Source organism: Pseudomonas sp. 13159349 (assembly GCF_013305685.1).
GTDB classification, from domain to species: domain Bacteria; phylum Pseudomonadota; class Gammaproteobacteria; order Pseudomonadales; family Pseudomonadaceae; genus Aquipseudomonas; species Aquipseudomonas asiatica.
On sequence record NZ_CP045553.1, the window covers coordinates 4,455,852 to 4,509,994 of the forward strand.

At 61.5% G+C, this 54,143-nt stretch carries 62 protein-coding genes and 1 pseudogene (2 of these 63 cut by a window edge); 20 read left to right on the forward strand and 43 right to left on the reverse strand.

Annotated features, from left to right (window positions below; genetic code table 11):
* On the reverse strand, positions 1–320 hold the start of the coding sequence (locus GEV38_RS20460; protein WP_054573760.1) for a phosphoethanolamine transferase. The gene continues 1,318 nt to the left of window position 1, outside the view; only the first 320 of its 1,638 coding nucleotides appear in the window; it begins with the start codon at positions 318–320; the stop codon falls past the left edge of the window.
* A 165-nt stretch (positions 321–485) separates the two neighbouring features.
* Positions 486–851: a 5-carboxymethyl-2-hydroxymuconate Delta-isomerase gene (locus tag GEV38_RS20465; protein ID WP_054573759.1), complete on the reverse strand. Its 366-nt coding sequence runs from the start codon at positions 849–851 to the stop codon at positions 486–488.
* 117 nt (positions 852–968) lie between these two features.
* Here GEV38_RS20465 and GEV38_RS20470 point away from each other — a divergent pair, with 117 nt between their 5' ends.
* On the forward strand, positions 969–1,208 hold the full coding sequence (locus GEV38_RS20470) for a YdcH family protein (RefSeq protein WP_054573758.1): 240 nt from the start codon (positions 969–971) through the stop codon (positions 1,206–1,208).
* Positions 1,209–1,354: 146 nt separating this feature from the next.
* Here GEV38_RS20470 and GEV38_RS20475 read toward each other — a convergent pair whose 3' ends face one another.
* A complete protein-coding gene (locus GEV38_RS20475; RefSeq protein ID WP_015271358.1) occupies positions 1,355–2,539 on the reverse strand; it encodes a PLP-dependent aspartate aminotransferase family protein in 1,185 nt (394 codons plus the stop codon).
* Positions 2,540–2,631: 92 nt separating this feature from the next.
* Between GEV38_RS20475 and GEV38_RS20480 the strand changes: the two genes are divergently transcribed.
* On the forward strand, positions 2,632–3,093 hold the full coding sequence (locus tag GEV38_RS20480) for an Lrp/AsnC family transcriptional regulator (RefSeq protein WP_013973772.1): 462 nt from the start codon (positions 2,632–2,634) through the stop codon (positions 3,091–3,093).
* 127 nt (positions 3,094–3,220) lie between these two features.
* On the opposite strand, the gene GEV38_RS20485 is transcribed toward GEV38_RS20480, so the two are convergent.
* Positions 3,221–5,551 carry an FdhF/YdeP family oxidoreductase gene (locus GEV38_RS20485; protein WP_054573757.1) on the reverse strand — a complete coding sequence of 777 codons (2,331 nt, stop codon included), beginning with the start codon at positions 5,549–5,551 and terminating at the stop codon, positions 3,221–3,223.
* Between the two features lie 349 nt (positions 5,552–5,900).
* Between GEV38_RS20485 and moaA the strand changes: the two genes are divergently transcribed.
* On the forward strand, positions 5,901–6,905 hold the full coding sequence (gene moaA, locus GEV38_RS20490) for a GTP 3',8-cyclase MoaA (protein WP_015271361.1): 1,005 nt from the start codon (positions 5,901–5,903) through the stop codon (positions 6,903–6,905).
* 20 nt (positions 6,906–6,925) lie between these two features.
* Positions 6,926–7,825, forward strand: coding sequence for a bestrophin family protein (locus GEV38_RS20495; protein WP_015271362.1), 900 nt, complete (start codon positions 6,926–6,928; stop codon positions 7,823–7,825).
* A 130-nt stretch (positions 7,826–7,955) separates the two neighbouring features.
* Here GEV38_RS20495 and moaB read toward each other — a convergent pair whose 3' ends face one another.
* Positions 7,956–8,495, reverse strand: a complete 540-nt coding sequence (gene moaB, locus GEV38_RS20500; protein ID WP_003259533.1) for a molybdenum cofactor biosynthesis protein B — start codon at positions 8,493–8,495, stop codon at positions 7,956–7,958.
* Positions 8,496–8,635: 140 nt separating this feature from the next.
* Here moaB and GEV38_RS20505 point away from each other — a divergent pair, with 140 nt between their 5' ends.
* Entirely contained in the window at positions 8,636–9,523 is an 888-nt protein-coding gene (locus GEV38_RS20505; RefSeq protein ID WP_054573756.1) for a LysR family transcriptional regulator, read from the forward strand.
* On the opposite strand, the gene GEV38_RS20510 is transcribed toward GEV38_RS20505, so the two are convergent.
* Positions 9,511–10,293, reverse strand: a complete 783-nt coding sequence (locus tag GEV38_RS20510) for an AraC family transcriptional regulator (protein ID WP_015271364.1) — start codon at positions 10,291–10,293, stop codon at positions 9,511–9,513. The genes GEV38_RS20505 and GEV38_RS20510 overlap by 13 nt on opposite strands.
* A 380-nt stretch (positions 10,294–10,673) precedes the next feature.
* Between GEV38_RS20510 and GEV38_RS20515 the strand changes: the two genes are divergently transcribed.
* From GEV38_RS20515 to GEV38_RS20535, 5 genes are all read left to right on the forward strand, one after another.
* A complete protein-coding gene (locus GEV38_RS20515) occupies positions 10,674–12,290 on the forward strand; it encodes an APC family permease (protein ID WP_015271365.1) in 1,617 nt (538 codons plus the stop codon).
* A 147-nt stretch (positions 12,291–12,437) separates the two neighbouring features.
* A complete protein-coding gene (locus GEV38_RS20520; protein WP_015271366.1) occupies positions 12,438–13,364 on the forward strand; it encodes a 4-hydroxyproline epimerase in 927 nt (308 codons plus the stop codon).
* Between the two features lie 45 nt (positions 13,365–13,409).
* Positions 13,410–14,357, forward strand: a complete 948-nt coding sequence (locus GEV38_RS20525; protein WP_013973780.1) for a dihydrodipicolinate synthase family protein — start codon at positions 13,410–13,412, stop codon at positions 14,355–14,357.
* A gap of 157 nt (positions 14,358–14,514) precedes the next feature.
* On the forward strand, positions 14,515–16,092 hold the full coding sequence (locus GEV38_RS20530; protein ID WP_054573755.1) for an aldehyde dehydrogenase (NADP(+)): 1,578 nt from the start codon (positions 14,515–14,517) through the stop codon (positions 16,090–16,092).
* Positions 16,093–16,094: 2 nt separating this feature from the next.
* Positions 16,095–17,342: an FAD-binding oxidoreductase gene (locus GEV38_RS20535; protein WP_054573754.1), complete on the forward strand. Its 1,248-nt coding sequence runs from the start codon at positions 16,095–16,097 to the stop codon at positions 17,340–17,342.
* A 117-nt stretch (positions 17,343–17,459) separates the two neighbouring features.
* Here the strand turns inward: GEV38_RS20535 and xenA are convergent, their stop codons facing one another.
* Complete coding sequence (xenA, locus tag GEV38_RS20540; RefSeq protein WP_054573753.1) at positions 17,460–18,551, reverse strand: xenobiotic reductase XenA; 1,092 nt, start codon at positions 18,549–18,551, stop codon at positions 17,460–17,462.
* A 50-nt stretch (positions 18,552–18,601) separates the two neighbouring features.
* Between xenA and GEV38_RS20545 the strand changes: the two genes are divergently transcribed.
* Positions 18,602–18,937 (forward strand): helix-turn-helix transcriptional regulator, encoded by a 336-nt coding sequence (locus GEV38_RS20545; RefSeq protein ID WP_003259528.1) that lies wholly within the window; start codon positions 18,602–18,604, stop codon positions 18,935–18,937.
* 119 nt (positions 18,938–19,056) lie between these two features.
* Here GEV38_RS20545 and GEV38_RS20550 read toward each other — a convergent pair whose 3' ends face one another.
* The 3 genes from GEV38_RS20550 to mqo all read right to left on the reverse strand — a co-directional run bounded on the left by GEV38_RS20550 (position 19,057) and on the right by mqo (position 22,200).
* Positions 19,057–19,674: a metalloregulator ArsR/SmtB family transcription factor gene (locus tag GEV38_RS20550; RefSeq protein ID WP_054573752.1), complete on the reverse strand. Its 618-nt coding sequence runs from the start codon at positions 19,672–19,674 to the stop codon at positions 19,057–19,059.
* Positions 19,674–20,318: a hypothetical protein gene (locus GEV38_RS20555; protein WP_054573751.1), complete on the reverse strand. Its 645-nt coding sequence runs from the start codon at positions 20,316–20,318 to the stop codon at positions 19,674–19,676. Before GEV38_RS20555 ends, GEV38_RS20550 begins: the two co-directional genes overlap by 1 nt.
* Before the next feature lie 244 nt (positions 20,319–20,562).
* Entirely contained in the window at positions 20,563–22,200 is a 1,638-nt protein-coding gene (gene mqo, locus GEV38_RS20560; protein ID WP_015271371.1) for a malate dehydrogenase (quinone), read from the reverse strand.
* 404 nt (positions 22,201–22,604) lie between these two features.
* On the opposite strand from mqo, the gene GEV38_RS20565 reads away from it, so the two are divergent.
* Complete coding sequence (locus GEV38_RS20565; protein ID WP_015271372.1) at positions 22,605–23,657, forward strand: proline racemase family protein; 1,053 nt, start codon at positions 22,605–22,607, stop codon at positions 23,655–23,657.
* Between the two features lie 152 nt (positions 23,658–23,809).
* Here the strand turns inward: GEV38_RS20565 and GEV38_RS20570 are convergent, their stop codons facing one another.
* Positions 23,810–24,001: a YhfL family protein gene (locus GEV38_RS20570; protein ID WP_003254720.1), complete on the reverse strand. Its 192-nt coding sequence runs from the start codon at positions 23,999–24,001 to the stop codon at positions 23,810–23,812.
* A gap of 219 nt (positions 24,002–24,220) precedes the next feature.
* Here GEV38_RS20570 and GEV38_RS20575 point away from each other — a divergent pair, with 219 nt between their 5' ends.
* From GEV38_RS20575 to GEV38_RS20600, 6 genes and pseudogenes are all read left to right on the forward strand, one after another.
* Positions 24,221–25,675 (forward strand): TrkH family potassium uptake protein, encoded by a 1,455-nt coding sequence (locus GEV38_RS20575; RefSeq protein WP_173895933.1) that lies wholly within the window; start codon positions 24,221–24,223, stop codon positions 25,673–25,675.
* Positions 25,676–25,836: 161 nt separating this feature from the next.
* On the forward strand, positions 25,837–27,198 hold the full coding sequence (gene nhaA / locus GEV38_RS20580; protein ID WP_038410099.1) for a Na+/H+ antiporter NhaA: 1,362 nt from the start codon (positions 25,837–25,839) through the stop codon (positions 27,196–27,198).
* Between the two features lie 38 nt (positions 27,199–27,236).
* A pseudogene (locus tag GEV38_RS20585) lies at positions 27,237–27,317 on the forward strand (chloride channel protein); the annotation flags it as partial.
* A gap of 422 nt (positions 27,318–27,739) precedes the next feature.
* Positions 27,740–28,066 carry a hypothetical protein gene (locus tag GEV38_RS20590; protein WP_173895935.1) on the forward strand — a complete coding sequence of 109 codons (327 nt, stop codon included), beginning with the start codon at positions 27,740–27,742 and terminating at the stop codon, positions 28,064–28,066.
* 104 nt (positions 28,067–28,170) lie between these two features.
* The gene (locus tag GEV38_RS20595) at positions 28,171–28,893 is read left to right on the forward strand and encodes a hypothetical protein (RefSeq protein WP_173895937.1); all 723 of its coding nucleotides are present in this window, start codon (positions 28,171–28,173) and stop codon (positions 28,891–28,893) included.
* Between the two features lie 121 nt (positions 28,894–29,014).
* A complete protein-coding gene (locus GEV38_RS20600; protein WP_173895939.1) occupies positions 29,015–29,581 on the forward strand; it encodes a hypothetical protein in 567 nt (188 codons plus the stop codon).
* A 42-nt stretch (positions 29,582–29,623) separates the two neighbouring features.
* Here GEV38_RS20600 and GEV38_RS20605 read toward each other — a convergent pair whose 3' ends face one another.
* The 29 genes from GEV38_RS20605 to GEV38_RS20745 form a co-directional block, all read right to left on the reverse strand.
* A complete protein-coding gene (locus GEV38_RS20605; RefSeq protein ID WP_173895941.1) occupies positions 29,624–30,121 on the reverse strand; it encodes a DUF2514 domain-containing protein in 498 nt (165 codons plus the stop codon).
* Entirely contained in the window at positions 30,118–30,606 is a 489-nt protein-coding gene (locus GEV38_RS20610) for a glycoside hydrolase family protein (RefSeq protein WP_173895943.1), read from the reverse strand. Before GEV38_RS20610 ends, GEV38_RS20605 begins: the two co-directional genes overlap by 4 nt.
* A gap of 55 nt (positions 30,607–30,661) precedes the next feature.
* Entirely contained in the window at positions 30,662–30,994 is a 333-nt protein-coding gene (locus GEV38_RS27930; protein ID WP_306130010.1) for a tail fiber assembly protein, read from the reverse strand.
* A gap of 58 nt (positions 30,995–31,052) precedes the next feature.
* Positions 31,053–31,211: a hypothetical protein gene (locus GEV38_RS20620; RefSeq protein WP_173895947.1), complete on the reverse strand. Its 159-nt coding sequence runs from the start codon at positions 31,209–31,211 to the stop codon at positions 31,053–31,055.
* A 2-nt stretch (positions 31,212–31,213) separates the two neighbouring features.
* A complete protein-coding gene (locus GEV38_RS20625) occupies positions 31,214–31,801 on the reverse strand; it encodes a hypothetical protein (protein WP_173895948.1) in 588 nt (195 codons plus the stop codon).
* Between the two features lie 8 nt (positions 31,802–31,809).
* Positions 31,810–32,865 (reverse strand): hypothetical protein, encoded by a 1,056-nt coding sequence (locus tag GEV38_RS20630; protein WP_054572334.1) that lies wholly within the window; start codon positions 32,863–32,865, stop codon positions 31,810–31,812.
* Positions 32,862–36,068, reverse strand: coding sequence for a DUF1983 domain-containing protein (locus tag GEV38_RS20635; protein WP_173895950.1), 3,207 nt, complete (start codon positions 36,066–36,068; stop codon positions 32,862–32,864). Before GEV38_RS20635 ends, GEV38_RS20630 begins: the two co-directional genes overlap by 4 nt.
* Positions 36,068–36,466, reverse strand: coding sequence for a hypothetical protein (locus GEV38_RS20640; protein WP_103462627.1), 399 nt, complete (start codon positions 36,464–36,466; stop codon positions 36,068–36,070). Before GEV38_RS20640 ends, GEV38_RS20635 begins: the two co-directional genes overlap by 1 nt.
* A gap of 2 nt (positions 36,467–36,468) precedes the next feature.
* Positions 36,469–37,074: a hypothetical protein gene (locus GEV38_RS20645; RefSeq protein ID WP_173895952.1), complete on the reverse strand. Its 606-nt coding sequence runs from the start codon at positions 37,072–37,074 to the stop codon at positions 36,469–36,471.
* The gene (locus tag GEV38_RS20650) at positions 37,074–37,658 is read right to left on the reverse strand and encodes a hypothetical protein (protein WP_054572681.1); all 585 of its coding nucleotides are present in this window, start codon (positions 37,656–37,658) and stop codon (positions 37,074–37,076) included. Before GEV38_RS20650 ends, GEV38_RS20645 begins: the two co-directional genes overlap by 1 nt.
* A 45-nt stretch (positions 37,659–37,703) precedes the next feature.
* On the reverse strand, positions 37,704–40,949 hold the full coding sequence (locus tag GEV38_RS20655) for a phage tail tape measure protein (protein ID WP_173895954.1): 3,246 nt from the start codon (positions 40,947–40,949) through the stop codon (positions 37,704–37,706).
* 53 nt (positions 40,950–41,002) lie between these two features.
* Positions 41,003–41,233, reverse strand: coding sequence for a hypothetical protein (locus GEV38_RS20660; protein WP_173895956.1), 231 nt, complete (start codon positions 41,231–41,233; stop codon positions 41,003–41,005).
* A 59-nt stretch (positions 41,234–41,292) separates the two neighbouring features.
* Positions 41,293–41,508, reverse strand: coding sequence for a hypothetical protein (locus GEV38_RS20665; RefSeq protein WP_173895957.1), 216 nt, complete (start codon positions 41,506–41,508; stop codon positions 41,293–41,295).
* Between the two features lie 23 nt (positions 41,509–41,531).
* A complete protein-coding gene (locus tag GEV38_RS20670) occupies positions 41,532–41,873 on the reverse strand; it encodes a hypothetical protein (RefSeq protein ID WP_173895959.1) in 342 nt (113 codons plus the stop codon).
* Between the two features lie 12 nt (positions 41,874–41,885).
* On the reverse strand, positions 41,886–42,386 hold the full coding sequence (locus tag GEV38_RS20675) for a hypothetical protein (RefSeq protein WP_173895961.1): 501 nt from the start codon (positions 42,384–42,386) through the stop codon (positions 41,886–41,888).
* Positions 42,387–42,441: 55 nt separating this feature from the next.
* Positions 42,442–42,828: a DUF3168 domain-containing protein gene (locus GEV38_RS20680; protein WP_121757697.1), complete on the reverse strand. Its 387-nt coding sequence runs from the start codon at positions 42,826–42,828 to the stop codon at positions 42,442–42,444.
* Positions 42,821–43,396 (reverse strand): HK97-gp10 family putative phage morphogenesis protein, encoded by a 576-nt coding sequence (locus GEV38_RS20685; protein ID WP_173895963.1) that lies wholly within the window; start codon positions 43,394–43,396, stop codon positions 42,821–42,823. Before GEV38_RS20685 ends, GEV38_RS20680 begins: the two co-directional genes overlap by 8 nt.
* A gap of 4 nt (positions 43,397–43,400) precedes the next feature.
* A complete protein-coding gene (locus tag GEV38_RS20690; protein WP_173895965.1) occupies positions 43,401–43,580 on the reverse strand; it encodes a hypothetical protein in 180 nt (59 codons plus the stop codon).
* 8 nt (positions 43,581–43,588) lie between these two features.
* Positions 43,589–43,915 carry a head-tail adaptor protein gene (locus tag GEV38_RS20695; protein ID WP_173895967.1) on the reverse strand — a complete coding sequence of 109 codons (327 nt, stop codon included), beginning with the start codon at positions 43,913–43,915 and terminating at the stop codon, positions 43,589–43,591.
* The gene (locus tag GEV38_RS20700) at positions 43,915–44,214 is read right to left on the reverse strand and encodes a head-tail connector protein (RefSeq protein WP_016715891.1); all 300 of its coding nucleotides are present in this window, start codon (positions 44,212–44,214) and stop codon (positions 43,915–43,917) included. The genes GEV38_RS20695 and GEV38_RS20700 overlap by 1 nt, the downstream gene beginning before the upstream one ends.
* Positions 44,215–44,433: a hypothetical protein gene (locus GEV38_RS20705; protein WP_173895969.1), complete on the reverse strand. Its 219-nt coding sequence runs from the start codon at positions 44,431–44,433 to the stop codon at positions 44,215–44,217.
* A 51-nt stretch (positions 44,434–44,484) separates the two neighbouring features.
* Positions 44,485–45,687 carry a phage major capsid protein gene (locus tag GEV38_RS20710; RefSeq protein WP_009681829.1) on the reverse strand — a complete coding sequence of 401 codons (1,203 nt, stop codon included), beginning with the start codon at positions 45,685–45,687 and terminating at the stop codon, positions 44,485–44,487.
* Positions 45,684–46,325 (reverse strand): HK97 family phage prohead protease, encoded by a 642-nt coding sequence (locus GEV38_RS20715; protein ID WP_009681830.1) that lies wholly within the window; start codon positions 46,323–46,325, stop codon positions 45,684–45,686. Before GEV38_RS20715 ends, GEV38_RS20710 begins: the two co-directional genes overlap by 4 nt.
* Complete coding sequence (locus tag GEV38_RS20720; protein ID WP_173895971.1) at positions 46,312–47,523, reverse strand: phage portal protein; 1,212 nt, start codon at positions 47,521–47,523, stop codon at positions 46,312–46,314. The genes GEV38_RS20715 and GEV38_RS20720 overlap by 14 nt, the downstream gene beginning before the upstream one ends.
* Positions 47,524–47,525: 2 nt before the next feature.
* Positions 47,526–49,214 (reverse strand): terminase large subunit, encoded by a 1,689-nt coding sequence (locus tag GEV38_RS20725; protein ID WP_173895973.1) that lies wholly within the window; start codon positions 49,212–49,214, stop codon positions 47,526–47,528.
* Positions 49,211–49,756 (reverse strand): terminase small subunit, encoded by a 546-nt coding sequence (locus GEV38_RS20730; RefSeq protein ID WP_173895975.1) that lies wholly within the window; start codon positions 49,754–49,756, stop codon positions 49,211–49,213. Before GEV38_RS20730 ends, GEV38_RS20725 begins: the two co-directional genes overlap by 4 nt.
* Positions 49,757–49,913: 157 nt before the next feature.
* The gene (locus tag GEV38_RS20735; protein WP_173895977.1) at positions 49,914–50,252 is read right to left on the reverse strand and encodes an HNH endonuclease; all 339 of its coding nucleotides are present in this window, start codon (positions 50,250–50,252) and stop codon (positions 49,914–49,916) included.
* Between the two features lie 2 nt (positions 50,253–50,254).
* Positions 50,255–50,446, reverse strand: coding sequence for a hypothetical protein (locus tag GEV38_RS20740; RefSeq protein ID WP_173895979.1), 192 nt, complete (start codon positions 50,444–50,446; stop codon positions 50,255–50,257).
* Positions 50,447–50,449: 3 nt separating this feature from the next.
* Positions 50,450–50,773 carry a phage holin, lambda family gene (locus GEV38_RS20745; protein ID WP_047594930.1) on the reverse strand — a complete coding sequence of 108 codons (324 nt, stop codon included), beginning with the start codon at positions 50,771–50,773 and terminating at the stop codon, positions 50,450–50,452.
* A 286-nt stretch (positions 50,774–51,059) separates the two neighbouring features.
* Here GEV38_RS20745 and GEV38_RS27810 point away from each other — a divergent pair, with 286 nt between their 5' ends.
* Complete coding sequence (locus GEV38_RS27810; RefSeq protein WP_015271433.1) at positions 51,060–51,293, forward strand: DUF6555 family protein; 234 nt, start codon at positions 51,060–51,062, stop codon at positions 51,291–51,293.
* Between the two features lie 353 nt (positions 51,294–51,646).
* Here GEV38_RS27810 and GEV38_RS20750 read toward each other — a convergent pair whose 3' ends face one another.
* A complete protein-coding gene (locus GEV38_RS20750) occupies positions 51,647–52,468 on the reverse strand; it encodes a hypothetical protein (RefSeq protein WP_173895742.1) in 822 nt (273 codons plus the stop codon).
* Positions 52,469–52,585: 117 nt separating this feature from the next.
* Between GEV38_RS20750 and GEV38_RS20755 the strand changes: the two genes are divergently transcribed.
* Complete coding sequence (locus GEV38_RS20755) at positions 52,586–52,774, forward strand: hypothetical protein (RefSeq protein WP_015271435.1); 189 nt, start codon at positions 52,586–52,588, stop codon at positions 52,772–52,774.
* A gap of 316 nt (positions 52,775–53,090) precedes the next feature.
* Here GEV38_RS20755 and GEV38_RS20760 read toward each other — a convergent pair whose 3' ends face one another.
* Both GEV38_RS20760 and GEV38_RS20765 read right to left on the reverse strand, forming a co-directional pair.
* A complete protein-coding gene (locus GEV38_RS20760) occupies positions 53,091–53,600 on the reverse strand; it encodes an acyloxyacyl hydrolase (protein ID WP_015271436.1) in 510 nt (169 codons plus the stop codon).
* 225 nt (positions 53,601–53,825) lie between these two features.
* Positions 53,826–54,143: the 3' portion of an antiterminator Q family protein gene (locus tag GEV38_RS20765; protein WP_054572660.1), read on the reverse strand. The gene runs 72 nt beyond the window's last position; the window shows 318 of its 390 coding nt (coding positions 73–390); its start codon lies off the right edge, out of view — the gene reads right to left on this strand; the stop codon is at positions 53,826–53,828.

Sequence of the window (54,143 nt, forward strand, 5' to 3'; positions counted from 1 at the left end):
TTGGTTTCCGCAATATTGCGGAACATGCCCGCGTCAATAAGTACGCCGTACTGGTTCATGAAGTAAGCCACGCCCGCGCCACTCATGAACAACACGATAAGTATTGGCTTCAATACATAACGGAAGGCGAACAACGTGAGAATCAGGTTGAACGCGAACAGCATCAGCACGGCAAACGCCAGGCTCAGCCAAAGCCCCGGCAAACCGGGCGGCACGACCTGTTCGAGATGCTGCCAGAGGAAGACATTGAAGCCTATCAGCAGGTAAAGGCTGGCCAGCAGCGTGACCCATTCAGTCCGCAGGGATTTGAAGTTGAGCATCAGTGTTCGCAATCAAGAGTGATTATCAGCCCGAGGGCCTGCGCGGCACCAGGGAAACTTGGCTGAACTCTAGAAAGCGTGCCATCAATATTTTGTGAAAAAGACGCCAACAAATTCGTGAGCAGGCGCCTTTTCTACATTAAAAGAAGTTCATTCAGCGCTTGTTCAGCCTGGCAGGCGTGCCTTGGCATACGGCTCGCGGTCGATGTCCAGCACTTCCACGCACAGCTGGATATCAAGCCCGGGTTGCTCGGGGATGGCGTCACGCAACACGTCGAGCAGGCTGGTGGACAGTTGCGTCTTCACCTCGAGCGAGCGCCCGCTGAGGATGGCCAGGCGCACATGGGCAAAGGCACGCTCGCCGGGCGCAGTGCCCACCCGATAATGCTTGAAGGCTTCGGCGCGGCTTTTGATATCGGCCTCGTCGGCGAACTGGCCACTGCCAACCAGGGCATGGTTCAGGCGCAGCAGCAGGACGTCGACATTCAGCTCACGCAGGTTGTCGCTGTATTCGAGGTTCAGGTGGGGCATGGCGCAGGTTCCGGGTCACGGGGGAGATGCGACAGCCTACCCCAGTCCCCTACCTGCGCAAAGACGACTATCCTCAAAGGTCAGAACCATCCGCCAACCCCCGACAGAGGTGAAGAAATGCCAGTTCCGCATGATCTGCTCGCTGACCTGCACGTTACCGCTGATGCATTCCAGGCGCTCATGGACAAGGACCAGACGCTGCACTCACTGCACAAGGAATACAACGCAAAAGACAAAGAGGTGGTCGCTGCCGAAGGCAACGGCACCAACGACGAAACCGTCAACCGCCTGCGCAAGGAGCGCTTGCTGATCAAGGACAAGATCGAACGGATCATTCATCCGCCCAAATCCAGATAGATACCACAGGCCTGCACGGCCCCCTGTAGGAGCGGCCTTGTGTCGCGATGGGCTGCGCAGCAGCCCCGAAAATCTCGACAGAGACATAGATTCTGGGGCTGCTGCGCAGCCCATCGCGACACAAGGCCGCTCCTACAACCGCATCATCACGAGCCAGCAGCCGCAGCCTTCAACGCCCCATCCAGGTCCTCGACCAGGTCCCGGTAATCCTCGATCCCCACCGACAACCGCAGCAGGTTCTCGCTGATCCCCATCACGCCCTTCTGCTCCGGGCTCAGCGAGCAGTGCGACATGCTCCAGGAGTGGTTGATCATGCTTTCCACCCCGCCCAGCGAGTCGGCCAGCACAAAGATCTGCAGCGCCTCCACCAAGCGGTTTAGCGCAGCCCGGTCGCCCTTGACCTTCATCGCCACCACCGCCCCGCCACTGCGCATCTGCCGTTTGCACAACTCATGTTGCGGGTGACTTTCCAACCCCGGGTAATACACCTGATCGATCTGCGCGTGGCTTTCGAGGAAGCGCGCCACCTGCAGGGCATTGGCACACTGGCGCTCCATGCGCACATCCAGGGTCTTCAGACCGCGCAGGGCCAGGTAGCAGTCGAACGGCCCCTGCACCGCGCCAATCGCCATGCTGATGCGGCGCAGGCGCGCCAACAGCGCATCATTGGCAGCTACCACCACGCCACCGGTGAGGTCGGAGTGGCCGCCGATGTACTTGCTGGCCGAGTGCATCACCAGGTCCACGCCCAGGGTGATCGGGCGCTGGTTCCACGGCGAGCAGAAGGTGTTGTCGATGCAAGTGAGGATGCCCCGTGCCTTGGCCAGGTCGCACACCGCCTTGATGTCGACCAGGTGCAGCAACGGGTTGGTCGGCGATTCGATCCAGATCAGCTGGGTTTCCGGCTTGATGGCGGCGGCCACCGCCTCGAGGTCGTTGAGGTCGACGTAGGTGGTGGTCAGGCCCGAGGTGCGGCTGCGGTAGTCTTCCATGATGCGGAAGGTACCGCCGTATACGCCGTTCATCACCACCACGTGGGCATCCTTGGGCAGCAGCTCCAGCACGGTGGCGGTGGCGTTCACGCCCGAGGCGCAGGCGACCGCGCCAACGCCCTCTTCCAGGGCGGCGACACAGGTTTCATAGGCATGCCGGGTGGGGTTGCCGACACGGCTGTAGGAGTATTCCGGTTTGTCGTCCAGGCTGCGCTTGGTGAACGAGCTGGCGGTGACGATCGCCGGGAAAATAGCGTTATCGGCGACGCTGAACTGCTCACCGGCGTGAATGGTACGGGTGGCGAAATTGCGCGGCTTGTCGGACATGGTCAGGCCCATTGGCAGAGTGAAAGTCGCCACTATCGCACAACCCAAATCTTCTAGCCTTGGGGTAATCTGTGAAATATTTTTCTCCACGGCCCACGCGCGATATGGACAGCTTCGACCAGCACATTCTCACCCTGCTTCAGCGCGACGCCTCGATCTCGCTCAAGGACCTGGCCGAGGCCGTCAACCTCTCCACCACACCGTGCTGGAAGCGGGTCAGGCGCCTGGAGGAAGACGGCTACATTGTCGGCCGTGTCGCCTTGCTCGACCCTGAACGGCTGGGGCTGGGGCTGACGGTGTTCGTCCAGCTCAAGACCCAGCGCCACGACAGCGCCTGGCTGGAGCAGTTTGCCGCGACCGTGACCGGGTTCGAGGAAGTGATGGAGTTCTACCGCATGTCGGGAGACTGGGATTACATGCTGCGGGTGGTGGTGGGGGATATTGCGGCGTACGACCGGTTTTACAAAAAGCTGATCACCAGTACTGATGGGCTGTCGAACATCACTTCCAGTTTTGCCATGGAGCAGATGAAATACACCACGGCTTACCCGGTGAACCGTTCCTGATTCCTGTATGGCAGTACCGGCCCTATCGCCGGCAAGCCAGCTCCCACAGGTACGTCACAGGTTCTGAAATCTGTGCGGTCCCTGTGGGAACTGGCTTGCCGGCGATAGGGCCCTTGCAGGCTACCTGTCAATCCGCGGCCAGCACCGCCGCAATCCGGTTGCCGGCCTTGGCTTTCTCGACCTTGATCGCCACGAACTTCGAGGTCGGGGTATAGGTCCCCTCGCCATAGCTTTCCAGCGGCACCAGCGGGTTGGTCTCAGGGTAGTACGCCGCCGCCTGCCCCTCGGGCACGTCATACGCCACCAGGCGGAAGCCCGACACCCGCCGCTCCACGCCATCCTCCCACAGCGACACCAGGTCCACATGCTCGCCCGGCTCGAAGCCCATACGGCGGATGTCCACCTCGTTGACGAACACCACTTCACGCAGGCCGAACACCCCGCGATAACGGTCGTCCAGGCCATACAGGGTGGTGTTGTACTGATCGTGCGAGCGCAGGGTCTGCAGGATCAGGTCGGGCTTGTCGCCGCGCGCCAGCACCTTTGCATTCACCAGTTGCTCCGGCAGCTGGTGCGGGCTGAAGCGCGCCTTGCCTGTGGCCGTGCGCCAGGTACGGTCGGCGGCATTGTTGCCCAGGTGGAAGCCGCCCGGATGCTGCAGGCGCTCGTTGAAAGCAGCAAAGCCGGGGATCACATCGGCAATCATGCTGCGGATGCGGCCGTAGTCGGCAACAGCGTACTCCCAGTCGATCGGCTGCTTGCCCAGGGTCGCCTGGGCCATGCCGGCGATGATCCACGGCTCCGAGCGCAGGTGCGGCGAGCGCGGGCGCAGCTGGCCGTGGGAGATGTGCACCATGCTGAAGGTGTCCTCCACGGTCACGCCTTGCGGCCCGCTGGCCTGCATGTCGATTTCGGTACGGCCCAGGCACGGCAGGATCAACGCATCGCGGCCGGTGACCAGGTGCGAGCGGTTGAGCTTGGTGGAAATCTGCACGGTCAGCGCGCAATTGCGCATGGCCGCATGGGTGCGCGGCGTATCCGGCGTGGCCTGGGCAAAGTTGCCGCCCAGGCCGATGAACACTTTGGCCCGCCCCTCTTCCATGGCCTTGATCGCCAGCACGGCGTTGTGCCCGTGGGCACGCGGCACGCGGAACTGGAAGCGTTTTTCGATGGCATCGAGCAGCGCCGCCCCGGGCTTCTCGTCGATGCCCATGGTGCGGTCGCCCTGCACGTTGCTGTGGCCACGCACCGGTGACAGGCCGGCGCCGGGCTTGCCGACGTTGCCGCGCAGCAGCTGCAGGTTGACGATTTCCTGAACGGTCGGCACCGAGTGGCGGTGCTGGGTGACGCCCATGGCCCAGCACATGATCACCCGTTCGGCCTTGCGGTACATGCGCGCGGCCAGTTCGATCTCGGCCTGGGTCAGGCCCGATTGCTCGACGATGTGCGCCCAGGGCGTGGCATCCACGGTTTCCAGGTATGCGTCGATGCCACTGGTGTGCTCGGCGATGAAGGCATGGTCGAACACTGCCGGTTCGCCATTGGCCTGGGCTTCGCGCTCCCACTGCAGCAGGTACTTGGCAATGCCGCGCATCACTGCCATGTCGCCGCCCAGGGCCGGGCGGAAGTAGGCCGTGTTGGTTGGTTCGGAGCCATTGCTGAGCATCTCGAACGGGTGCTGCGGGTGTTGGAAGCGCTCCAGGCCGCGCTCCTTGAGCGGGTTGAAGCAGACCACCTGGGCACCACGCTTCACCGCTTCACGCAGCGGTTCGAGCATGCGCGGGTGGTTGGTGCCGGGGTTCTGGCCGATGACGAAGATGGCATCGGCCAGTTCCAGATCGTGGAACACCACGGTGCCCTTGCCCACGCCGAGGGTTTCCGACATGCCCACGCCGCTGGCTTCATGGCACATGTTCGAGCAGTCGGGGAAGTTGTTGGTGCCGTAGGCGCGGACGAACAGCTGGTAGAGGAACGCCGCCTCGTTGCTGGCCCGGCCCGAGGTGTAGAACTCGGCCTGGTCGGGCGATTCGAGTGCGCGCAAGTGTTGGGCAACCAGCGCAAAGGCTTCTTCCCAGCTGGTTTCGACATAGTGGTCGGTGGCCGCGTCGTAGCGCATCGGGTGGGTCAGGCGGCCCTGGTACTCCAGCCAGTAGTCAGTCTGCTCGGCCAGCGCACTGACGCTGTACCTGGCGAAGAATGCCGGGTCCACCGAGCGGCCGGTGGCTTCCCAATTGACCGCCTTGGCGCCGTTCTCGCAGAACTTGACCATGTCGTTTTCCGGCGACTCGCCCCAGGCGCAGCCGGGGCAGTCGAAGCCGCCGTTCTGGTTGGTCTTGAGCATGGCCCGCAGGTTCTTGAAGGCATTGTCGCTGCCCAGCCAGCTCTTGGTCACGCTCTTGAGCGCCCCCCAGCCGGCGGCGGCGCCTTTGTAGTCCCTGATATGTTGGTCCTGGCTCATGCGGTGAATCCTCACGCTTCGATGCTTTTTTTCAGCCTATGGAGCGTGGGGTAGAGCCGTCCAATCGAAAGATCTTACGGGGTGATAGGCGGTTTCGATCATGGGCCGGAAATGGTGTTAGCCCGTTCGCGGGCGCGCCCGCTCCCACAGGTTCAGTGCAGTTCCCGAGAGCAGCGATAACCCTGTGGGAGCGGGCATGCCCGCGAACGGTGCGACGCGGTCAACATTTTGAAATGCGTGACCTGCAGCCATGATAGAGGCCATCGATCAATCGGTCGGACAAAGCAATTTGACGGCCCTGCGCCCAAGTTATAGCTTGGATCGAGTCCCAATCCATTCGAGCGCGAACGTGGAACAGAACAGCCGGGCCCTGATCGACGGCTTCAACCGGAAAATCGACTACCTGCGGATGTCGGTCACCGACCGCTGCGACTTCCGTTGCGTGTACTGCATGGCCGAAGACATGCAGTTCCTGCCGCGCCAACAAATCCTCAGCCTCGAGGAACTGCTCCAGGTGGCCGAGCGCTTCGTCGCCCTTGGTACCCGCAAGATCCGCCTGACCGGCGGCGAGCCGCTGGTGCGCCAGGGCATCGTCGACCTGTGCGGGCGGATCGCCGCCCTGCCCGGCCTGCGCGAGTTGTGCCTGACCAGCAACGGCTCGCAACTCGGGCGCCTGGCCCAACCGCTGTTCGACGCAGGTGTCACGCGCCTGAACATCAGCCTCGACAGCCTGGACGCCGAGCGCTTCAAGCAACTGACCCGCACCGGCGACCTGCACCAGGTGATCGCCGGCATCGACGCCGCCCGCCAGGCCGGTTTCAAGCGCACCAAGCTCAACTGCGTAGTCCTCAAAGGCCGCAACGACCACGAACTGGTCGACCTGGTGCGCTTTGCCATCGACCGCGAACTGGACATCACCTTCATCGAAGAAATGCCCTTGGGCGTGATCAGCGAACATGAACGCGGCGAGTCGTTCTGCTCCAGTGACGAAGTACGTGTGCTGCTGGCCGAGCAGTTCACATTGGTCGAATCGACCGAGTCGTCCCAGGGCCCCGCCCGCTACTGGCGCCTGGCCGAAGCCGCCAATACTCGGGTCGGCTTCATTTCGCCACACAGCCACAACTTCTGCGCCACCTGCAACCGCGTGCGACTCACCGTCGAAGGCCGCCTGCTGCTGTGCCTGGGCAATGAACACTCGGTGGACCTGAAGCAGGTGCTGCGCGCCCACCCCGGCAACCCCGAACGCCTGGAAAAGGCCATTCGTGATTCCTTGCACCTCAAGCCCTACCGCCATCATTTCGAAGTCGGTGGCGACGTGCAGATCCTGCGTTTCATGAACATGACCGGCGGCTAGGCAGCCGTCTCTGGATTTCCATGATCGTCCACCCCACCCCCGATGTGCTGCGTGTGCTGTTCACCCTCAAGGGTTCGATCGTCAAGCGCATCGCCCTGCGTTGCCTGACGATCACCCTGCTGGCCGCGCTGATCGTGTTGGTCGAGCGGCATTTCCCGGCGTTTTTCTACCCGGTCAGCGCCACCCCGTTCACCTTGCTGGGCCTGTCACTGTCGATTTTCATGAGTTTTCGCAACAACGCCTGCTATGACCGCTGGTGGGAGGGGCGCAAGGCCTGGGGCAAGCTGATCATCGAAACCCGTTCGTTCGTGCGCGAAAGCCTGGTGATTACCGACGAAACCCTGCGTGCCGAACTGTTGCGCAGCCTGTGCGGCTTTGCCCATGCGCTGAATGCTCGGCTGCGCAGCGAGGACGAACTGGCCGCCGCCCGGCCCTGGCTGGCCCGGCCCGATGCGATCAGCCCGCACAACGTGTGCGACGCCATCCTGCGCGAAATCGGCGGGCACTGCTCGCGGCTGGCAACACAGCAGCAGATCAGTGACTGGCGCTACAGCCTGCTGGAGCAGCGGCTGGTGGGGCTGACCGAAGTGCAGGCTACCTGCGAGCGGATCAAGGGCACGCCGTTGCCGTTCCCCTACACGCTGTTGCTGCACCGCACCATCTACATCTTCTGCCTGCTGCTGCCGTTTGCCCTGGCCGAGCCGCTGGGCTGGCTGGCGCCGCTGTTCACCACCATCGTGGGGTACACGTTCTTCGGGCTGGATGCGATTGGCAACGAACTGGAAGACCCGTTCGGGCGCGATGAGAACGACCTGCCGACCGATGCCATGGTGCGGACCGTGGAGCGCGATGTGCTGGCGGGGTTGGGGGAACAACAGCTACCGCCGGTTTTGTTGCCGGTGGACCATGTATTGAGCTGAGCAATTGTTGTTGCCTGTCCTGGCCTCTTCGCGGGCTTGCCCGCTCCCACAGGGTCACCACTGCCCTCAAGACCTGTGGAGTACCTGTGGGAGCGGGCAAGCCCGCGAAGAGGCCAGGACAGACGAAAGATCAGCCCCGGCTTGCACAGGCCTCGATCGGTTTCAGGTGCTTGACGAAGTTGCACGGCCGGTGCCGCGCATCCAGCTGCTCCGCCAGGATGCCCTCCCACGCCGTACGGCAGGCCCCGGTGGAGCCCGGCAGGCAGCACACCAACGTGCGGTTGGACAGCCCGGCCAGCGCCCGGCTCTGCACGGTCGAGGTGCCGATATCGAGAATCGACAGGGCCCGGAACAGTTCGCCAAAGCCATCGATGCGCTTGTCCAGCAAGCACTCGACCGCTTCCGGCGTGCTGTCACGCCCGGTAAAACCGGTACCGCCGGTGATCAGCACCACCTGCACCTGTTCGTCGGCAATCCAGGTGGCGACCTGGGCGCGGATCTTGTAAAGGTCGTCCTTGAGCAACGCCCGCGCCACCAGGCGGTGGCCGATCTCCACCGAGCGGCTGGCCAGCAGCTCACCGGAAGTGTCGTTGTCGTAGGTACGGGTATCGCTGACTGTCAGCACGGCGATGTTGAGCGGTACGAAGACCGCATCGGGTTGGACGCGCACGGTGGGGCTCCTCGAGTGGCATTGCCGCCACGCTAGAGGCATGGCCCGGGGGCGTCCAATCGATATGGCGTACCGACTCATCAATGACATCTATCGCAGACGTGGGTTAAGGTCTGCATAACCCGATACCAGGCACCTCCATGGACATCAAGCAGCTCAAATTCCTCATCGCCCTCGACCAGACCCGCCACTTCGGCCAGGCGGCGGCGCTGTGCCATATCACCCAGCCGACGCTGTCCATGCGCCTGCGCAACCTGGAGGACGAGCTGGACCTGGTACTGGTCAAGCGCGGCCAGCGCTTCGAAGGTTTCACCGAAGCGGGCGAGCGAATCCTGGCCTGGGCCCGTACCCTGCTCGCCGCGCACGATGGCTTGCAGGCCGAAGCCGCCAGTTGCCGCGGCCAGGTGGTCGGCAGCCTGCGCCTGGGCACGGTGCCGCTGGCCAGCTTCAACCCCATGCACCTGCTGCTGCCGCTGCGTGAAAAATACCCCGAACTGCACTTCCAGATCAGCTCGCTCAGCTCGGAACAGGTCATCGACGGGCTAAGCCGCAACCAGCTCGACCTGGGCATCTGCTACCTGGACCAGGTCAACACCAGCTTCTTCGAAGTGATCGAACTGGGCACCACCACCATGGGCCTGCTGCACGATACCCGGCACTACCAGTTCGCCAGCGACACCCTGCGCTGGGACGAGCTGGGCGACATTCCGCTGGGCCTGCTGAGCAAAGGCATGCACTACCGCCAGTCGCTGGACCTGAGTTTCCGCAGCCGTGGCCTTGAGCCGAATGCGGTACTGGAAAGCGACTCGAGCTTCCAGCTGATCCAAGCCATCAACACCGGCATGTGCTGTGCGGTCATGCCGCTGGACTGCGGCCTGGAAGACCTGAGCGAGCACCTGCGCATCCTGCCGGTGGCCGACGCCGCCATCCACAGCCCGGTCGGCCTACTGCTGCGCCGCAGCGAACCGCGTTCGGCAATTGCCGAGCAGTGCTTCGATGAGGCGCGGGCGCTGTTTCAGGCCAACTGAGCGCTGGTTGCCTGGCGGTACTGGCGCGGGGTGAAGCCGGTCAGTTGCTTGAACTGGCGGCTGAAGGCGCTGTGGTCGGTATAGCCGCAGCACATCGCCACTTCAGTGATCGGCAGTTCCGAATGCAGCAAACGGTGGGCGTGCTCCAGGCGTGCCTTGTGGATCATCTGCCGTGGCGTGAGGTGGAACACCCGCTTGCAGTAGCGCTCCAGCTGGGCCACGGAAATGCCAGCGATACGGGTCAGCTCGCCCATGCTGATCGGCTGGTGGAAATGCCGCCGGATATGCTCGTCCACCGCTGCCAGGCGCTGGTAGGCGGGATGGCTGTCGGCGGCTGACTGCAAGTCGACCGAGATGCCGACCAGGCCAATGATCTCGCCGGCACGGTTGTACAGCGGGCGCTTGTGGGTCAGGCACCAGCCAGGCTCGCGGCTGCCGTAAAGATGCAGCTCCAGCTGGTCTTCCAGCACCAAACCCTCCTTGAGAACGCGACGGTCCTGCTCGGTGTAGCCGGGGCCCAGCTGTGCCGGGAACACTTCGGCGCTGGTCTTGCCCAGCAGCGGTTGCAGGCGCTTGAGGCCACAGCGCTGGACCAGGGTGTTGTTGGCCAGCACATAGCGGGCGGCCGGGTCCTTGATGAAGATCGCGGCGTTGGGGATGGCGTCGAGGATCGGCAGCAGCAGGGACACACCAGCGAGCAGGGCCTCGAGGTTGGCGGGGCGGTGCTGGTCGAGGGACTGGTACAGGGTTGCCAGGGGGGTGTCGATCATCTGTCGGTTCTCTGTTGGCTGTGCCGGCCTCTTCGCAGCGCAAGGCTGCTCCTACAAGGGGCGCGCTGCCTTCGAGACTTGTGCGGACTCTGTAGGAGCAGCCTTGTGCTGCGAAGAACCAGGCACCAGCACTGCATCTCTCAAACCCTTGCCCAGTATGGCCTAGAGCGTATTCCACCCCCCTGCACCTAGCTACTGCTTTTTTGCAACTGTGCCGATTTCGTCATCCCCCCTGCAGAAAACCATCAAGAACCGCCGCCCCGATCGGTCCACTCTATGCCCCACGCAAGCCGCCCCAAGTCCTACAAGAGCGCGGCCCAAAAAGCCGCATCTCGTGACATCAGACCTGCCTATCCAATAACCAACAAAAAGGCGAACCCATGTCAGGCAAATTCAAAAAACAGTTGTCATTGCTGGACCTCACCTTCATCGGCCTAGGTGCCATCTTCGGCTCCGGCTGGCTGTTCGCCGCCAGCCACGTCTCGGCCATCGCCGGCCCGGCCGGCATCCTGTCCTGGTTCCTTGGCGGCTTCGCCGTGCTGTTGCTGGGCATCGTTTATTGCGAACTGGGTGCTGCCCTGCCGCGTGCCGGGGGCGTGGTGCGCTACCCGGTGTACTCCCACGGCCCGCTGCTGGGCTACTTGATGGGCTTTATCACCCTGATCGCCTTTTCCAGCCTGATCGCCATCGAAGTGGTCGCTTCGCGTCAATACGCCGCCGCCTGGTTCCCCGGGCTGACCAAGGCCGGCTCCAGCGACCCGACCGTGCTTGGCTGGCTGGTGCAGTTCGCCCTGCTGGGGCTGTTCTTCTTCCTCAACTACCGCAGCGTGAAAACCTTCGCCAAGGCCAACAACCTGGTCAGCGTGTTCAAGTTCATCGTGCCGCTGCTGGTCATCGGCGTGCTGTTCACCTTCTTCAAGCCGGAAAACTTCGAGGTCCAGGGCTTTGCCCCGTTCGGTCTGTCCGGCGTTGAAATGGCGGTATCGGCCGGTGGCATCATCTTCGCCTACCTGGGCCTGACGCCGATCATTTCGGTGGCCAGCGAGGTGAAGAACCCGCAACGCACCATCCCCATCGCGCTGATCCTCTCGGTACTGCTGTCCACCGCGATCTACGCCCTGCTGCAACTGGCCTTCCTCGGCAGCGTGCCGACCGAAATGCTGAGCAACGGCTGGGCCGCGGTGACCAAGGAACTGGCCCTGCCCTATCGCGACATCGCCCTGGCCCTGGGTGTGGGCTGGCTGGCCTATCTGGTGGTGGCCGACGCGGTGATCTCGCCCAGCGGCTGCGGCAACATCTACATGAACGCCACCCCGCGCGTGGTCTATGGCTGGGCGCAGACCGGCACCTTCTTCAAGTACTTCACCCGTATCGACGCCGAGTCCGGCATCCCGCGCCCGGCGCTGTGGCTGACCTTTGGCCTGTCGGTGTTCTGGACCCTGCCGTTCCCGTCCTGGGAAGCGCTGATCAACGTGGTTTCCGCCGCCCTGGTACTGAGCTACGCCGTGGCCCCGGTCACCGTCGCCGCCCTGCGCCGCAACGCCCCTGACATGCCGCGCCCGTTCCGGGTCAAGGGCATGGGCGTGCTCGGCCCGCTGTCATTCATCATCGCCGCGCTGATCGTGTACTGGTCGGGCTGGAAGACCGTGTCGTGGCTGCTGGCCCTGCAGATCGTGATGTTCGTGCTTTACCTGCTGTGCGGCCGCTTCGTGCCGACCCAGCACCTGTCGCTGGCCCAGCAAGTGCGCTCGTCGGCATGGCTGATCGGCTTCTACGCGGTGACCATCCTGCTTTCGTGGCTGGGCAGCTTCGGCGGCCTGGGAGTACTCGGCCACCCGTTCGACACCGTGGTCGTGGCCGCTTGTGCGCTGGGCATCTACTACTGGGGCGCGGCCACCGGCGTGCCTGCCCACCTGGTGCGCCTGGAAGGTGAGGACGAAAGCGAAGCCAGCCATGAACCTCTGGTAGGCCAGCGCCCGGCTGCACTGGCTCCGTAACGGCTACTGCCCTATCGCCGGCAAGCCGGCTCCCACAGGGGCCGCGCTGCCCAAGAGGCCGATGCAATACCTGTGGGAGCTGGCTTGCCGGCGATGAGGCCCGCACAAACAGCACAAGACTTGGCTGATCAAAGAATGGACAAGCTCATGAAACAGATTCACGTCATCGACTCGCACACCGGCGGGGAACCAACCCGCCTGGTGATGAAAGGCTTCCCGCAACTGCATGGCCGCAGCATGGCCGAGCAGCGCGATGAACTGCGCGAGCTGCACGACCAGTGGCGCCGCGCCTGCCTACTGGAGCCTCGCGGCAACGATGTGCTGGTCGGTGCACTGTACTGCCCACCGGTATCGGCCGACGCCACGTGCGGGGTGATCTTCTTCAACAACGCTGGCTACCTGAACATGTGCGGCCACGGCACCATCGGCCTGGTCGCCTCGTTGCAGCACCTGGGCCTGATCGCACCGGGCGTGCACAAGATCGACACCCCGGTCGGCCAGGTCAGCGCCACCCTGCATGAAGACGGCGCCATAACCGTCGGCAACGTGCCGTCCTACCGCTACCGCCAGCAAGTGCTGGTGGACGTGCCCGGCCATGGTCCGGTGCGCGGCGACATCGCCTGGGGTGGCAACTGGTTTTTCCTCGTCTCCGAACACGGCCAGCGCATCGAGCTGGGCAACCGCGAGGCGCTGACCGAATACACCTGGGCGATGCTCAAGGCCCTCGAAGCCCAGGGCATCACAGGTGAAAACGGTGCCCCCATCGACCACGTCGAACTGTTCGCCGACGACGCCAACGCCGACAGCCGCAACTTCGTGATGTGCCCGGGCAAGGCCTACGACCGCTCGCCCTGCGGCACGGGCACCAGCGCCAAGCTGGCCTGCCTGGCCGCCGACGGCAAGCTCGACGAAGGCCAGACCTGGGTACAGGCCAGTATCACCGGCAGCCAGTTCCAGGGCCGCTACGAGCGCGACGGCGAACGCATTCGCCCGTTCATCACCGGCCGCGCCTACATGACCGCCGACAGCACCCTGCTGATCGACGAACAGGACCCGTTCGCCTGGGGCATCTGACCCCGGCTTTTTCCAAAAAAACGAATATCGCGAGGAGTGACAACAATGACCAACAACATCTTCACCGGCACCATGCCCGCCCTGATGACCCCCTGCACCGCCGAGCGCAAGCCGGACTTCGACGCCCTGGTGCGCAAGGGCCGCGAACTGATCGAGGCCGGTATGAGCGCCGTGGTGTACTGCGGCTCGATGGGCGACTGGCCGCTGCTGACCGAAGCAGAGCGCCAGGAAGGCGTGGCGCGCCTGGTGGCCGCCGGCATCCCGACCATCGTCGGCACCGGCGCGGTGAACACCCGTGAAGCAGTATCCCACGCCGCCCACGCGGCCAAGGTTGGTGCCGCCGGCCTCATGGTCATCCCTCGCGTGCTCAGCCGCGGCGCCTCGCTGATTGCCCAGAAGCACCACTTCTCGGCCATCCTGGCAGCCGCACCGAAGCTGCCGGCGGTGATCTACAACAGCCCCTACTATGGCTTCGCCACCCGCGCCGACCTGTTCTTCGAACTGCGCAGCGAGTTCCCCAACCTGATCGGCTTCAAGGAGTTCGGCGGTGGCGCCGACCTGCGCTACGCCGCCGAGCACATCACCTCCAAGGATGACGACGTGACCCTGATGGTCGGCGTCGACACCCAGGTGGTACATGGTTTCGTCAACTGCAACGCCACCGGTGCCATCACCGGCATCGGCAACGCCCTGCCGCGTGAGGTGCTGCACCTGGTGAGCCTGAGCAAACAGGCGGCCAAAGGTGATGCCAAGGCCCGCCGCCTGGCGCGTGAACTGGAGGCGGCGCTGGCGGTGCTGTCGTCGTTCGATGAAGGCTGCGACCTGGTGCTCTACTACAAGCACCTGATGGTGCTGAACGGTGACAGCGAATACAGCCTGCACTTCAACGAGACCGACGTGCTGACCGACGCCCAGCGCAACTATGCCGAGCAGCAGTACGCGCTGTTCCGCAGCTGGTACGCCAGCTGGTCGGCTGAGCAGAACCTGGCCTGATCACCTGATTCCAGGCCGAGCCGCAGCCCCTGTGGGAGCGGGTTCACCCGCGAACACCGGCGAAGCCGGTGCCAGGCACCGAGTCGCCTGCTTCGCGGGTAAACCCGCTCCTACAAAGGCCGCGCTCTCTATTGATATTGATTCCAAAGGAGGCTCCATGACCCTCACAGGCAACCTGCTGATCGGCCAGACGCCGGTAACCGGCAGCCGCGAAGCCATCCGTGGCATCGACCCGGCCACCGGCCAGACACTGGAACCGGCCTACCTCGGCGGCACCGGCGAACACGTGGCCCAGGCCTGCGCCCTGGCCTGGGCGGCGTTCGATGCCTACCGCGAAACCTCGCTCGAGCAACGGGCACAATTCCTCGAAACCATCGCCACGCAGATCGAAGCGCTGGGTGATGCCCTGATCGATCGCGCCGTGGCCGAAAGCGGCCTGCCAAAGGCGCGCATCCAGGGCGAACGTGGCCGCACCTGCACCCAGTTGCGCACCTTCGCCCGTGTGGTGCGGGCTGGCGAATGGCTGGACGTGCGGGTCGACAATGCCCTGCCTGAGCGCCAGCCCCTGCCGCGTGCCGACCTGCGCCAGCGCCAGGTGGCCCTGGGGCCAGTGGCGGTATTCGGCGCCAGCAATTTCCCATTGGCCTTCTCGGTGGCCGGTGGCGACACCGCCTCGGCCCTGGCCGCCGGTTGCCCGGTGGTGGTCAAGGCCCACGGCGCCCACCCGGGCACCAGCGAGCTGGTCGGCCAGGCAGTGGCAAAGGCCGTGAAGCAGTGCGGCTTGCCGGCCGGTGTGTTTTCGCTGTTGTATGGCTCCGGTCGTGAAGTGGGCATTGCGCTGGTCAGCGACCCGCGCATCAAGGCCGTTGGCTTTACCGGCTCGCGCAGCGGTGGCATTGCGCTGTGCCAGGCGGCCCAGGCCCGCCCCGAGCCGATCCCGGTGTACGCCGAAATGAGCTCGATCAACCCGGTGTTCCTGTTCGACACCGCCCTGCAGACCCGCGCCGAGGCACTGGCACAAGGCTTCGTCGCCTCGCTGACCCAGGGTGCCGGCCAGTTCTGCACCAATCCCGGCCTGGTGATTGCCCGTCAAGGGCCGGCGTTGCAGCGTTTCATCGACGCCGCCAGCGAACACGTGCGCCAGGCTGCGGCGCAGACCATGCTCACCCCGGGCATCTTCAGTGCCTACCAGGCCGGTGTCGGCGCCCTGGCCGCAAACGCCAATGCCCAGGCCGCCGCCAGTGGCCAGGCCGGGCAAGGCCCCAACCAGTGTCAGGCGCAGCTGTTCGTGACCCAGGCCGAAGCGTTCCTCGCCGACCCGGCTTTGCAGGCCGAAGTCTTCGGCGCGGCGTCGCTGGTGGTGGCCTGCGCCAACGATGAGCAAGTGCGCCAGGTGGCCGAGCATCTGGAAGGCCAACTGACCGCCACCCTGCAACTGGACGATGCCGACATCGACAGCGCCCGCGCCCTGCTGCCGACCCTCGAGCGCAAGGCTGGCCGCATCCTGGTCAATAGCTGGCCGACCGGTGTAGAGGTATGCGACGCGATGGTCCACGGCGGGCCGTTCCCGGCTACCTCCGATGCCCGCACCACTTCGGTGGGCACTGCGGCGATCCTGCGCTTCCTGCGCCCGGTGTGCTACCAGGACTTCCCCGATGCCCTGCTGCCGCAGGCGCTGAAACACGGCAACCCGCTGCAGCTTCGGCGCCTGCTCGACGGTAAACGGGAAGGCTGAGCATGGTCGAAACCGCTGAAACCGATATCGCCGTGGTCGGCGCCGGCATTGTCGGCGTCGCCTGTGCCCTGCAACTGGCCCGCCAAGGCCGCCGGGTAACCCTGGTCGACCGCCAGGCACCCGGTCGAGGCGCGTCCTACGGTAATGCCGGGCACCTGGCCACCGAGCAGGTATTCCCGATTGCCGACCTGTCGATTCTCAAACGCCTGCCGCGCATGTTGCTGGACCCGATGGGCCCGTTGCGCCTGGACTGGAAGTACCTGCCCAAGGCCATGCCGTGGTTCACCCGCCTGCTGCTCAACCTGCGCCCGGGCCCGTTCCAGCGCAGCGTGGCCGGCATCCGCTCGTTGAACGAAGGCAGCCTGGGTGCCTGGCAGCGGCTGCTAGGCTCGATCGGGCGCGGCGAACTGTTTCAGGAAGATGGCTCGCTGCTGGTGTTCGAGCGGCCGGAGTCGCGCCAGGCCCTGGAGGCCTTGCGCGCGCGCATGCAACAGCAAGCGGTGGCGGTGGACTTCTGGTCGGCCGACACCGTGCGCGAGGCGGCGCCGCAACTGAGCCCGTCGTTGCTGGGAGGGCTGTTCTTCCCGCGTACCGGACACTTCATCGACCCCTACCGGGTGGTGTGCGAACTGTTCGAAGCGGCCAAGGCCAATGGCGTGCGTTTTGTCCAGGCACAAGTCGATGGCGGGCGGCTGCACAGCGGCGGGGTCAGCCTGGCCAGCGATCAGGGCACGCTCGATGCCCGCCAGGTGCTGATCAGTTGTGGTGCGCATTCCGCGCGGTTGACCGCCGCACTGACCGGCAAGCGGGTGCCACTGGACACCGAGCGCGGCTACCACCTGATGTTGCCTGGCGAGCATCAGCGTTTGCCGTTTGCAGTCACATCGCTGGAGCGCAAGTTCATCATGACGCCCATGGCCGAGGGCCTGCGCCTGGCCGGCACGGTGGAGTTCGCCGGGCTGGACGCGCCGCCGAGCATGCAGCGGGCTTGGCAGTTGCACCGCTTGAGCAAGGGGTTGTTCCGGAGGGACCTGAGTGTTGAGGGAGCGACGCCGTGGATGGGCTTCCGGCCTTCGTTGCCAGATTCGTTACCGGTGATCGACCGGGTGTGTGATGGGCGGGTGCTGTTGGCGTTCGGGCATCAGCACCTGGGTTTGACCCAGGCGGCGGTGACAGCGGAATGGGTGGGGCGGTTGGCCGAGCGGGCCGGTGGACCGGAGATGGGGGCTTACCGGTTGGATCGGTTCTAGATTCGGGGGCCGCTGTGCGGCCCTTTCGCGACACAAGGCCGCTCCTACAGGGGACCGCGTACGCTTGTAGGAGCGGCCTTGTGTCGCGAAAGGGCTGCGCAGCAGCCCCGGTATCACTCAGCGATAACGCTCGAGCCAGTGCGCATACGGTGCAGGCAAGGTCCAGGAGGCTTTCTCCACCCCCAACTCCTTGGCCGCAAAGTAAGCCCAGTGCGGGTCTGCCAGGTGCGCACGCCCTACCGATACCAGGTCCAGCTGATTGGCTTGCAGCGCTGCTTCCGCCAGTTGCGGCGTACCAAAACCCCACGCCGAGGTCACCGGCAGCTTCGCCTCACGGCGCACGCGCTCGGCAATCGGCCCCATGAACGCCGGGCCCCACGGGATATTGGTGTCGGGAATGGTGAAGCCGACACTCACGCTCAGCAGGTCGAGGCCGCCAGCCTTGAAACGGCGCGCCAGTTCGATCGACTCTTCCAGCGTCTGCTCATCCCGGCCGTCGTACTCCAGCACACCAAAACGCGCGGTCAGGGGCAGGTTCTCTGGCCATACCTCACGTACCGCTGCCAGGGTTTCCAGCAGGAAGCGGCTGCGGTTGTCGAAGCTGCCACCGTAGGCGTCGGTACGCTTGTTGGAGTGCTCGGAGAAGAAACTCTGGCCCAGGTAACCATGGGCAAAGTGCAGCTCGATCCACTCGAAACCGGCATCGCGCGCACGGCGGGCGGCATCGACGAAGTCCTGTTTGACCCGGGCAATGTCGTCCAGGGTCATCTCGCGCGGCACTTGTGGCAGGTGCGCGCCGAAGGCGATGGCGGACGGGGCAATGGTTTCCCAGCCGCGGGCGTCGTCGGCGGCAATGTGGTCGTCACCTTCCCACGGGCGGTTGGCGCTGGCCTTGCGCCCGGCGTGGGCAATCTGGATACCTGGCACGGAACCGGCGGCCTTGATTGCCTGCACCACCGGCACGAAAGCCTGGGCGTGGGCATCGCTCCAGATACCGGCGCAACCGGGGGTGATGCGCCCTTCCGGTGCCACGGCAGTGGCCTCGACCACCAGCAGGCCGGCACCGCCACGGGCCAGGCCGGCCAGATGCACGTGGTGCCAGTCGTTGATCATGCCGTCCTCGGCCATGTATTGGCACATCGGTGGAATGGCAATGCGGTTGCGCAGGGTGACCTCCTTGAGGGTATACGGTTCGAACAAAGCGGACATGGGCAAGCTCCCGGGCTATCTGATTACGATAGTTCGATCATAATCGAACTATGGCAATTAATGATAGCCCCGTTATCATGACGACCATGCGAGCCTATCAACATCCCAATTCTGAAGACCTCACCCTGGAACGCCTGCTCTATGCCCTGAGCGACCCGGTGCGCCTGGGTATCGTGCGCCACCTGGCGGGCGTGGCCGAAGCCAGCTGTGGCGAGCTGGACGGCGGCCGGCCGAAGTCGAGCATGTCCCACCATTTTCGCGTGCTGCGTGATGCGGGGTTGGTGCATACCCGCAATGTGGGGACTACCCACATGAATTCGTTGCGTAGCGAGATGCTGGGGGAGCGGTTTCCCGGGCTGCTGGACTGCATTCTGCGGCAACAGTGATTTTCCTGTGCCGGCCTCTTCGCGGGTAAACCCGCTCCTACAGGATAATCACTGTCTTCAAGACCTGTGCGATCTCTGTGGGAGCGGGTTTACCCGCGAAAGGGCCAGAACAGGCAAAATCAATCTTCCTTCTTGCCCAGGGCAAACCGGCATACCTGCCCTCCCCTGAGCATGCACTCCTCATGGCTCACCTCGGCCCCACCCAAGGCCCCGATCAGCGCCAGGTCCAGCTCGCACACCACCGGGTGCGCCTTGGCCAGGTGATGGAACACGCAATTGTGCGCAACGATCTGCGGCTCGCCCCCCGAGCGGAAGAACACCTGTGCCTCGTACCCCGCATTGTTCATGTGCTCGACGATGCGTGCCTCATCCACCACTTGGTGCTCCAGGTCCGCCGCCAGCTTGCGCCCCAGCTGGCGCATCAGCGCCAGCAACGCCTCCTGCCCCAGCAAGCCGGCCACTTCCGCAATCAGCAGGTTGGCCAGCAACGGGTACTGCCGCGGGAACAGTTCGCGGGCCTGTTCGGTCAGCTCGTGCAGCTGCTCCGGGCGTCGCCCGGTGGGCCGGGTAGCGCCACGCTTGACCAGGCCGTCGCGCTCCAGCGCTGCCAGGTGCTGGCGCACCGCCGTGCGGGTGATTGTCAGGGCCTGCGCCAGGTCGTCGATGCTCATGCCGGCCGGCTGGAGCAGCAACGCATGGAGCAGGTCCTGTTGGGTACGGCCCAGGCCTTCGAGCATCAGAATTTGTCCGGGAACTGCTTGACCAACGCCGCAGCCAGAGCGTCGGAAAGGGTCAGGATATGCTCGCGCATCATCGCCCAGGTGCGCGCCTCGCCTACGTAGTCAGCGGCCGCCAACTGGTCGATCTGGGCCACGTGGTGCCCGCCGTGGGCGCTGAGCAGCGTCAGCAGGGTCGGCTCGGGCAGGTTCGGGTTGGCCTTGGCCAGAAACGCGGCGATGGCCTTGGCATTGCTGTTCAGCTCGTTGACCGCGGCTTGCTGGCCTTTTTTGTCCTTGGTCACGGTGGCGTCGCTGTAGTGCTTTATGGCGCCCCAGTGGCCGGCCAGCAGCTTCAGCAACTGATCGGCGGCAGGCTGGCCGTACAGCGGGGCAATACTGTTGGCGATCCTGGTGGCGTCGGTGACCACTTCCTTGGCAGCGACTTCGGCCTCCTTGGCATTACCGGCTTGATTGGCCACGGCATAGTTGCGCACCCAGAAGATGTGCTCGACCCACAGGTCGCGCAGGGCCATGCGTGTGGTCATTGCAGCAGATTCGGCAGGTTTGGCGGCAGGGGTTTCGCTGGAGTAGGAGTAGCTTTGGCTCCATGCCGGCTGGGCGCACAGGGCTAGCAGCAGTAAGGCGGCAATCTTGATGTTCATGACGGCACCCTCCTGGAGGGGATCGACTGACAAGATTAATTTAAGCATCAAAATATGTTTTTATTGGGGCTGAGCTGGGTTTCCGATCAGTGGTTTCCTGAGCTGGCCCCTTCGCAGCACAAGGCTGCTCCTACAGATACGGCGCCGTGCCTGTAGGAGCAGCCTTGTGCTGCGAAGGGGCCGGACACAGGAAACAAAAAAGCCACGAGGTCTCCCCCGTGGCTTCTGTCACAACAATGGCCGATTACAGTGCCATGTCATTCTCAGGCTTGCTCTCGACCGGCTGGCTAGGTGCAACCGTAGTGCCGACGCTCTCGTCGATCACCGGTGGTTTCTCCAGCTGCAGCACTTCAGCGGTGTAGTTCCACTCTTTCTGGGTGGCCGCCGCCGAGTCGTTCAGCTTGGTGCCGTAGCTCGGCACGATCTGCTTGATCTTGGCCTGCCACTCTGGGGTAGCGACCTTCTCCTTGAACACGGTTTCCAGCACGTTCAGCATGATCGGTGCCGCAGTCGAAGCACCTGGCGATGCACCCAGCAGGCCGGCGATGGTGCGGTCTTCGGAAGCGACCACTTCGGTGCCCAGCTTCAGCACGCCACCCTTCTCGGCATCACGCTTGATGATCTGCACGCGCTGGCCGGCCTGCCACAAGCGCCAGTCTTCCTTCTTGGCGTTCGGGAAGTAGGTACGCAGGGCTTCGAAGCGGTCGTCGTCAGACAGCATCAACTGGCCAGCGAGATATTCCACCAGCGGGTACTGATCGATGCCGACCTTGGTCATCGGCCACACGTTGTGGGTGGTGGTGCTGCTCAGCAGGTCCAGGTACGAGCCGTTCTTCAGGAACTTGGTCGAGAAGGTGGCAAATGGGCCAAACAGGATCACGCGCTTGCCATCCAGCACGCGGGTGTCCAGGTGCGGAACCGACATGGGTGGCGCACCGGTCGAGGCGATGCCGTAGGCCTTGGCCATGTGCTGCATGGCCACGGTCGGGTTCTCGGTCACCAGGAACGAGCCGCCCACCGGGAAGCCTGCGTATTCCTTGGCTTCAGGAATGCCCGACTTCTGCAGCAGCTTCAGCGCGCCGCCACCAGCACCGATGAACAGGAACTTGGCGTCGGTAGCCGATTCGCTACCGTCCTTCAGGTTCTTGTACTCAACGTGCCACGAGCCGTCCTTGTTGCGGGTGATGTCCTGCACTTCGCTGGACAGCTTCAGGTCGAAGTTTTCCTGGGTTTTCAGGTGGCCGACGAACTGGCGGGTGATCTCGCCGAAGTTGACGTCCGTACCGATTGGCGTCCAGGTCACGGCCAGCTTCTGGTTCGGGTCGCGACCTTCCATCATCAGCGGGACCCACTTGGCGATCTGCGCGTGGTCCTCGGAGTACTGCATCGGGCGGAACAGCGGGCTGGCCTGCAGCGCGTCATAACGCTTTTTCAGGAACTTGATGTTGTCATCGCCCCACACGAAGCTCATGTGCGGAGTGGTGTTGATGAACGAGTGCGGGTTCTTCAGCACGCCCTGGCGGACCTGCCACGACCAGAACTGGCGGGAGATCTGGAAGGCCTCGTTGATTTCGATGGCCTTGGCGATGTTGACGTTGCCGTCCTTGTCTTCCGGGGTGTAGTTCAGCTCGGCCAGCGCGGAGTGGCCGGTACCGGCGTTGTTCCAGCCGTTGGAGCTTTCTTCGGCCACGCCATCCAGGCGTTCGACCATTTCCATCGACCAGCTTGGCTCCAGCTCGTGCAGCCACACGGCCAGGGTCGAGCTCATGATGCCGCCGCCGACCAGCAGCACATCTACTTTCTTGGTTTCTGCGGCGTGCGCTTGCATGACGCTTGCAGCGACAGCCAGACCCAGCAAGGTCTTGCCAGCTTTCTTGAACATTGATCGATTCCAGTCAGGAGAACAGAGGGCGGGCCTGTGGCTGGCCCAGGTAAAGCATGTTCTGCAGCGCAGGCTTGTTGTTGATCATTGTTCAGCAGCCAGAGAACCAGAAAACGACTCGGCCTTTTGTCGAATTGACCGACAAGGCTGAATCGTTTTTCCGATTCTAACTTAAATGCCAGCACAAACAAATTGCCGGCCCGGGAGTCAAGGTGGCGGGTTGTCTCAGGCCTGTGCGCCCGTGTGGGAGCGGGCTTGCCCGCGAAAGGGCCGGCACAGGCCTGCGCAAATGCCATTCAAAAAACCGGTCACCCGATCGGATTTATTCGACTTACAGCCCCGCCCCACCGCTTTATCCTGCGCCCCAGACCCCGCCTCAATCCGATCAGAACAGGGCCGCCCATATGTCATTCAAACGCACCATCCACGCCGTCGACACCCACGCCGGCATCCCCATGCGCGTCATCACAGGCGGCGTACCGCACATCCCCGGTGACAGCGTACACGCCAAGATGAAATGGCTCGAAACCAACGACGATCAGTTGCGCAAGCTGATGCTGCGTGAACCGCGCGGCTATCCGGCGCACTGCTGCAACATCATCGTCCCGCCAAGCCACCCCGAGGCCGACGCCGGCTACATCATCATGGAGCAGATCGAGTACCCGGTGATGTCCGGCAGCAATACCATCTCGGTGGCCACCGTGCTTTTGGAGATGGGCATGCTGCCGATGCAGGAGCCGCTCACCGAGCTGGTGCTGGAGGCCCCGGCCGGGCTGATCCGCATCAAGGCCCGATGCGAGGGCGGCAAGGTCAAGGCCGTCACCTTCCAGAACGTACCAGCGTTCGCCGCACACTTGGATGCCGAAATCGACGTACCGCACCTGGGCAAGGTGCGCGTGGACGTGGGCTGGGGCGGCATGTTCTATGTAATCGCCGACGTGCGCCAGTTCAAAGGCCTGCAACTGATCCCGCAGCACGGCGCCGAAATCGCCCGGGTATCGTCGATGATCCGCCAGGCGGCTATCGAGCAACTGCCGGTGGCACACCCCGACTACCCCGGCATCGGCATCACCATCTCGCAGCTGTCCGGCCCCAGCGAAGACCCCAACGCCGACTGGAAGAACGCGGTGACCATGACCTGCGGCGAGTTCTCGTGGGACGACCCGGCCACCTGGACCGGGGCGCTGGACCGCTCCCCGTGCGGTACCGGCACCTCGGCGAAGATGGCCACCCTGCACGCCAAGGGTGAGCTGCCATTGCTCCAGGACTTCCGCCATCAGGGCCTGCTCGGCAACATCTACACCGGCCGCCTGATCGATGAAACCAGCATCGGCGGCAACGAGGCCGTGGTACCAACCATCACCGGCAAAAGCTGGATCTACGGCCTGAACACCTTCGTGCTCGACCACGACGACCCGTTCCCCGAAGGCTTTACCATCGGTGATATCTGGGCCTGAGCCCAGGCAGCGTTCAATGCACTGGTATCCGCGAGCCGGGCCTTCTGGCAAGACCTGCATCTGAAGTGGCCACAAACAAAAACCCCCGGCCATGTACATGACCGGGGGCCTTGGATCACGCCGCAAGCGTCGCGATCAGGGTACCGCCAAGATTACTGCTGCTGAGGCAGTTTATCGATCGGGCCGCAGCCACCGATGATCTTGGAGATGGAAACCGAAGGGTGGAACAGGTAGTCGTAGGTGCAGTTTTTTGGCTGGTTGTAAACCTGGCCAGTGCAACCCGACAGCAGGGCAACACCCGAAACGACAGCAACGGCTACAGTAGCCTTGAACAGCTTTTTCATACTAAGTCCTTTAAATGAATCATCTTCGGCCATCGTCTGATGGCGGCGGGATGATACAGAACCCTGGCATTGGATCCAAGCAGCAAGGTGCACTGGCTAGTTGCACCTGTGCAACAATCGAGTGGCTCTGTATGAACTGTCCTAAGACATTACGGCTTTTTACTCGACATTGCTGTACGGCAGGCAATACTGCCGGCATTGTCCGCACGAGCTCAACTAATGCCGCTTCCAGCGTTGCGCTTCATAGCCTTCATTATTGGTGTATTCCTGATCACCTTGGCCGTCAGCATGGTAATCCCGATGCTGACACTGCTGCTGTACGACCGCAGCGATGATCTCGGCGCTTTCGTCTGGTCAAGCCTTATCGTGCTCTGCGCAGGCCTGGTCATGGTGGCCCGAGGCGCTCCCGGCGCACCGCAACTGCGCGCCAGGGACATGTACCTGCTCACAACGGCAAGCTGGGTCATCGTTTGCGCATTTGCGGCCTTGCCGATGGTGTTCATCCGGCACATCAGTTACACGGACGCGTTCTTCGAAACCATGTCAGGGATCACCACCACCGGCTCGACGGTACTAACCGGGCTGGACAATGCATCGCCCGGGTTGCTTGTCTGGCGGTCTTTGCTGCACTGGCTGGGAGGCATCGGCTTTATCGGCATGGCTGTCGCGATCCTGCCCCTGCTGCGCGTAGGTGGCATGCGCCTGTTCCAGACCGAATCTTCGGATTGGTCAGACAAAGTGACACCCCGCTCGCATGTTGCGGCCAAGATGATCCTGATCATCTATGTGGGCCTGACAGTCTTGGGAACATGGGCGTTGTGGGCTGCCGGCATGACCCCGTTCGAAGCCATCAATCATTCGATGGCACTGATTTCAACCGGTGGTTTCCCTACCTCCGATGCCTCGCTGGGCCACTGGGTGCAGCCTGCGGTGCATTGGGTAGCCGTTGTCATCATGATCCTCGGCAGCCTCCCTTTCACCCTGTATGTGGCCACGCTGCGTGGCCATCGGCGCATCCTGCTCGATGACCATCAAGTCCGCGGTTTCATTGGCTTTCTCGTCTTCATCTGGCTCACGGTCGGAACCTGGCTCTGCTTGCACAGCGATCTGTCATGGTGGGATGCGCTCCGTATCGTGGCGGTCAACGTCACCTCCGTGGTGACCACCACGGGCATTGCCGTGGGCGACTACACGCTCTGGGGCAGCTTCGCCATCATGCTGTTCTTTTACCTGACGTTCGTCGGTGGCTGCTCGGGGTCTACCGCTGGAGGCCTGAAGATATTCCGTTTCCAGGTGGCCGCGGCCTTGCTTGTCAGCAGCCTGAAACAGTTGATCCATCCAAGGGCAACAATCTCGAAGAAATACAATGGGCACCCGATCGATGAAGAGATCGTGCGCTCACTGCTGACGTTTTCGTTCTTCTTCTCAGTCACCATCGCGGTCATCGCCCTTGGCCTCTCGCTGCTAGGGCTCGACTGGACAACGGCATTGAGCGGGGCCGCTACCGCCGTGTGCAACGTCGGCCCGGGGCTGGGAACGCTTATCGGTCCTGCAGGTAATTTCGCCTCGTTATCGGACGCTGCCAAATGGCTGCTGACTGTCGGCATGCTGCTTGGACGGCTCGAAATCCTGACCGTACTGGTACTCGTCTCTCCAGCTTTCTGGCGATTCTAGGCCAGAGGTTACCCGCCCATCTTCGCGCTCATTCACGGTCACGTCATAGCCTTGAGTAGCGGTTGTTCGGTAGACTACCGAACGGGTGCCAGCTGCACGGTGCAGTGGGGCAGGTTAAAGAACAGCGCAGGTCGGGCCGCCATGCGGGAGTACTTGCGCCTATGCAAAAAAAGGAATTGTCTCGCGCCCAGGAATTGGCCGAGCGTGCCTTCGCCAACCTTGAACGCTTTCTGCACATTGAAGCGGTCAGCGGCATCGTTCTACTGGTTGCAGCTATTGCTGCGCTTATCTGGGCCAACTCCCCGGCTGCCGAAAGCTACGACGCCCTTTGGCACACACCGTTGACGATCGGCGTGGGTTCGCTGATCTATTCACAGTCGCTGCATTTCTGGATCAATGATGGCTTGATGACCATCTTCTTCCTTGTCGTGGGCATGGAGATCCGTCGCGAGATCCACGAGGGCGCACTGTCCAGCCTTCGGCAGGCCATGCTGCCCATGGCAGCCGCCATTGGCGGTGTAGCCGTACCCGCGCTCTTCTACCTGGGTTTTGGTCACGCTGCGGCGGAACAACAAGGCTGGGCCGTACCGACGGCTACGGATATCGCCTTTGCGGTAGGTGTCCTGGCGCTGCTCGGCAAGTCGATCCCGTCCAACGTCCGCGTGTTTCTGCTGGCCCTGGCCATCATCGATGACATCATCGCAGTACTGATCATCGCGTTCTTCTACTCGGGCGGCCTCGATTACAGCGGTTTCGGGGTTGCGCTGATCGGCCTGCTGATGGTGATCGGGCTGCAGAAGATCGGAGTGGGTTCGGCCTACGCGTACATCATTCCCGGCTTTGTCACCTGGCTGGGCATCCTGTTGACCGGAGCCCACCCCACCCTCGCAGGCGTTGTGCTGGGCCTGATGACGCCAGTGGTCGCAATGCCGATGCGCGAGCGACCACTGGATGCAATCAGCCGATTCACCGGAGAGCTGCTGGGACGCGCCAGGGCGCCCGAGCGCGATGCCAGCGACCTCATGGACCCGTTGAAGCGCCTGCGCCTGGCCCAGCGCGAACTGGTGCCGCCAGTGGTGCGCATGCAAGGCACCCTGCACCCTTGGGTAGCCTTCGGCATCATGCCGGTGTTTGCCTTGGCCAATGCCGGGGTAAATCTTTCGGGTGTCGATTTGTCAGCCGAGGCCCCGCAGTGGGTGATGATCGCCGTCGCTGTCGCTCTGGTAGTTGGCAAACCCTTGGGCATCGTCAGCGTCAGTTGGCTGATGGTCCGCTTGGGCTGGTGCGCGCTTCCCGCCGAGGTGAGCTGGCGCAGCATCACCTTGGTCGGGCTGCTGGCCGGCATCGGTTTCACCATGTCGATCTTCATTGCCAATCTCGCCTTCGTCGATCCTGGCGCGCTGGGGGCGGCGAAACTTGGCGTGCTTTCGGCATCGGTGATTGCAGCATTGCTTGGCCTGGCCTGGGGTGCATACAGCATCCGTAAAGCATCTGCCATGACCAAAGCAAGTTCGATGACCTAGAAAATCTGACTGGCGACCCACTTCTATCACGCAAGTGGGGTTCGATACTTGCCGGGGGCGCAGCGGGCATTGCGGCGGCCTTAAACGCGCCTCTGGCCGGTATGGTGTTTGCCATTGAGTAACCAAGCCACACGTTCGAGCAACGCCGGTGCTCTTTGCCGAAAGCTGTGCCGGACACGGCCTCGCATGTTCAATTTCTGCCCTGAATTTGCCCTAACCCAATGGCCAGAAACGACAAAGCCCCCGAAAACTTTAACGTTTTCGGGGGCTTTGTTTACTTCGTGTATGGCGGAGAGATAGGGATTTGAACCCTAGGTACTGTTGCCAGTACAACGGATTTCGAATCCGTTTTCGCCTTCATGTTTTTTCGAGGAAATTTCATAAAGCCCAACAAAATCAGCATCTTAAACGAAGCATGACGCAGCAGAACTCCACATCATTGGGGGGATCAATTCCCCCAAAATTCCCCCAACATCCGCTCGTTGTCCTGCCTTGACATCGCTAGTAGCATGCTGCCACCAACTGACACAGGGAAGGCGCTATGAAGCTCACGCTCAGAGGCTGGGGTAGAGAAACAACCCAGCATCATCATCTTGTAAAGCCAGTCGCTAACGAAACGAAGGGTTACCACCCCAAAGCCCAGGGACCGATTTTCTGGCATGACGCTGTGACCGCCTATGGGAAGATCGAAAAAGCGGCACTCAGCGGGTCTTTTCTAGTAGAGATGAAGTTCGAGGACATTGAGCTCGAAAACTGGTTGACTCAGTTCGCAAAACTCAAGCCCGAGGAGGCCCTACGCATGATCTCTAGGGCACAGGCAGAGGCCATTATTGCGCTTCATACGTCCGCAGGGGTGGATGAAAATTGAACAAATAGAGCTCTAACTGACATATGGCGAGGCAGCCATACGCCATCGTTACCTCGCCATGCCAACGGCAAGACCTTACTCCTAAATTAGCAGAATATCTTTCAATGAAATTAATTAAGCTATTAGCCACCGGATTAACAGTAATAGGTGGGATAGGCGCTATCATTGGATTGGCAATTGACTCATCCGACTTCATGGAGAAATTTTTCTACAAGCACGAGCTATGGACAGGGAAGTTCTCGACTACGACTGAATACTCTATTATTACCGGAGACTACCCTGAGATCCCAGAGGAGCAGCCACGATTCATAATCAATATTAACTCCAGCGAAGGGACGGGAATAGTAAGAGGCGAGATGTTTTCTGAAAAAATTTGCAAATTCAACCCTGTCACTTGGTATTTCTATATTGACAGTGAAACCCCCGACTACCTAAGCCTAGGGAAATCCAGAAAGTTTATTCTCAGCTATTTAATGCATTCTAAGAAGGTTCCAATAGCGGAGCTTAGAATCACCATGTCAGAGCCGCACGATGCACCCACAGTGATGGAAATAAAACCACTATCCCTAGCTCCCGGACTAGAAATACCGGAAAAGGTTATCGCCGGAAACGAGCTTGCAGCCTATCAAGAAGACTACGATCACCTTCAAAAATACTGCGCAGATGTAAATAAAGACTTTCATTTGCAGATGATGGAAATATTCAAAGAGAGGCAGAAAGGATTGGGAGACAAACAGAGCAAGGGTCAGGACAAAGACCCTCAAAAACCTTCGCTCGTCTCGCCCAAGGCGCCAACCGCCGCTCTATCAGCGGCAGGAAGTAACTGACCCCTGTAGTTTGCCCTCATAGTCATACTCTGCCGGCGGTCAGCCAGCACCCACACCGCCCTCCGTGCAGATCAAAATGTGGCCATCATCCTCCTAACCATATCAAGTGCTAGAGACCCATATGACTGATCGAAATGCCGCAATGGGTACGGCTTTTAGAGCCGTGGCCCAAGCTCTTAAACATGAAACCGACCGGGGAACTGTCGTACTAGCAACTGCGTGGCTGGACGAATCCTTAACCAAAGTACTGCAAAAATTCATGCCGCCAAAAAGCGGCACAAAGGACGACCTGCTTGGACCTGGCAAGGCCCTCGGAGACCTTGGAACTAAGATCACATTGGCGTCCAGGCTAAATCTTATACCTGAAACGATGCGTAAGTCGCTGGACTTATGTAGAAAATTGCGGAACGATTTTGCCCACTTGGCTAGTGATCTGACATTTGACACGCCAAATGTACGAGACAGGGTGCTCGAATTATTCAATGAAAATAGCGAAGTCCTTAACGTCATGGGAGAATCGTTAAGAGAAGCTGGAATGAATATAGACAGCTTAGTCGAGCAACCAATAACGCTGAAGTCTATGATGTCCACTTTCAACACAAAAGAACTATTCGGATACACTTGCGCATTCTTAAATGCCGCGCTTGTGGCACTCCAGATAGATATTAGGCCCAACCAGCGCGCCTAACTTACTCTCTGAATCCGAATTTTGAACCAAGATAAAAATTTGCTACCTGATGAGTAATTCATACTCCCGCTGGCATTGCTCCCCCGCGACACGGGCTCGGTCATAAGCTTTCGCCAATTCTCCCGCTCGAGCATCAGCCCGTGCGAGCAGGTCGGAGAGCACCATGGCGGCGCGGGTGGCTGCCTGGCCTCTGGCGACAGCGGCGGTATCCGTGGTGGGGCAACTGATGGCGGCGGCGAGCTTTCCTGCTTCGTCGTGCAACCGCTGGCCAGCAGCATCGGCGCCAGCAGCGCCAGCATCAGCAATCGTTCGTTCTTCCTGAGCATGCGCTCTCACCTCCTCCTGCGCCGTGGCGCGTCGTTGTTCTTCCCGGCGCGCTGTCCGCTCGCCGATCACTTCAGCCAGGCGGTCGCCGCTGTCCCGTTCTGCCGACGCCTGGCCGGCCTCTACCCGCTCCACCGCCCTGCCGTGCTGGTACATGCCCCAATGGGAGGCCAGGAACACCAGCAGCACCAAACTCCTCACTGCCCAAGAAGTCATGCCGCCCCCCCGCCGAGCTTCTGCCACTGCGCCAGCAGCTTCTCCAACTTGTGCGGGTTCTGCCCATAGTCGTTGCCCGGGAAGCTGGCCCAGATGTTCGAACACTTGGCGATCGCCTGGGCAACCCGGCCGGCCTTGATGTCGTCCAGGGCGCGGCGCTCGCGGATCTGCTGGAGCGCGACACGGTCCTGATTCTCCGGGGTGAAGCCGCCCGACAGGCGTAGGCTCACCCGGTAGGCATCCCAGTAGCGCGCCAGCAGCTGGTAACGTCCGGCGGCGGTACTGGTCACCGGCTTGCCGTTGATTGAAAAGGTCAGCTTCTGCCGAGGGTGATCGAGATAACCTGCAAACAGGCCGCCCCCGTACAGCACGTTGTACCCGTCATCACTGCCATTCACGGGCGCAGTGCCTTCCGAGAAGGCGATCAGATCCAGAAACCGGAGCACGTTCGCGCCTCCGGCCTGGGCTTCGGTGAGTCTGGCCATGATTTCTCCAGGCAAAAAAATACCGCCAGGCGGCGGTCGGTGGATTTGTCGCGGATCAGGCCGGCGGCGCAGGCCAATCGATTTCGTTGGGGAAACCTGGCTGGTCAGGCAGACGATTCAGGGCAACGCGGTAAAGCTTCCACTCGGTCATCAGGCCGACTTCGGCGTCCGTGGCAATGCCCAAGTCCACAGCGTCCTGCAGCGGGATAATTGCCGCATCGGCAACAGCACGGCGCTGTGCAATCTCAGCATGGGCCAGCGCCAGCGCGTCAGCGGGCTCGGGCTCTTGGGGCGGCGGCAGGTCGGGCGGCGGCAGATCCTCGACGGAGACATGCAAGGTGATGCTGTGTAGCAGGTCGGCCGGCTCGCCATCCTTTGCCACGCTCACCAGCAAAACGCCGTCGGCGAAGGATGTCGCTACGGTGGCACGGCGTCCATCTGGTTAATCACATAGCCCCAGCCCTCTGGTGGCGGCACATGCCCAGCGTGCCCACCACCAGGTACTGGCCAGGGCTAAGGTGCTCCACGGTGATATCGGCCTTGCCGAGGGAGGTGATGTTAATGATCGAGCCGTCGCCGAGGATATTGATTGCTGCTCTTGCCATGTTCAGATCGCCTTCAGTGTGCCGTCAGCGGCGCGTGTGGTATTTCCGGTGTGATAAAGCTCGATCACCGGAGTGATCTCGTTGCCGTAAACCGACCAAATTTTGATGGTGCCTGTATTGCCTGGAAGCCCATACGGCCACGCAATTAACAAACGGTTGCCGGAGGAGCCGAACCGGATGGCTTGCTTATACCAGTAGCCGGTGCCTCCGGTGGGTGCGCCGGGCGCCCCTGGTTCATACAGGACTGGGGCGAATCCATGATCAATGTCTGCGTACCAACTCGTCGTTGAGGAAGACGACTTCGCATAGCCAAGCGCTTCAGCGGGTGGAACTTGCCCTACCCCCAATCCCATATTCGCCTGGGCGGCTGTGCCAAGTTCAAGCGCTACCCTTGCTGAAGCGGAATTGGTCGCGCCCGTGCCGCCCTTCGCCACAGGAAGTGCAGCAGGCAGCACTTTTGGCGCCCCTCCGGCCCCCAGCGCGTCATACAGCTCATCGAAGTTCGCATCGATCTTCACGTTGGCGCTGCGAGGCGTGTCTCCGCCCTGTCCGGTTGGGGCGCTACCGAGATTAATAGTCTGTTTTGCCATGTCTGATCCTATATTGGCTTCATTGGTCTGGAGGCGAATAGCGTTCGGCCATTCACGCTCAGCGGGTTAATGCCGTCGAAGTTCTCGCAATACATTTGGAGAACATCACGCCTACCAGGAAGGAACCCACCGTAATTAGCTCTGAAGGGCTGAGTGGTTTGGCCAACGTTTGTAACGGAGAAAAGCGCATTGGCGAGGACGTAATCAGCATAATTCCCGGTCCAAGCCATCTGCGCCGACGACGCGTAATAGCCTGTTCCGGTGATCGGCGTTCCTGCTGTCGCGAACGAGTTATTGGCTGGCTGGCTATTAAGCAGAGCCAGGTTGGCCGACGTGACGAAAGTCCTGTTCCCTGCCGCATCCCGCACTGATGCGCCGTACGCATCCACAGGCGTGTTTGGCACCATGTAGCTTGCACAGAACCAATTGATCATCATCGGATACAGCGCGGTGCTTCCGTGAGCCTGCTGGTTGTTGTAGGCCTTGATGCGGAACCCGGTCCAGTTGCCGGGAGATCCGGTGACGAAGAAGCTCCCAACCATCATGTAGTTGTCGGCATTCAGGAAGATCATCGGGCGCTCGTAGGTCGTGACCGGCTGAGGAAACGTCACAGTGCCATACTGGATCTGATTTGCGCTCCCAGGCCCCTGAAACCCAATATTCATCCGTCCGTTGTAGCGCACGCTGAGCACCCGGTTGATCGCGTCGATCTGTGTGCGGACGTTGTTGTTTGCCGCCCTGATCCCGTAACTGCCTGCTGCCGAAAACGGCTCTCCGCCCTGCGATAGGATCATCACCTGCCAGGTCCTGGTACCGGGCTGTCGCAGCTGCAGCTGTCCGGTAGTTGCCCAGGCAGGCGGGCTCCAGGTGTTGTCGCCTCCGTCAAACAGGGCATCAACCACAACAAAGGACGCCGCCTGGATCTCCGGTATTGCGATGTACTGGTCGAAGGCGTTGTTGCCGGCCACCTGCATCATCTTCAGCGAGCGAATCGGCGTGATGGTGGTGTCCAAGGTGATGGCCCCGGCCGCATCTCGCGTCCGAAGGCCGTACACGTCCGTCATGTCGTCATCCTCCCCACCGCCGTACGCTCGATGTTGTTGGCGTCGTAGACGTAGACCCCGCCGTTATTGATCAGCAGGCTGCCGCTTGCATCCTGCCCGCGAAGAGTGAACGTGCCGTTTACCATGTTCATCTCGATCAGCGGTCGTCCCTGTGAATCGACGGCTTGCGATCGCAATGTCATCCCGAGGATGATCTGCTGGATAAACGCCTGGTTGATCAGTGCGGTGTTGATGAACACCTGGCCGTTCTGCACCACCAGCGGCGCCACGACCTGGCCACCGACCTCATCCACCACTGCAAAGCGCTGGGCGAACGCGAGAAACTCAGAAGTCTCCCCGTTGCTGCCAAATGCCAATCCAGTTGTAACCTGCCTGCCGCCAGCAATTGTCTGCGCCTTGATGGTCACCTTCGCCTCGACTTTGCCGTCCAGGGTTGTGACTGCCTGGCTGACTTGCTGGACGGCAGCACTGGTCTGTCCCTGCTGAGCCTGGACCTGGCTGAACTGGGTGGCCGTGGAGCTCTCGAGGTCAACCACAGACTCACTGACCTGCTGTACCAGTGCATTGGTCTCGCCCTGGCGAACTTCGACCAGGTCAGTGCGCTTGGCCTGGGCAACATCGCCCTCGATCCTGGCTGACAATTCGGACCAGACGCCGACGTAGGTCTCCTCAGAACCCGCGAAGCCCTCTTCGCTACCGGCCATTGTCGGGTTTACCTGGGCGAACACACCGTCCAGTTTCTGCGCATTTGCTGCGACCTGGCCATCAAGGGTTTCAACCGCGCCCTTGATCTGGCTCAGGCCTTCAGCCGTTACGGCAAGCCCGGTTACCGGGTCGTTGACCTTTGACTGTACTGATTGAAGGCTCTCCGCCGTGGCTGTGATCCGGCCATCCTGCTCCTCGATGTCGACACGGTTCTGCTCAACCTGAGCGGCCAGGCCATTCGCCGATTCCACCACCTGGCCAATGTCCAGCCAGTAGCTCGGGTTCGGCGGCGCATTCTCTCCACCGGGCGCTGCCGGCACTGCTTGGATGGCCTGATACAGGCGCTGGCCACCGCGAACCGCATCACCTTCGAGGTAGGCCTTGCCCGGGTCGTAGGCCAGAGCGTCGACCAGGCCGTCGATCTCATCCCGAAGTTCACCGATACGCTCGTTGACCGAACCCGGGCCATTTCCATCGATCAGATCGATGCGCTCCTGCAGCGCTGGCCAAAGCTGGCCCTCTTGGATTTTTCCTTCCAGTGACGCAATCATCGTGCTGACATCCGTGGAGGTGGAAGCAGCAATCTTCAGGAATGCGCTGACGCCGTAGGCATTTCGCGAGCGGATGAAATAGTAGTAGTTGGTGAAGAAGGCCAGGTCAGTGTGCGTCAGGCTCAAGCCCTGGCCGAGGTACGTCGCCTGATCTGCAGTGACCTGCGGGTCCAGGCTGAAGAAGTACTCGTAGGTGCCGCCGTTCAGCCCGTGCTGCACGTTGCTCGGGAACAGGGTGATGGTGTCAATGGTGGACCTCACAGTGCACGCCTCTGGGATCGGAGGTCCGTCGATGTTCACTGTGATGCTGGCCTCGCCGGAGCGGGTCAGCGGGCCGAGGGCGGCAACGCTCATGGTGTAGCTGCCAGAGGGCAGGCCGGACAGCGGCAACTGCAGGGTGGTTGCCGGCACCTGCTGCGCCTGCACCGCAGTGCCGCCCTGACGGATGGTGACCGCATAACCCGTGACGATGCCGGCCGGCTGCGTCCAGCTCAGTACGCCTTGGGTGACTTCGGCAGTCTCGTCGGGCACCCAGGCCAGATTGGTCGGGCTGCCCAGGCCGCCGGCCGGTAGGTTGATGAAGCCGATGGGGTTGTACGGCTGGCCCACGGCATCATCAAATTGCGCTGCATCGTACTGCTGCAGCTGGGCGGTGCAGCCCTGGTCAGCGCCCATGCTCCAGTTGGTAACGATGAACTCGCCCAGAATGTTCAGCGACGGCAGGTTCACGCGCACGGCGCGGCCTGGCCGGCAGTTGTATCCCAGGAAGTTCATGGGAATGCTGATGGTGCCACCTGCGCGCCGGCGGCGAAGCTCGATGTTCGCCAGGCGCTGGGCCTGGTAGGCGTCCGTCACGTAGGAGAAGGTCAGCGTTTCTGCCGCCTCGCCGCCGTCCTCAATCACCCATTCGGCAACGCTGACCTCGGGGTAATCGGTCTCTGTCCACGACTGCGAGGTGTCGATGAAGGTGCCGCGCACCGTGTTGATCGCGGCATCATTGGTCGGCTCGGTGCTGCCGGTGATGGTGCCGATCACCATGTCCTCGGTGATTTCGAAGTCGTACGGGCCGTAGTAGGCCCCAGCCTGGAACATCCAGCGCCCGCCGACGCGAATAGTCCGGCCGCCGCAGGCAGCCTCGAGCTTCTGCAGCACGTTGGTACGCTGCTCGTCGGCGCCGATCACACAGCTGCTGCGGTAGCGCGGGCTAGTGGTGTTGTCAGGATTGGCGACAGATTCGTCGCAGATATTGGCACCGCTAGCGAACGTCTCGAACACGATCTCATCGTCCGGCACGCCGCAACGATTGCGCAGGTACCACAGGATGTGAAGCGCTGTGTTCTCGGTGTAAACGGCTGTTCCGCTGCGCGGGTCGTAAATGTCGTTGCGGCCACGGACGATGAAGCGTGCGTCAGGGATGCCAGAAGGGAATTTCTCGGCGCTGTACTTCAGCGACAGGCGCACGAACGACAGCCCACGGCCGATTTGCTCGTCTTTCCAGTCCGGGCAGTTGGCCTTGAGGAACGCGTTCACTAGGGTCGGGTTTACAACCAGCTCATAGGTGGCGTGCTCGCCGTAGGTGGCAATCTCCTCCTCGCCCAGGTAGATGTTCTCCAGCGCGTCGACTGGTCCTTCACAGAGCACGTACACCAGGTGCAGCCACTCGCCATCGGCTTGGTCGCCGACCTGCTCCTGCGCCCACACCAGCACTCCACCAGTGCTGACACGGCCAAGGATGAAGCGCGCCGGCGCCTTGGACGAGCGGACGGTCTGCGCCGACGGCTCGTTGTCGCGCATCGGCGACTTGGTGTTCAGCTTCTCCTGCTGCTCGGCCATGTAGAAGGCCATACCGGCGCCGGCCAGGGCGCCGAGCGGGTTGCCGCCACTAGAAATAAAGCCAACTACTGCGCCTACAGCTACCTGAGCAATCTTCCTGACGCCACCGGACATTATTCAACTCTCCAGACTGCAAGCGGATCGCACACCACGCGGGCGACCCCGTCGTCAGTGGTCGCCCAGAATTCATTTGCCCAATACACGGCCATGGACCGTCCGCCGGGCGCTTCGTAGATGGCGATGTCGCCGCGCTGGATGAAAGCTGGCGCCACCCGGGCGAAGCAGGCATCCCATGCTGCCTCAAGGCTGCCGTGCCGCTTCTTCAGCGCCCGCTTCGCCCCTGCCTCGGTCTTGTAGGTGCCGCGGTACGCCTCAGCCGGGTCGGTACCGCACACCGCTACCGCGCAGTCCGCCGCGAACAGGCAGCAGTCAAATTCGCCCCATGAAAAAGGCCGCTCTATGGCGGCCTTGATCACTTCGCTGAGGCGTGTGGTCCAGTCTCGGTAGCGCATGGCTATTTCTCGTAGGTGAACGTCGGAGCGTCCTTCTTGGAGCCCCAGTAGATGGGCCATTCGGACATTTGGGCGATGGCATAGAAGAAGCGGTCGCCTTGGTGGCGGGCCCGGTGGTTCTCGTCGGTGAAGCGCTCGGTACCCGTGCGGCTCCACTCGGCCATCCGGTCAACGATCGGGACGGTGATCTTGTTGCCGTCCTCGCCATTGCCGGCGTAGGAAAAGGTGGCTGCGTCCATGCGGCCAGAGAACAGGATGTCGGCGGCATAGCTGCCGTCCTGATCGAACACGACAAACATCAGCTTGCCGTTGCGACCCCGGCACCCCTTGAGCGAGGTTTCGGTGATGATCTGGGTGTCCAGGCCGTTGAGCGTCAGGTCAATGGACATGGGAGATCCCGAGTTGCTGCTCTCCTGCGACTGACCAACCGCGCCGAAGGTGCCGACGCCCTGGTAGGTGATCCCGTCGATCACCAGGTCGCCGGTCCCGGTATGTGCGAAGACCATCCCGTCGGGGAAGTCCAGCTGGCAGGCATAGACCGCCATGAAGTTGCCCTTGGCGATGATGTCGACAACCGTCTGGCTGAACGGGAAAACGCTGGTGGCCATCAGAATGCCTCTCTGAACTGCAGGGTAGAGTTCGAGACCACTGGCTGGGTGGTCCATTCGTTGGTGTCGTCCATGCGGCGCATCTCGCAATAGGGGTTCTGGTACTCGACCGGACTGCCGGCCGGTATCACCTTGCGGATGCGCTTGTTCACCGAGATCAGGGCATTGCCGGCGGCGTCGGAGGAAGCGTGCTCCACCACCTCGAACATCTCACCGCCGATGGTGATGAGATCGCCGCGGCTGAATACCGGCCGGCTGGCCAGCATGCCCTGCAGCTGCATGATGCTGGACTGGGCATTGGCGACCGCCACCGTCGGCGTGCCGATATTGTCCGTGCGCGCCCGGGTGAGATACGGGATATTCACCGTGCCGAACATGCCATGCAGGCGGCCCAGCAGCGAAGTCAGCTCGCGCTCATCCTCCTCGTACAGGAAGCCGAAGGTCATGGTGCACTTCCAGTAGGAGCCAGGCTGAGCCACGATCTGCTGAGCATTCGACAGCGAGGAAGTGAACCCCCGGTTGTTGTAGATGACGCCCCAGGTGACCTCAGTGGGCTCCAGGTCCTCGGGCCATTCCTCCGCCATTGGTTCACTCCAAAAAGAAAGCCCGCCGAAGCGGGCTGTACGTTGTTACCGGCGCTGCAGCATCTGCCGCCCGGCGCCATTGGTCTTGAAGTCTCGCAGCATCAGCTCGTAGCCATCCCGCGCCCCCTGCTCGGCGGCACGCCGAACATCGGCCACGGTTGCTGCATTGGCTTGCCCACCAACCTGAATGTGCTGAGTGATGCCACCGAATGAGATCGAGGACGCCCCGCTGTCACCGCCGGCCTTCATGGCCACCACCCCCAACGAGCCGTCAGGCCCGCGCGCCAGCGGCATGATTGCCTCCGGCCCGGCCTCCGCGAAAATGCCCGCTCCCTTGGCAAAGGCGAACATCTGCGGGCTGTCGTGCACCTGGTTGGAGAACGAGGACAGGCTGGGCGAGTCATAGACGCCGCCTTTGGCGTTGGGAATGACCTCGCTGAACCCTGTCATGGTCCCCTCACCAAGCGCGGCGCTGCCGCCACCGAAGAAGCTGAAAGCCCCGCCGAGGAAGCCCACCATGGCCTTGCGCACCTGAATGCGGATCAGGTCCTCGACGACCGAATCGGCGAAGTCCTTGAACGACAGCTTGCCGGTTTTCACGAACTGCGTGAGCGCATCCTCGGCGCCGCTGAACATATTGCCAAACAGGTCGCGAGTCTGGCCGGCAACATCGGCGGCGCTGTCGTGGTAGTCGGCCCAGGCCGATGTAGCGCCGTTGCTCCACTCAGCCTGCGCAGCATCGATCTTGGTGAATCCATCCCGCTGCGCCTGGACCAGCTTGTCGCCATATTCCTGCCGGAGCGCGATCTGCTTCTCCAGTTCCTGCCGCTGCTTCTCGGTCGAGGCCGTGGCCAGCTCATCCCGCAGCGCAAGGATTTTGTTGTTGTTGTCCTGCTCGAGCGCAAGGCGGGCCTGCGTGCGCTGAGCCTCCTTGTCTCCCATCCCGACAGCTGCGGCTTCTGCATCGGCCTGCTGTCGGGCGATTGCGAGCTGACGCTCCAGGTTGGCCTGGTACTTCATGGCCTGCGACAGGCCGGTGGAGGCCTGCACCGCCGTGTTGAATTGATCAGCCAGCCAGGCGACACCGCGACCGTACTCCTCCTGGGTGATTTTGTTGTTCTTCAGCAGGAGATCGAGGTTGGCGACCTGCTTCTTGAACTCATCAGTTGCAGCTCCGACTGGGTCGAAGGTCTTCTTCAGCTGATCGTAAGCCGTGGAGGCCTCCTTCAGCTGCTGCGTGAGCTTCGCCTGGGCCTGGGTGCTGTCCTTCGTTTCATCCTTTGCTGCTTTATCGGCTTCCTTCTGGGCATCAACTGCCTTGGCACGATCGCGGATTTGCTTGGCCAGAGCGCTCTCAGACTGGATCTTGTTGTCCGTGATGAAGCGCTCTGCCGCTTCGACGGCTGTCTTGTCCCTCAGTTTGGCGAGCTGCTTATCCAGGGTTTCGAGATAAGCCTGGCCAGCACTGTTCGCCTCTGTCTGGGAAGAGCTATTCGCGCCGGTCGAAACCGTGTTGCGATTCGTCTGGTCGGTCAGATCGGAAAGCTTTGACTTGAGATTCTGCAGGCTTCCACTCAAGTCGGAGGCCTTGATCTGACCAGTCTCGATTGCTCGGGCCATGCCCTCAGTAACGCCTGGCATACCCCGCAGCTCGTCGGCAACTGCTTTCCAGTCCACCGCAGTGCCGGACGAAGCATCTTTGGCCGCGGTGCGCACCAGGTCGATGGCCTTCTGCGCTTCCTCAGGAATCGGAGCCAGACCAGCAATGAAGCCATCAGCACCAGCGGCGCCGACGTTGCGCAAATCGCTCTCGAACTTGTCCGCAATGGCTCCGGCCGCCTGAGTAAGCTGGCTCTGGGTGTCTTCGATCTTGCCCTGCAACTCCCGTAGCGCCACTGCCTGAGTCGCGCGATTGAGTTTGTTGAAGCGTTCCAACAGCTTGTCGAGTGGATCGGTCAGGTCGCCAAGCTTTTTCTCCAAGGAGTCGGAGTTGTCCCGCAGCGTTAGGAACGCGATGCCGGCGCCCACGGCCAATGCCGCCAGGCCAGCCGGTCCGCCAAGCACACTCATCAAGCTGGAAGAGACACCCTTCAAGCTAGCCTGGGCTACTGCGAGTCGGTCAGTCGCAGCGCGCTCAACCATCCGAGCCTCAGCAAGCTGGATTGACATCTGAGTTTGAACAGCGGTGCCTTTAGCTGCAATTGCTTCTTTTTCGGCTCGAATCACAGCCGACTGGGCGGCCTGCTGGTTGGCGATCGCCACACGAACGGCGGTCGCGGCCTGGGCGATGTTTGCATCCGAAGCCTGCTTTGTCGAAATCACCGACTTTGCAAGGTTCGACAAATAGCTAAGGAAAGATGCCGCTACTTTGGCGCCCATCACACCAAGCAGGATGTTGAAGTTGTCTATCAGGAAACCAATCGCCGACCCTAGAGCCTCTGACGCCCCGTTGTCGGTCATAGATTGCAGGCTGCGCGTGGTCGCTTCGATTGCAGGCAGCAATCCAGTTACTAGCTGACGAGTCGCGCCAGCCCAGGAGGTTTCTAGATCAATTACGGCTTGATTGACTTCAAGGATGCGACGAATGTCCAGGCTAGAAAGAACTGAACCAGCAGTCTCAGCGCGGTCGCCGGCCTCCTTGAATCCCTGGCCGGTATTCTTGAGCAAAGGAACTAGAGCTGTCGCTTCGTCAGCCATCTGCTCCATGTAGGAAGTAATTTGCTGCTGACTTGCCCCAGCCTTTACGAGAGAGTCGTAATAAAGCTGCAAAGCCTGAGGGCCGGACAAATTTCTAAAGCTCTCTGCCGTGACGCCAACCTGCGGAGCAATCTCGTTGAAGAAGTCCTGCAGCTCGCCGCCGCCGCGAGAGATGAACTCGCCAACACGATCAGTTGTGTCTTTATAAATATCAGCAAGCTTTTCCTGATCAACACCTACCAACCGAGCACCCGCAGCTAGGCGCTGAAAGTCTTCAACCGAGGTATTGGCCAGATTGGATAGGTTCTGCACCTCTTGCGCGTAATGAAGGGTGCTGCTGGTGATCGCAACAAGGCCCGCGACCGCCCCTGCTGCTGCAATGCCAACGCCTGCGAATGCGGTGCTGACAGCCTTCTGCAGAACAGTCGAATGAGCCTCGATACGATCAAATGCATCATCAACCTGCTTGAGACTGTCGTCGATCTTGCTACTGGTTTGCGAGACGCTCGACTCTGCTCTAGCCATTTCCTGCCGAAGCTGAGCAGTAGTTGCTTCAATCCGAACGAGCATGCCCTGAATATCAGTATCAGCCATGCGTTTCTCCAGGCATAAAAAAACCCGCCGGAGCGGGTTTGCATTTCTAGAATTCAGCGCTGAGCATTTCGCCTATTCGCTTCCTCGGCAATCTTCTGCGCTCGCCGCGCAACAGCCTCGGGGCTTTTCTCTCTGGTCATAAAGTGATGCACCGTCAACGCAACGCCAACGACTGCAATAACAACCCCACTAACAATCAGGAGTCCAGCATATGCTGGGATGATAATTAGTAGTGTCCACGGCGCAATCAAAACGATGATGACCAGCAGCAGAAATATTTGCATTGAGATCTCCCTGAGCTCTATTTTCGGCGGGCACGAAATCTGCTGAGTATACATCTTGCTCACGCCTGTTTGCGTCCGCTGAGGGCAGCCCGGAGCTTGTCGGCAACGCCCAGCGGCTTTTCGGGCTTGTCCTGAACCTTACCACTGCCGCCGAACGGATGAGTCATGCGTGCCCATTCGACCCGGGCATCCATAGCCAGAAACAGCTCAGGGAGCGGCGTGGTCCAGGCATCCTGCGGCGACCAGCCAAGCCAGCCCACGGCGACCGAGAACATACGATCGACGTAGCTCCCGTTCTCTACGGCGCTGACGCCGTCGCCGCCTGCTGCTTTCCCGGATCACCTCCCCGGGGGTTGTAGAGCGCATACAGGTAAGCCGTCGCCGCAGGCACCAGGTCAGCAACGCCCTGCTGCCAGATCGCCTCTGCCAGCTTTTCAACGGCCTCCTTGTCTTCCATGCCGGAGCCGGCAGCAAAGACGACGGCGACAGCATCAACGCCTACTGCGCGCAGCCTTTCGGACGCACCACGGAGCCCACCAAAGTGGGCCTCAATGGTGCGGACCGCCCTGAGCGTTGGCGACAACACAAGCACTCGCCCGCCCACAGTGACTTCGGTTGTACCGTGCAGAGTTTTGCTCACTGACGCCCCCTATCAGACAGCCGCGGCGGCTGGAATTTCCAGCACGTCGGAGTTGATACCCAAGGTGATATTGCGGCGCACCACGTTGTCGGCGGCACCAGGCGCAACGGTGTTGTTCATCACCTTGACCCGCATGTAGAAAGTGGTCGGATTGATGACCGGAGTGGCGGTCGGATCACCGTCGTTCAGGGTGATCTTGATGTTGTAGTCGCCCTTGCTGCGGTCCTTGTGCGCGGTCTTCACTGCGCCCTGGCCAGCATCACCGTTGTCCAGGCCGACGGTGATCGTCAGGTCGCCCGCGTCGGCAGTGCCTTTGTATTTGCGCACGCGACCGTCTTTCAGCGAGGTGAAGTTCACGCTGCTGAAGGTGTCACCGAACTCGCCCAGGTCCTCGATCTCGCCCACTTCAACGTAGGTGTCGGCCTTGTAGTCGGTCTCGGTGTTCGCGCCGGTCTTGCCGCCAATGAAGAAGCGGCAGCCGGCAGCTGTGTTCAGATTGTCTTCTGCGGGCATGGGTATTCCTCCAAAGCCACATTGGATAGAAGCCGCAGGGCGGCCGGTGGGTACTTCAGTGGGTAGTGATCACACGGATGGTGACTGCTCCCTGGTAGGTGATGCCGTCAGCATCGCGCTGGGCGTCAGCTTGCTCCACCCGAACAGACACGGCCCGCCCCACTTCAAGCGGTAGCCTGCGCTCATCGAGAGCAGCGATGATCTCGCCGTTGATTGCCTTCACCTCAGCCTGGCCGACCTTGTCGGACCAGACCGAGAGGTAGATCAGGCGCTGCTCACGCTTACGCCCGGAAATTGGCCGGATGTTCGTGACGATCTCCCGGTCAATCGAGATGTACGGCTTTGCCGTGTTCATGTCGGCGCCGTCGTAAATTGGGCAGCTGACTTCAGCCTTGAGCCTGGCGAAGATCGCCTTCTGTAAAGCAACTGATGGATCAGCCATTCCCGGTCCCCTGGCTAGCGCGGCTCAATGTGCGCCTGACGGCTTCCTCCAGGTCGGCCAGCACGAACTCACGGTTGACTTGGATCGATGGCCGGAGCCACGGATGGGCAGGCCGGGCCGGGATATCCGGGTACTTGCCGAAGAAGTTCTTGCCGTCGGACTTGTTCTTGGTGTCGCGTTGGCGAAGCGCATTTCGCCGTCCGCGCAGCTTCGACTTGTCGCGATTGTTGGTGTGGACTCCGCCGACAGCGTCAATGTCGGCACGTTGGTACATGGTGCCGGAGTAGCCCTTCGTGCCGTACTCAAGGAAACGCAGGTAGAAGTATCGCCGGCTGTCGCGCTTGCCCCTGATGCCGATCTGAGCGTCCAGCCCGCTCGGTGCAACATAGGCACGCAGTGCCCCTGACGCTGCTCCAGTGTCCTTGGGTATCAGCTGCTGCATGGTCTGCAAGACGCGAGCTGCAGCCTTTTCCATGGCAGGTTTGAGCTCGTTGTCCATTGTCTTGTGGATGTTGCGGAGTGTCCGGCGAAGTTTGATGTTGCCTGTCAGCCTGGACCGGCGAGCCACGGCCCTATTCCTTGGCCTGGTCGGCCTTCGCCGGCTTCGCGTTTACCGGAGGAGTGTCAACGATTGCCACCGCCCAGCCCCTGGCAATCAAGCCCTCAGCCTCTTCTTTCTTCAGGTCGAAGATCTCGCCCTTTTCACGCTCGCCAGAGGCGCCGGTCAGCGGCCCCAATGCTTGAATTTTCATGGTTCACCTCACGCGTTAGGAACGCTGGAGCACAGCAGCCGCAGCATGTCCCGTTCGTTATTGAGTAGCGGCGCCTCAACCTTGTAGGTCACGCCCGATCGCTTATCGGTTAACCGCCAGCCAGCGGCGATGTCTGACCTTGGCCGGGTGCGGATCTCGGCACTGATCACTGCCTGCAACTGCTCGGCAACTGGAGAGACGCGGCCAGTTGGCATGGCCACCTCAGCCCAGATCTCACCCATAGCGAGCCAGCCATCATCAAAGCCGCCGGTGTCGTTCTGCGCTCTGTGGGGCTTGGCCAGCTTCAAGCGATGCCGCATGGGTCCTGCTCTCATCAGAATCGCTTCCTGTACCAGAGCAACCTTTCGACTGCCAGAGGCATGGCGGTGGCGATAGTGCCGACGGCGACAGCCTCCCGGTTGGCATACCAGTGCCCGACCAGCAGCAGGATTGCCTGCTCGACATCACGCGTCAGGCCCATCTCTTCGGGCTCTACCGGGTCGACCTCGACCAGCTTGCGGTCACAGTGCTGCTCGACGTGGGCCTTGGCCGCTTCGACGTAGCCGCCGATCAGGGCGTCTTCTTCATCGCCGTCGACCCGCAGGTGCATCTTCACGTTGGCCAAGTCGATCATTTACTTGCTCTCTTTCGGGGCCGTGGGCTTGGCTTCCTTGGGCTTGGTTACCTTCGGCTTGCCGTTGGTATCCAGCTCAACGACCAGGCCTTTGCCCAGGATCGTATGGGCGTACTCGTCGTCGGCCTTCTCGAACTCCTGGCCACGCTTGACCTTGGCCGAGTCGGCGCCCAGCAGTTCGGCATTGCCGACGAAACCCCACAGAGCTTTGATGTGCATACTGCCTCCAGAAATAAAGAGGCCGGCGATGTGCCGGCCTTGAAGGATGGGTTAAGCGGCGACAGGGAAGTTGCCCTTGACCAGGGCTTCCTTGCGGCGCACGCCCAGGCCCAAGCGCTCCTCGACCAGCAGCGCCACTTCGTTGCGGATGAACTGGTCGTTGATCAGGCCCATCTTGAACTCGTAGGCCATGCGGTCGAACAGCGTGGTCGAGCGCGCAAAGTTCGCCACCAGGAACTCGCCGCCGGCGTCGCCATCACCCTCGTCCATGCTGTCCGAGGTGATCACTGGACGCCCCCACAGGATCGGAGTGACCAGGCCCTGCAGGTTGGCGAACAGGTAGCGGTTCTCGCCATCCTTCTGCAGCTCGATGTTCATCCAGTCGAGCTCGGTCATCACCACACCGTCGGCCGACATCAGCGACTGCTTGCGCACTTGGTAGATGGCGCGGCGGACCAGATCGATGGCGGTATCGCTCGCCTTGCTCAGCGCGGTGTTGTAACTGGTGGCCTGGGTCATCAAGCCGTTCAGGTTCTCGCCGGTACCATCACCCTTGAGGATCTGCGCCTCCTCCTCGAGCTTGAGGTCGTAGCGCAGCAGCTGCTGCAGGTAAGCGAACATCTGCGGCACGTCGGACAACACCTCATCGGTGGCAGGCATCCACACCGCGATTTTCTTCACCCGGTCAGTTTCGGTGGTGAAGGTGACGTTGCTGGTCGGTTTCAGGCCGCCCTCGGCCACCGGCTTGGCGCCACGGGTATGCAGGTTCTCGCGGAAATAGGTGTAGCTCTGGCCGCTGACCGGGATGGCGGTCAGCAGGTCGCGGATGCGCAGCTCCTGACGCAGCCCTGGCTGGATGACCGGGTCATAGTTCGGCGCCACGATACCGGCGCTGGTGACCTTCATCTCCTTCATGCTCGCCAGGTCGGACTTGGTGACTTCAATCTTGGCCTGGCTGGAGCCCTTCTGCTGCAGGCTCTTGTAGCTGTCGTCGCCCTTCACCAGGTCGATGAAGCTCTTACCCTCGCCCGGCTGGCCGCGCAGCTTGACGCCCTTCTGCTCCAGATCGACGACTTGGTCGATAACCTTCTGCAGTTCGCCCTTCTGGTCTTCGATCTGCTTCTTCAGATCGCCAGTGATCTGGTTGCCTTTCTCGACCTCGGCCATGGCCGCGTCATACTTTTTCTGCAAATCGCCGAAGCCGGTCTTCAGTTGCAGCTCCAGGGATTCCTTGATGTCTTTCACTTCGCTCATGGCGATACTCCGAAATGGTGGGTGAACAGGGTGGAAATTTCTTTCAGCTCATCCACGATCGCCGTGGCCTCGCTGCCGCCGTCACGGCGCAGCGCGGTGTAGCCGAGCGAAGCGACTGCCGCCGCCTCCTTCTGCGAGAGACCCATGCGTTCGCGCAGGGCCTTCTCGAAAAGCCTGATGTCCGACTTGACGCTGAGGACTTGAGCCTCGGGGTTCATGCCGAACGGTACGAAGGAGGCCTCCCAGAGTTCGGCCTCCTTGATGACGCGCACGCGCCGCCCGGCGCGCTCTTCGAAATCTGCCTTAATGGTGTTGAAGCCGATCGACATGCTGTCGAGGATGTCGGCCTTCATCAGCTCGTAGGCATCACGGGCATAGCTGACGCCCAAGTTGACCTGGCCCTTAAGCAGCAGACCGTGGTCGTCCTGGGTGTAGTCGGCGGCGCCGACCAGCCGGGTCAGGTCGTGATACAGCGCCAGCTTGAGCTTGCCAGCGCGCGTGGCCTTCACCCGGGTAAAGGCGCCGGGCAGGATCACGTCGTCGCCCAGGTCAACGTTGTTGAACACGGCGGCATAGGCCTCGAAGTTACCCGCCTCGTCCACCGCCTTAAGCTCGATCGGAACCTCAAGAGTCGCCATTGCTTTGCATCTCCCACCGGGTGACCCGGGCATAGTCGCCGCCCAGAGGCGGGTAGTTTTCTTTCTCGCGGACCTCGTCGATCGATAGCCAGCCTGATCCGCCCGAACCCCCGAGCGCAGCCTGGAAGTAGGCGGCCCGGCCCGCGCTGTCCGCGCGCAGCAGCCCTTCTACGACGAACTCGACGAAGCGCGTGGTTGTACGGAACAGCTTGTCGTTGAGCTCGTCCTCGACGGCGTCGATGTAGGGTTTCAGGCCGAAGGTGATGTACCCGGTGAGCTGCTGCTCCAGGTTCGAACCCATGATCGAGGTCTTGCCCGCGCGGTTGGCCAGCCACAATGGGACGCCGTAAATGCCCGCCAGTGCTTCTTCCTGAAACTGCTGCGACTCGATGAACTGCGCATCCTTCTGGCTGATGCCGGCCGGGACGATCTTCGGGTTGCCCTGCAGGACGGCCATCTTGCCCATGTCGTCGGCGTCGGCCTTGCGCACGTCGGGAAACTTCTTCATGACCATGGCCTGCTGGGCTTCGGTCAGGAACTGCTCGTAGATGACATAGCCGCCGGTGAAGCCGCCCTTACGCATGAATCGCGCCGACCAGCGCTGACCGGCCTTTGCCAGGCCCATGGTTTCAGCCTGGTGCTCGATCGGCGACAGGCCGGTAATGCCATCCATGCTGAACAGTTTGAAATGCAGCATGTTCTCCGGAGAGACCGGAAAGCGATCGCCCTTGCTGGGCGTCACCATGTAGAGCAGGTCCTCATCGGTGTCGATGCTGACCGTCCTTCCATCCAGCGGGATCAGCCCGATGGGGTCTCCATGAATGTTGCGCTCAATCAGGGCAAAGGCATTGCCACGCAGCGCCATGTTCACGACCACGAACTTCAAGAAGTTCAGCCGGGTCATGTACGGGTTAGGCTTGTTCAGCAGCTTCTGCGCCCGATCCTTGCCGTCGACCATTGCCCGGTTGCCGTCCTTGTCGTCGTATAGCTTCAGCGGCAAACCGCTGAGCGATTCGGACAGGATCTTGACGCAGGACCAGACCATGCTGATCGACAAGGCGGCCTTGGTCGTGACCTTAATGCCGGAGGCAGTGGTCTTGCCACCTACTTCCATGTCCACTTCGACGTAGTCGCCGGTGGTCGGGTCGGTGTAGCCGAAGAACCGCCAGGTGCTCGGGTTGTACCACTTGAATGACATGGTCAGCCTATGAGGTCAAAGAAGCCGTTGTTGAGGTAGTTGTCCATGCCGCCCTTGGCGTCGGGGTTGAGCGCCATCAGGGTCACTGCGTTGAACAGCGCCATGAGCGGGTCAATCTTTGCCGAGCCGCTGGCCTGCTTGGTGATGAGGATTGCGTTGCCTCGCGGTTCTACCCTGGCGTTACCGCAGCACCAGGCCATCATCGGCTGGCCGCCATGCCAGAGGCCGCCTTCGGCGAGCTTGCGCTCGGCGGTCTTGATGGCGCCGCCCAGCGTGTAGCCCTGCTTGACGCCGCCGATCTTCTCGCGGGGGATGCCCCTCGCCTCCAGCGCATCGAGGATCGCGCCGATACCCACCGGGTCGAGGCCTACCTGATCCAGTAGTCCTGCCTCCTCTACCTGGGCAACCAACTCGGCAATCTGATCAACGTCATCACCGATACGCTCCACCAAAGTGAGGTGGCCATCGTTGGCAAAGTCGCGGATACGCGGAGCCTCTGCCTTGCGCCGCTCGAGCACGGACGGATGCGCCCATGCGTGCGTCCAGGTCAGCCAACGGCGGCTATCCCGCTCACGCCCTACAGCAGCAAATCCGAGCAAGTCATCGAGGCCACCGCCGTCGATACCGATGTCGATCACTTCGCAGCGCTCGATCAGGTCCTCCAGCGTTCGGCAGCTCTTTGAAACTTGCTGCTCCCAGTAGTCCGCCCCTGCCCAGCGATCCGAAAGCAGTGCAAGACCGATCTCGACATTGAGGTGTTTTGCCAGGAAGCCTCGGAACGACTCCTCGCCGTCCATCTGAGCCTGGGCGTAGCCGCGCTCGATGAACGGTTCGTCTACCGACAGCCCCAGATTGGGGTTGGTGATATAGGCGTTGGAAAAGTCCCTGTGAGCGCCTGCGTCGAGCATCGCCTTCGGGAACTCGTACAGCACCGGCAAGAACGACTTGTCGACGATCTCACCATCACGAACCTTCCGGGCGTACAGCAGCTTTTGCCGGAACACGCCGGCAGGCGGCGCATCGGACTGAGTGGTAGCCCAGATGATGAAGCCTTCCGGCCGAGACGCCAGGCCGCCGGTAGCTTCGCGCAGCATCGCCTCGGCGTTGGCCCGCTTGCCGAACACCCACAGCTCATCGACAAACACGCCGATGGCCTTCTTGCCGGACACTGTCTCGCTGTCGGCAGCCACTACCTTGAGGGTGGCGTTGGTCTGCCGGTGAGTGACGGTGCGCAAGTGATCCTGCACCTTGAGTAAGGCGTCGAGCTCCTCGTCCGCCCGCACCATGTCGCGGATCGGGATGTAGGAGTTGTCAGCGATTTCCTTGGTCGGCGCCAGGATGATGAACTCGCCCGAGGGCCGCCAGTTCAGGATCAGTGCCGTCAGCATGATGCCGGCGGCGATCGTTGACTTGCCGTTCTTCTTGCTGATCAGCAGCATGAACTCGCTGACCAGGCGCCGGCCTTCGTCGGGGTCATACGCTCCGAAGATGGCTGCCACAAACTGGTTGACCCAGTCGCGCACAGTCTCGGACATCAGCGGACTGCCGGTGGCATCTACCATGCGGAGCGCACCGAACACATCGAGGGCTTCCTCGGCCTCGGTGGGGAACAGCGGCTTGAATGGAATCAGGCTCTGGCGCGCAACGATGCGCTGCTCCCAGTCGGGGCATGCAGTTGTCCACTCCATCATTTCACCGCCCTCAGCGGACCGCGCCGGGCGCCGAACTTACCGGTGGCTGCTTCGGCAGCCTTGTCCTTGGCCTGATCTTTCTTGCCGCTCTCCCCTTTGCGGGGGTGCACGAAGGGCATCAGGGCCTTGGCCGCATCGACGCGCAGTTTTGGCTCGGACCCAAGGTCGTTCATCACCGACAACAGGAAATCCTTCGGATCGCGGTGGAGCAGTGCCTGCATCAGGTCGAAACCAGCAGGCTCGGGCTCGGCATGCTCGTCCGTCGCAGCGGTCGGTTCGGTCGCCGACTCAGCTTTAGCCGATGGCTCCGTCGCGGGCTTAGCTTTAACATGCGCTTTAACATCTGCTTTAACATCTGGCGGCATCAGACCCAGAGCGCGCAGCTTGGCCAACTCGGCAGCTACGTCCTTGTCCTTCACCAGCCGAGAGCCCGCCGCAGACGCTGTCTTCTCGGAATAGCCAGCCGCTACAGCCGCGTCCCGATTGGACGCACCTTCCCTCAGCGCAGCGATGAATGCACGCTTGCGGGATGTTAAAGCCATTTAACAAAAATCCTGTGGGGGAAAAAAATCTGTACGTGGGGTCGGTGGCGGTCTAGCTACGTGAGAATCGCTATATTTTGACCTCCCCCCACCTTGGAAGCACGTCAGTGGCGTGCCTCTCGATGTCACAGCAGGCCTCGCGCCGTTCCGCTGGCGGTCAGCCCGTCAGGCCAGCAGCCTCCTCGGCCTGCTTGACCGAGTCGTGGCAGGGCTTGCAGAGCGGCTGCCAGTTGGCCTGATTCCAGAAGAGATCCTTGTCGCCGCGGTGTGCCACGATGTGGTCGACAACGCTGGCCGCTGCCGTTCGCCCTTGACGGGCGCAGTAGGCGCACAGCGGGTTGTCACGCAGATACTGTTCTCGCGCCTTCTGCCATCGGTAGTCGTAACCACGCTGGGAACTGGTCATGCCGCTTCGCCAGCTGCCAGGTGTGATCACCTTGACCCGCGACCCTGCGCTCTCCTTGATGCGAGAGCCGAGCGTCTTGAGCCTGGCCATGACTAGCGTTTCCGAGGTCGATTGAGTGCGCGGCGACCGCACCGAGCCAGGACCATGTCCTGCACCTGGTGGATAGCCATGCAGAACTCATGCTGCTCAAGCGGGTGCTCGATGGGCAGCTTCAGGTACTCATCCCATGCATCAGCGAGCAGCTGAGCAACCTTAGCTTCCTGTTCGGTGAGTTCGGTCTTCATGCCTCACCCCTGAGCCTTTCTAGATAGGAACAGATCGGAGTAGCCGCGAAGCTTCTCCACACCCATGAACCCGACAGCGCCGCCGGCGAATGTGGCCATACCCTGTGGCAAGCCCATCCATTCGAGCAGCGGCACCAGGGCCAGGGTGATCAGGCCGCACAGCGCACCTTCCAGCAACATCTGCCGACGGTTGCCTCCGCCATACATCACGCGGAATACAGCGATGGCGACCGACAGGCCGGCGGCGTAGAGCTGCGGCTGGTGGGCGATCACCCAAGCGATGAGTGCGGCCCAGAGGCCAGGGTCTTTCTCGGGCATCGGGGCCATCTCGATTCCTCCCTTTGCGGGGAGCGGAAAAAGAAAAGGCCCGCCGTTGTGGCGAGCCTAGGAGTGGGTGCGGAAGGCTGGGGCGACCAACCACCCAGCGAGAACAGTAGAGGAGCCTTATGCCCAGCGAGGTGGCTGCGCCTGGGCCGAGGTCGGTCGGGCCATTGCTTGCTCCGTAAATGAAAATTCGTGCACCGACGTAAAACCGGTCGGATGCTTGCCCAGGAGCCCCCTAGAGGCTAAAAGGAATGTTGCCCGATCTGGCCTCACTAGAGGGAACTAATAAATGCCGATCAGTGACATTTTTTTAATCGCTTACAAGCTCCACGGGGAGGCTCGCGAATTCATCGTCCGCGCCGAGCGAATGAATAACGCTGAGGCTTGGCACTGGGCGGCCTGCGAAGCTGGCGTAGGAGTCATTCCTAAATTCACTGCTTCGGATATCAGGAAGGTCTCTCGACCTGTTGCTGAGCGCTTCGGCATAACTGACGTCCAATGGCGGAGGTCCGGCAACCTATGAAATACCGCATCGACTACAACCTCAAAGGCCATACCAGATTCTGGATATGCGATTGGTCTAGCACGCCGAACGAAGACAATGTGCTGACCGCTCTCCTCCGTCTGCATGCCCCCGCTGCCCCCTTGCCTGAGGCGCGCGCGCCGTGCCGCTTATCACATGATGATCTCCGCATTGCGGTCGCAGATTTGGGTATCTCGGATGTACGCTTTGAGGGGGATGATTAGCTATGCCGGGGCACCCAGGCCGACGCTGGCAAGTACGCCGGTCACTGCAAGGGCGCCGGTGCTTGGCTCGGCCATAGGTGATGCTCCATAGAAAAATGAACCCGCTCATGGCGGGCTAAACACAGCAGATCAGCGGCGGAACAGCATGCCGCCAGGGCGGAGCTCTTTGCGGATGACTTCACGGACGGTATCAACCGCATCGATCTTGGAACGGAGCTCCTGACCAAGCTCGCTTTCGGCGATCTGGCTGGAGATCTCATGCAGTCGATCCGCCAAGCCATCCTTGGTTTCGCTCCGGGCAGGATCGACGCCAAGGCCAATGCCAGTGCAGATGTAATCACCTTGGGAGTTCTTCGCCATGCTCACTGCGAACCGATCAGCAGCCGTCAGGAGCTTTCCTGCCAGCAATCCTTCGCCTGGCTTCCAGTCAGCCAGCGCATCACGCAGTTCGCCCTCGCTGTCATCGTCACGACATGGCTGTTCGGCAGGCCGCTCATCATCCATGCAGCGGCCCAGCCTGACGACGACCTTGCCGTTGGCCGTGATGCACACGCCGTCAGCATTGATGGTCATGCCAGGCCCGGCCTGACGGGCAACCCGTTCTGCTGCTTCCTGATCAGTCTCAAGGCGCCGGTAGGTCAGCGTGGTGCGGATGTCCGATCCGTCGTGATCGAACGAAATATCCTCGGTCGAGAACTCGGCATCAGCGCGGAACTCGACCGGCACCTTGCCGATCTGCTCCTGCAAGAACGCCAGGCGGGCCTTAGCCCCTGCCGGGACTTCGCTTTCTGGCCACTCGCTGGCGGTGACGGTGATCATCTGCGGGTCGCTGGGCAAAGATCCGACAGCCATATGACCGCTATTGATCTCCATGGCGCCCGCCTTGAGATCCAGGCGGTAGCCGGACATGCCGGGAACATAATCGGCACTCTGAATAACGTTGACGTCCAAGGCAGGCTCCTGAAACGAAAAAGGCCCGCCGAAATGGCGAGCCCTTGGAATGGGTAGAAAGGTGGCTCCGTGCTATCGTCGAGTTTCCACACAAGACGTTTCACGGAGCGAAAAACGATGAAGGTAACCCTCAAGTGCGCCAAGTGCGGCAGTGACAAGTTCGAGGTTCCGGCTAGGCCGAACAACAACTCGAAGGTCACCTGCGGCAAGTGCGGCGCTATCGAGACTTACGGAAAGCTCATGAAGGCTGTGGGTGACAAGGTCACGAAAGACCTGGAGCGGCAGCTCGGGAAACTGTTCAAGTGACTTGAGCGTTTCGCTCAGAGGGCGCAGGAAGTCAGCGGCGCCCTCAACCTCAACGTCGAGCTGTAGCTTTTCCATACAACCTCCAGATACGAAAAAGCCCCGGCAGATACCGAGGCTTGGAATGGGTGCGGAGGGCCGGTGCTTACCCGGCTTGTTGGCCTGGATCGCTGGGTCACATACCCCAGACTCTCATCGCGTAGCCGATCAGGGAGCGCACGGCTTTGATCGACGCCACTACCGACTTAGCCCAGCTGCCTGAGCGTGTCATCCGCATAAAAAAGCCCGCACAGGGCGGGCAAAGAGGGATCGTGCTTTTTTAAATCTGGTGGCTGTAGAACAGCGAGTACGACTCGATACCGTCGTTGGGCTGCTTAATGCCAGCGTTGGAGTAGTGAATCGCTCGGATGCCAACCTTCTGCGTCTCGCCGATCTTCAAGCCCGCACCGATGCGGTCTTCAAAGTTGAAGGCCGAACCAAAGTCCTGGTCACCTGCGGACGTACCAGAGAAGACCGCCAGGCCGATGCCAGCCTCAACGAATGGCTTCACGTTACCGCTGCCGAACTCGTAAACGAAAACTGGCGCAAAGGACAGCGAGTGAGCCCCACCTGAAGCATCGCCTGCTTCCCAGTAGGTGTAGCCAGCATCCCAATAACCGGTGAGACGGCCAGTACTGGATTCAAACCAGCTTTTGCCCCAGTTAAAGCCAATGCCGACGCGCGCTGTAAGACCACCTTGGCCTGTCGCGCCAAGCGCTCCGGATAGCTCAGCCGCTCCGGCGGACGCAGCGAAAAGGGAAAGCGCCACAACGGCGAGAACGTTTTTCATACTCACGGTCTTCCATGTTATTGAGTAGCAACCTATCAGAATCATAGCGCTATCAAATCGTTCCCTCATACAAGAAAAATGCTTTTTCTGGAGGGCTACCTGAATCGAAGCCCCTCAAAAACACAAAACCCCGACACGATGGCCGGGGTTTGTCTGTGTCGCGTAACGTTGCAAGCTGGACACGCTGCTATGAAAACAGGTGTTTATCCGCCCGCATAGAACTTTTTACGCAGCTTCTCGAATTTCTTCGAGGGCGCAGTCGATCCATGCAACGCCAGCCTTGATGATCTCTCGGGCCTTGCGCTCGGACATTCCAGCCTCCCGACCTACCCGCATAGCCGGTTGCTTGTAGCCGTAGTACGCCCACACGAAGTCCCCCATCTGCTGGTTGCGCTTCACAAGCCTTGCAACAGCACCATCCACGACCAGCGCCAGATCGTCCGTGATCACATGCTGGCGCGCACCACCCTCGGATGGGACGTTGTCCCGCATGAGCGCATACAGGGGTGAGACGTACCGTGGCACGCCCATCTCGCACATCCG

Coding starts and splice junctions, on each gene's coding strand:
- mqo (WP_015271371.1), bottom strand. CDS start 22,200: ATGTTCAAGAAAGCTGGCAAGACCTTGCTGGGTCTGGCTGTCGCTGCA.
- GEV38_RS20740 (WP_173895979.1), bottom strand. CDS start 50,446: ATGAAGACCGAACTCACCGAACAGGAAGCTAAGGTTGCTCAGCTGCTC.
- GEV38_RS20665 (WP_173895957.1), bottom strand. CDS start 41,508: ATGTTCTCGGTCGCCGTGGGCTGGCTTGGCTGGTCGCCGCAGGATGCC.
- GEV38_RS20525 (WP_013973780.1), top strand. CDS start 13,410: ATGACCAACAACATCTTCACCGGCACCATGCCCGCCCTGATGACCCCC.
- GEV38_RS20520 (WP_015271366.1), top strand. CDS start 12,438: ATGAAACAGATTCACGTCATCGACTCGCACACCGGCGGGGAACCAACC.
- GEV38_RS20470 (WP_054573758.1), top strand. CDS start 969: ATGCCAGTTCCGCATGATCTGCTCGCTGACCTGCACGTTACCGCTGAT.
- GEV38_RS20545 (WP_003259528.1), top strand. CDS start 18,602: ATGGCAATTAATGATAGCCCCGTTATCATGACGACCATGCGAGCCTAT.
- GEV38_RS20465 (WP_054573759.1), bottom strand. CDS start 851: ATGCCCCACCTGAACCTCGAATACAGCGACAACCTGCGTGAGCTGAAT.
- GEV38_RS20660 (WP_173895956.1), bottom strand. CDS start 41,233: ATGCAAATATTTCTGCTGCTGGTCATCATCGTTTTGATTGCGCCGTGG.
- GEV38_RS20655 (WP_173895954.1), bottom strand. CDS start 40,949: ATGGCTGATACTGATATTCAGGGCATGCTCGTTCGGATTGAAGCAACT.
- GEV38_RS20505 (WP_054573756.1), top strand. CDS start 8,636: ATGGACATCAAGCAGCTCAAATTCCTCATCGCCCTCGACCAGACCCGC.
- GEV38_RS20565 (WP_015271372.1), top strand. CDS start 22,605: ATGTCATTCAAACGCACCATCCACGCCGTCGACACCCACGCCGGCATC.
- GEV38_RS20760 (WP_015271436.1), bottom strand. CDS start 53,600: ATGAAAAACGTTCTCGCCGTTGTGGCGCTTTCCCTTTTCGCTGCGTCC.
- GEV38_RS20690 (WP_173895965.1), bottom strand. CDS start 43,580: ATGAAAATTCAAGCATTGGGGCCGCTGACCGGCGCCTCTGGCGAGCGT.
- GEV38_RS20735 (WP_173895977.1), bottom strand. CDS start 50,252: ATGGCCAGGCTCAAGACGCTCGGCTCTCGCATCAAGGAGAGCGCAGGG.
- GEV38_RS20745 (WP_047594930.1), bottom strand. CDS start 50,773: ATGGCCCCGATGCCCGAGAAAGACCCTGGCCTCTGGGCCGCACTCATC.
- GEV38_RS20695 (WP_173895967.1), bottom strand. CDS start 43,915: ATGAGAGCAGGACCCATGCGGCATCGCTTGAAGCTGGCCAAGCCCCAC.
- GEV38_RS20715 (WP_009681830.1), bottom strand. CDS start 46,325: ATGGCGACTCTTGAGGTTCCGATCGAGCTTAAGGCGGTGGACGAGGCG.
- GEV38_RS20650 (WP_054572681.1), bottom strand. CDS start 37,658: ATGGCGGAGGAATGGCCCGAGGACCTGGAGCCCACTGAGGTCACCTGG.
- GEV38_RS20625 (WP_173895948.1), bottom strand. CDS start 31,801: ATGGCAAAACAGACTATTAATCTCGGTAGCGCCCCAACCGGACAGGGC.
- GEV38_RS20635 (WP_173895950.1), bottom strand. CDS start 36,068: ATGTCCGGTGGCGTCAGGAAGATTGCTCAGGTAGCTGTAGGCGCAGTA.
- GEV38_RS20590 (WP_173895935.1), top strand. CDS start 27,740: ATGAAGCTCACGCTCAGAGGCTGGGGTAGAGAAACAACCCAGCATCAT.
- GEV38_RS20530 (WP_054573755.1), top strand. CDS start 14,515: ATGACCCTCACAGGCAACCTGCTGATCGGCCAGACGCCGGTAACCGGC.
- GEV38_RS20510 (WP_015271364.1), bottom strand. CDS start 10,293: ATGATCGACACCCCCCTGGCAACCCTGTACCAGTCCCTCGACCAGCAC.
- GEV38_RS20755 (WP_015271435.1), top strand. CDS start 52,586: ATGAAGGTAACCCTCAAGTGCGCCAAGTGCGGCAGTGACAAGTTCGAG.
- GEV38_RS20605 (WP_173895941.1), bottom strand. CDS start 30,121: ATGACTTCTTGGGCAGTGAGGAGTTTGGTGCTGCTGGTGTTCCTGGCC.
- GEV38_RS20610 (WP_173895943.1), bottom strand. CDS start 30,606: ATGGCCAGACTCACCGAAGCCCAGGCCGGAGGCGCGAACGTGCTCCGG.
- GEV38_RS20515 (WP_015271365.1), top strand. CDS start 10,674: ATGTCAGGCAAATTCAAAAAACAGTTGTCATTGCTGGACCTCACCTTC.
- GEV38_RS20570 (WP_003254720.1), bottom strand. CDS start 24,001: ATGAAAAAGCTGTTCAAGGCTACTGTAGCCGTTGCTGTCGTTTCGGGT.
- GEV38_RS20725 (WP_173895973.1), bottom strand. CDS start 49,214: ATGATGGAGTGGACAACTGCATGCCCCGACTGGGAGCAGCGCATCGTT.
- GEV38_RS20730 (WP_173895975.1), bottom strand. CDS start 49,756: ATGGCTTTAACATCCCGCAAGCGTGCATTCATCGCTGCGCTGAGGGAA.
- GEV38_RS20550 (WP_054573752.1), bottom strand. CDS start 19,674: ATGCTCGAAGGCCTGGGCCGTACCCAACAGGACCTGCTCCATGCGTTG.
- GEV38_RS20480 (WP_013973772.1), top strand. CDS start 2,632: ATGGACAGCTTCGACCAGCACATTCTCACCCTGCTTCAGCGCGACGCC.
- GEV38_RS20535 (WP_054573754.1), top strand. CDS start 16,095: ATGGTCGAAACCGCTGAAACCGATATCGCCGTGGTCGGCGCCGGCATT.
- GEV38_RS20575 (WP_173895933.1), top strand. CDS start 24,221: ATGCCGCTTCCAGCGTTGCGCTTCATAGCCTTCATTATTGGTGTATTC.
- nhaA (WP_038410099.1), top strand. CDS start 25,837: ATGCAAAAAAAGGAATTGTCTCGCGCCCAGGAATTGGCCGAGCGTGCC.
- GEV38_RS20645 (WP_173895952.1), bottom strand. CDS start 37,074: ATGGCCACCAGCGTTTTCCCGTTCAGCCAGACGGTTGTCGACATCATC.
- GEV38_RS20495 (WP_015271362.1), top strand. CDS start 6,926: ATGATCGTCCACCCCACCCCCGATGTGCTGCGTGTGCTGTTCACCCTC.
- GEV38_RS20595 (WP_173895937.1), top strand. CDS start 28,171: ATGAAATTAATTAAGCTATTAGCCACCGGATTAACAGTAATAGGTGGG.
- GEV38_RS20680 (WP_121757697.1), bottom strand. CDS start 42,828: ATGGCTGATCCATCAGTTGCTTTACAGAAGGCGATCTTCGCCAGGCTC.
- GEV38_RS27810 (WP_015271433.1), top strand. CDS start 51,060: ATGCCGATCAGTGACATTTTTTTAATCGCTTACAAGCTCCACGGGGAG.
- GEV38_RS20485 (WP_054573757.1), bottom strand. CDS start 5,551: ATGAGCCAGGACCAACATATCAGGGACTACAAAGGCGCCGCCGCCGGC.
- GEV38_RS20700 (WP_016715891.1), bottom strand. CDS start 44,214: ATGATCGACTTGGCCAACGTGAAGATGCACCTGCGGGTCGACGGCGAT.
- GEV38_RS20705 (WP_173895969.1), bottom strand. CDS start 44,433: ATGCACATCAAAGCTCTGTGGGGTTTCGTCGGCAATGCCGAACTGCTG.
- GEV38_RS20640 (WP_103462627.1), bottom strand. CDS start 36,466: ATGCGCTACCGAGACTGGACCACACGCCTCAGCGAAGTGATCAAGGCC.
- GEV38_RS20630 (WP_054572334.1), bottom strand. CDS start 32,865: ATGACGGACGTGTACGGCCTTCGGACGCGAGATGCGGCCGGGGCCATC.
- GEV38_RS20720 (WP_173895971.1), bottom strand. CDS start 47,523: ATGTCATTCAAGTGGTACAACCCGAGCACCTGGCGGTTCTTCGGCTAC.
- GEV38_RS20675 (WP_173895961.1), bottom strand. CDS start 42,386: ATGCCCGCAGAAGACAATCTGAACACAGCTGCCGGCTGCCGCTTCTTC.
- GEV38_RS20710 (WP_009681829.1), bottom strand. CDS start 45,687: ATGAGCGAAGTGAAAGACATCAAGGAATCCCTGGAGCTGCAACTGAAG.
- GEV38_RS20620 (WP_173895947.1), bottom strand. CDS start 31,211: ATGGCAAGAGCAGCAATCAATATCCTCGGCGACGGCTCGATCATTAAC.
- xenA (WP_054573753.1), bottom strand. CDS start 18,551: ATGTCCGCTTTGTTCGAACCGTATACCCTCAAGGAGGTCACCCTGCGC.
- GEV38_RS20475 (WP_015271358.1), bottom strand. CDS start 2,539: ATGGGCCTGACCATGTCCGACAAGCCGCGCAATTTCGCCACCCGTACC.
- GEV38_RS20600 (WP_173895939.1), top strand. CDS start 29,015: ATGACTGATCGAAATGCCGCAATGGGTACGGCTTTTAGAGCCGTGGCC.
- GEV38_RS20555 (WP_054573751.1), bottom strand. CDS start 20,318: ATGAACATCAAGATTGCCGCCTTACTGCTGCTAGCCCTGTGCGCCCAG.